Below are 57,671 nucleotides of genomic sequence, written 5' to 3' on the forward strand. Positions count from 1 at the left end.
GACACCTTCACCCCAGCCGAGTGCGCCAACCACTTCGCCGCCGCCGGCTATGACGCAAACTGATGGGAAAATGCTCTAAATGCTGGATCTGAGGCAAACGGACTTGCTTGCGAGCCGGAAGAAAGCTTGGGCGGCCGGCGCAGAAAGCAGCGTTTCCGGTGGCTGGCGGTGAGACGGCCCCTTCCAGTACTACACCGCGCGTTTAGCGGGCCTTGTTGAGGCATGAAGTCCGCGCGGTCACTTGGACGCAAGGTCGGCAGTCACCTCCTTTAGGTAGCAGGTCAGCACGGCGCTGCGAAACCAGCGCTCAGCGGGGTCTTGGTCCGCGGCGGTGGTCCAAGCGATGGCATAGGCGCCATCTGGATCTGGATCGGCAGTTGATCAACTTCCACGCCGCCCAACTCGACCAAGCGCCGCGCGAATGGCACCGGCACGGCAGCAATTGGGTCGGTTCCACGCAATGCTGGTAGCAGCATAGCGAAAGCGGTAACGCCGGCTGAGACGGTCCGACCGCACCCCCAAGCCGCCAGTGCGTCGTCCACTATCTCGTGCAGGTCGCCTGCACGCGTTACCATTGCGTAGGGAGGCTGCAGAATTCGTCCAGCGACGTGATCCCCGGGGTAGATGCGTCGCATACGTCACCTAATTCATGCGTTCCAGCACGCGCTGTCCCGTAGTGTCAGGCAGACCATCGCCCAGATACCCAGCAACGGCCGAGATGTCCCCGTTCGCCAGCATGGCCGGTATTCTTAGATGGTCGCCTTCGCGCTGCACGATGCGGCATCGCGGGGCCTCTTGTCGCAGCTTAGCTAGCAGACCGGGCAGCACGATGATGGCCGTCAGCTCCGATGCGCCAAGACGGAAAATCCTTCCATCTGAGGCAGCGTCGAAGAGCGTCTCTGCGGCCACGCTCGCCTCGAGGGCGCGCAGCGCGGGCAGGATGGAGGCGTAAAGCGCCTTGGCGCGGGGGGGGCGGCTGGAGACTCTTGCCGTCGACGCTGCTGCGCTAACCATCGCCACCCCCAGCCGCTTTACCATCGCGGCCCCGCCGGCGGTCGGCCGCACCAACACACTGCGACGGTCCCGGCCATCAATCGCCCTGGGCACCAACTCGAGTTCTTCCAGGCGGTCGAGCGCGCGGGTGGTGGCAGGCTTGTTGACATTAAGATGCGCCGCCAGCCCTTGGATGGTTGGCGGTTCGTCGGTCAGGCTGGCGTGAGGTGCGGCATGAGCACCGCATCCCGACTCGCGCTGCTTGCCAGCGCCGCCGCGCTGCTCGCTGCGGTCACCCGGCGCCGAGGTGGCCTTGCCTGCCTTTGAGGCCTTCGCCACGGCTTGGCAGGCCTGCCAGCCCCATCGCCACCCAGCCTCAGCAACGGCCTTGGCGACGAAGGGTGCAACGCTTGGTGCGAGCGTCAGTTGGAGGCGACGGAGCGGCTGGCCGAGGCGCTGGCCCGCAGCCTGGACGAGCTGGAGACCAAGCTCGCCGCGGCCATGGTGTGGTTCGACGCCAACGGCGCCGCCGGGCTCTGCAGCGGGGAAGCGGATTTCCTGCGCTCATGCCTGCGCGACCCACGTGCGCTGAGCAGGGGAGAGCATGAGTGCGCGTGCGCATATTTGCCGCTCGGACGTGGAGGATCTCTCACGGCGGGCCGCTGACGCCTGGGAAGGAACCCATGCCATGCAGCCGAGCTGACGGCCAGCGTCGGCGAGACCAGCCCGAGCCAATCGCATTCAACTACCTGGCCGGCGACCCCTCTGGCATCTGCTGCGCCAGACTCAGGAGGACGCAGAAACCTACATGGGGCAGGTGGCGTTGGCCGAGGCCGCCAACCTCCGGGACGCGGCCGGCTGCGAGCTGGAAGCCCAGGGCATCAGCACGCCCAAGGCGATCGGCGATGCGCTCGGCATGCCACCAGCCAGCATCTAAGCGGGCTTCATGCATAATGCAGACACGCTGCGGACCGAGATACGGCGGCGAAAAGATGGAACGGCAGCACTGACGCCGTAGTTCGCCAGTCTCGGCCGAGCGCATCGCCCAGGTGACCGACGGCGGCACGGTCGTGACAGCCAGCGGCGAGACGGTGCCGGGGGAGGCAGATGAGACAGGCCAGCACAAGAAAGCAATCAAGTGCTGCCGCTAGAAAGTAGCGCGGCTCCTAGCCAGTCCCGCATTTCAATGGATACACCGAAGGTGTCGCCAAGAGATAATTCCAGCGGCTTAAGGCGGCTTCTTTGCGCGGCCTTCTCTTTATTCGCAGGCAAATAGAGGGCTGCCTGAGGAGGTCAGGCGGGCCTGGGAGAAGGCAAGCTAGGCAGGGATGTCACGTTCCCTGCGATTGATGTCTCAACCCCAAACAACACTTCAGGTTTCGACACTGTCGCCCGCATCATCTTTCGGGCAAAAACAAAACGCTCGGGTTGGAGGCGCTCCGGCGGCGACAATTGGGGGATCAAGCCGCCGGAGCTTTCAGCCGTCCCAATGGGGGAGAATCAGGACGACTTGCCTAAAAGCACAGTTATGCACAGCCCCCTTCCACCGCAAGTATACAATCGCTTGTGTTTGAAAAAAAAATCGCGCTTAGGTTGTGCCGCGGTACGTAGTCGGGGGGCTAGGTGCCGCGTCAGGGACCGGCAGCGCGGATCAATCGGGGGATCGATCTGCGCTGCTGTTCTGAACCCGTCTGGGGCTAACGTCGGCAGCAGCATGGCCAACATTCCCGACATGAGCCTGCTTTCCGGCCCTCAGATGCCGCTCGCAAAGTCGAAATCTCGCCTGAGGTGCAATGTTGCACAACTCGGGGTTGTTGCGGCGCGGCTGGGAGTGCAGGTGCCACAGCCATCAAGCATCTAGGTAGGCCAACGGCAGCGATGATGATGCCAATCATCTCCAGCATCGCCGCCGACTTCGCGCGGCTCGCGCCGGAAGCGGTCAGAGGTGCGGCCCATATTCCTTGGCTGAAGGTAGGGAAGCCCTTCACCAACAGGTACGAAATGACGTTGTTTGCAATCCCAGGTTGCTATACTATGCGATCCGCAACCAGGATGGCACCCGTGAGCTACATGATCGAGGCCGCTTCCAAGCCACGCCGCGAGTTTAATGCCGAGCCGAGTGGTTTGATGACCTACATCATCACCAGCGGCCTCGCACTTGCTGCCCTCTCCACCGCCTTTTGGTTCGTGAGTTAGGCAAAGCAGTTACCTGCTGGCGAGCCTACAGGAGCATTGAGACGTGACCGGCTCTTGGCCGAGCGCGTCGCCTGTTTAGCGCTGTCTTGGAGTACCACAGCCTGGCGGACAGAATTGGTTGAAACCTTCTGACGCCAAATGGTGATCTTGACCGGAAGCGGACTGCTTTTCTGATAAAGGCATTACAGGCTGCATGGGAGGTTGCCACTTCTGATTTGTGGCAATGGCGCCTTTTCGCACCCAGACGCCTTCCGCAGACCGTAATGGCGACCTCAGCCCAGCCACGGGCTCCGGGGGCGAAGGGAAAGATCGGCCGGTTGGGCCAGACCTCCGTCTGGACGCCCGCGCCATGGGGCGCCTAAGGGCCGGCAGCGCGAGAAGCCCCACGGTCAGGGCGCGGTATTCCGGATGATATGTCATGTTGTTTCCTCCCTCGTTGCCGGGCGGTGCGGGATTTCCTCTGCGATACAAGGACCGCCTCCGTGCCAATGATGCCGGTGGCCATCAGCGCCGCAAGTTCCTCTCCCGAAAGCCCGAGCAGCCACCCCAGCACTGCCGCATTGTCCTCTCCCAAAAGGGAAGTTGGACGGCGTACCGGGAAGGGGCGCTGACCTGCCTCCCGGAACGGCGCAGAATGCTGGTCATGGTGGCCGAGCCACCCCCTCCACCGGCTGCCAAAAGCCGCGGGCGTCCCGCTGGGGATCCCGCACGAGCGCCGTCGGCTAGTGGACCACGCCAGCCGCGACCCCAACCTCCTGCAGGACCGCCACGGCCGCATCCGCATCGCGTCCGGCAGCCCAGGCGGCGATGGTGGCTTCCAATTCGGCCTCCTGGGCGCTGCGACTGAGCACCCCTCCGGCTAACGGCTTATCTTGATCCGCGTTAACCTAGCCGTCATCGGAAAGGAGGATACAGGACAGATGCCTGACCTACCGGCCTATGCCCAGAAAATCACCGATCAAGGCTATCATGCAGGGCGAGAAGGCCTGCCGAAAGCCGATAACCCGTATACTGGCAAAGACTGCGAGTACGAGCTGTGCTGGAACGTAGGCCACGATCGTCGCTCTGAGGTTTTCAGCCGCACGCACGGCAGGCATCTGGTCAAGCATTCGTAAGGGAGACTTGCGGCTCGATCTGGCATGGCCTTCTCCCCGGATCCACTCCGCAATTGTCCGTCCCGAGCCCGAGCTGACCACAACCGAGGGTACGCCGGATGGCTCCTCTTACTGCCGCCCAGGCAGACTACATGCTTCCAGAGCGGCCGCTATGTGGCATGCCAGTAAGGCCGAGGAGGCGAAGTGGCTGTGCGAGGCGCTGGCTGAAGCGCGGCAGCCATTCCGGCGACGGTGGATCGGGTGAAATGACCACTGATCCCGTCGATCCCGTCGCCTTGCTGACCGGCACCCTGGCAGGTTTATCCAAGAGGCAGCAGGCAGCCACCTTGGAGCGCGTGATGCAGGCTTATGTGCGGATCTGTCAGGATGCATATCCCCACAAGTCGCTGGCCGAAGTCACTGGGCAGTTCGGCGCCATCGCCGAGGCTGCGACGGCGCGGTTGGCGGAGGCGAGGGCGGAAGCGGAGAGGAGAGCTGCGACGGCACGGCTTGCGAAGCTGATGGCGGCAGCCTCAGCCGGGAGCGGGACAGCATAGCTGCCAGCGATTACAACCGAGCATTCCATCCGAGCCCAGGCTCCTGGTCCTGTACTAAGGCGCCGGTGCCGCACTGGTTGAGTGCTTGGCATTGTGGTTCAGAGACCGTACGCATCTGCCGACTACCCAGTAGCATTGGCCAGTTTCCGGACCCGCCAGCCGCTCGTCCTGAGCCCGAGCTAAACCGCATCCGAGGGCCCACTCGGCGACCTATCCTACCGCTCCCGCGGCGCCGCGATCGACTGCCAGAAGGGCGACCACGTCCGCCGCTTGCTCATGCCAGACCGCCCACTATACGGCCGAAGCTTCGGCGTCGTCGGCACCATCACTCCGCTCGTAGATCTGTAGCTCGATGAGCAGAGGATACCGAGCTGTATGCGGTTGGTGCCGAAGGCGAAGCGAAGAATTGCCTCGGCCGAAGCTCGCACCCAAGTTGGTGGTCGTCTGCGCTAAGTGCGGCGCCCAATATCAAAATCCAGGCGGTAAGGACCGACACTGGCGGTGCCGGAGGTGCGAGATGTCGCTTCACCGGCAAGGCAGCTGACCTCAATCACCGCTTCGACTCTACAGGGGCGCATCTCTGCATCATCGGCGAGATCTCCGCCCAATCGCTTCCAACCAAGCCTTCGCGCCTTGCATGAGCCTCTCTTCCTCGGTCATGCCAGTTCTATTCTGACCTGCCCCAGAAGCCTGAGTTGCCAATTCGCCCTTCGCCAAGTGCACAGGCTCATCGCGGTTGAGCGCTTGCGGCATCGCGCTCCATGACAGCAAGGCGATGCCGATGGCGCCCAGCGTACATGCGATCTGGCTGCACTTCATGGAATGACGCCGAGCGATGGGCCAATCAGGACAGAGCACACCTGTTGCAGAACGCGAAAGGGCGCCAAAGGCGCCCCATGCATCAGCGTCATCAGCGCTGAGGCTGGGCGCGGTCAGCCACCCTGGCGGGTGAGTTGGCCGGCAAGGGTTGGGCTGCCTGCCGCAGCCGGGACATAGACCAGGGTCTGCTCACGGCCGCCGCCGACCAGTTGGGCCACACTGCTGCTCTGCTGCTGCCTCGTGGTCTGACCCGAATAGGCAATGCTGCGATTGGTGCTCTCGCCGATGATGCGGGCATAGCCGCCACCGACCACATTCTGGCTCGGCGTCACGTACTCAACGCGGGGGCCACCATCGGCGCCGCCACCCACCAGGCGGGGACCGTGGTCTTGCGCCTGGGCAGCGCCCACGGCACCGAGGGCGATCAGCGAGGCAAATACAGTGGTGCGGAACATGTCTTGGTTCTCCGTCTCGGAGGCCGGCGGTTCAGGGCATGATGCCCAACCGGCCTTGCTTGAGGCGGAAGATGATCCCCTCATCGGCTCCACACCAATACGAAGCCTGGATGCCATGCATCCACCGGATGGATGAACGGCGCGGCGGCTACATGGTTACCTGGAAGCCTCGAGACAGGAGGATGCAATGCCGCGCCGTCCCGCCATGCCCGTGCAGGATCTCACGCTGGAGACAGCCATAGACCACTACTGCGCCACCTTTGGCCGCGATGCGTTGCCTTGCATAGCGGGCCTCGACAGCGCCATGGCCGGTGCTGCCGCAGTTATGCTGGCTGATGCGGTCACGGCTCGGCGCCCGTTGCGATACTGCGCCATCGCTGATGCGCTCGGGGGGCCGCAGCCGCCAGAATGCGCATCGCTGTAGTTTTCTCGAATGCCAGTCTACATGCCGGACATACGCCATCGGCCGCGTGGCCGCGCTATATGGGCTTCACGCCGAAGCGGGTGTGCGGAGCGTCCGGTTGTAGCACAAGCTCAACATCATCGGCTGACGCTGCAGCCCCCGTGTTGCGACTCGATCAGAGATACCGCCGCGGGATCCTCGACAGCCTGAAACTGGTATAGCCTAATAGGTACGGTGGTCGCGCGGCCGATTGCCTCGGCTATAGTGTGCTGGCCGGCCGTATCCCCGTGGCGGCGCTGTCACAGCACCCCCAACCGCTCCTACGCCAGCACCAACAAGCGCGCCTGTCACAGGGTCACCACCCGCAATGGCACCAACGCCAGCTCCGGCCCCAGCGCCAATCAGGCCGCCTGTCAGTGCTCTCTCGCCGGGTGAGCGGCCACACGCGGTGAGGCTGACGCTGCTCAAAAGCATGACGGCGACGTAGGCGATACGGCGAGACATGTGGACCTCTATGAATATGCCGTCCAGACCGTTACCACTGGCGACTACTCAACCACATACGCTTTTCTCCATGAAAATTCAACCTTAGATTGCGCACCAAACCAGCCATGGATTTCACTGCTCACTCAGTCCGGACCAGTTGTCGCGAGGCACTCGACTCTCCAGTTACAGACATGGCAGATCGCCTTTAGAAGCTCGTTCAATGAGAAGTTGCGCTCCGCGTCGGTCGTGCAGATCGGCGGCGTAGACATGAGGAAAGAGAATCAGGCCAGCCGTATCGACAAGAATGTGCCGTCAGTGACGCCGCCTGAACAGCCGTCGCCACCACGAGGGACCGGGCTCATCCTCGATCCAGGCGTACCCGGCTTTCTTGTCCCATCGGCGCGGCGCTTCCTCTGACGAGGCCGATCCCCTCCCTGCCCTAGGTTGTGGAATGCGGGACAAGTCTTGATCCCGATCAAAGCGGTAAGGATCTTCTGGCCGCTCTGCGGAGTAGCGATCCGGCCTAGCCATGGACTGGACCGCTGCCGTCGCAGCCTGTGCCGTTAATACCGCTTCTTGAATAGCAGTCAGCAGCTCCCGGCGCATCTGCTCGACCTTTTCCCTTGCCACCGCCTCCGCAGCTTCGGCGCGCTGAACCGCGTCTCGCGCCGATTGCTCCGCAACAGCGGCTCGGACCTCGGCAGCATGTCGCGCTTCCGCCTCAGCTTTCCGAGCTTGCCGATCCACTTCGGCACGCTGTTCAGCCGCTTGAGCGTGCCTCTCGGCTTCCTCCGCGCGGTGTCGCAGTTCGCCGGTAAGCCGCTCCAGAGCGGTGAGGACGGTATCAATTGCGGGGGCGGGCGCGGGCGGGTTGCTCATGAATGTATCCAGCCCTGGTTCGCTTGGGATCAGTCCGGGGGCGGACCCGGACGTGCCCTAAGCGGACTTTCCCCGCAAAGGTTCGCAGCTCAGTACGAAAAGGCTGCTGGGCCAAGCTCCTCGCGCGAGAATGAGAGCCGAAGCATTACCCGTTTGGTTAGGCGGTTTTGCCTTGTTGCGAAGCTCATGCGATGGCCTCGAGGAGGACAAGGCGCTTGAGGTTGTAGTTGAGCCCGTGCAGCAGCACTTGCGCACACTGCGTCTGGTCCAGCTTGGCGGTGAGCGCCTCGCCTTGACGCCGCTTTACGACAGGCATGACGGTCACCGCCATCTTCTGGTGGCAGACGACGCGATCGGCTTCCGCGCTGGTCTTACCGAGACGCCGAACCATCTCCTGCCGCATCGGGGATGATTGCGATCACGCGGGTCGAGCGCCGCTTCTTGGCCGGAATCAGGCTGTCGATTCCGAGGATCTCACGGCAGTATCGATGTTTCGCTTCGCTGTCACAGCCAGCGTCCGCCGCGCTCGCCGGAGACGGAAGGTCGGCGAAGTCGCCGCGCGCTCCTATGAGACCTGTGCGTGGATGTATGTGGACGCGCTACGCTCTGGTTAATTCGCATGTCCTGGAGGCGACGGAAGTCGGCATGGCGCGGCGTCGAAGCGGTCAGGAAGACTTCATCGCGCGGCCAGAGCCGCGCTCTGACGCATCGCTAATGGAACTAGCGGGGCTCATCGACTGGCCCGAGATCGATCGTACCTTGGCCGGCATCTCAGGTGCGACGAAGGGCGAGGCGGTTGGCCGCCAGTGGCCCTGTTCCGAGCCTTGCTGCTGGCCATCTGGCACGACCTGTCGGACGTGAGGCTCGCCGAGGCACTGGACGACCGCGCCGGCTTCCGGCGCGAGTTGGCTCAGCATGGGCTGGACCAAGTGCTGTTCGAAGCCGTCACCCGCCAGCTCGAGGTCAAGGGCGTGAGGGTGCGCACCGGCACTCTGGTGGACGCGACGCTCATTCCGTCCGCCAGCATCAGGCAGGACGGTGAGGCCAAGCGGGCTGGGCACCGCCGGCGCAAGCCGGTGCACGGCCACAAGGCGCACCTGGCCACCGACGAAGGTGCCGGCTTGGTGCGTGGTGTCGAGGTCACGACGGCCAACGTGCACGATGCAGCCGGCTTGGTGGCGATGCAGCCACCGAAGGCGGGCAACGTCTATGGCGACAGCGCCTTCACCGGTGGGCTGGCGGAGCGGCTGATCATCAGCCGCGGCGGCCGGCCGCGCACGGTGTGGACCGGCACCTGAGGCCCCGGCCCGGCCGCGCTCACGCGGCTCGAAGCGAACAACGCGACGGTCCGGCAGGTCCGCTGCCGCATCGAAAAGGTGTTCGGCACCTGGAAGCGCAGCTATGGCTTACGGCGGATGCGCTGGCTCGGCCTTGCCAAGGCAGATCTGCAGGTGCGGCTTGCTGCCATAGCCTACACTCTCCGGCGTACCGTTACCCTGCTGCACGCTGCGGCAGCCTGACATGAGACGCGTCTGTCCGCATCGCCCTTTAGCCGTCCAAGGCTGGCCAAAACCAACGCGCATCACGGTGCCCGAGGCGCCCCGAAGCCCACGCCGCGAAGATCTGCGCCCTCTCTGTGCACCCAGGCACAGCTCTCGTTAGACGGAGGCGGAAGCGATCCTGGTTAGGATGGGGAAAAGCGACCGCCAAACGCGTACAATAGCACGGTGCAGCACGGGCTGAGCCCGGAGCGGATTGTTTAGATCGGGATTGTCCTGGTGCCGGAGGCGAACACCTCCGCTCTCGTCTCTGCCATCCTACCGCGCGGGGCATAGCGTACACCAAGCCGGACGCACTGCTACCGGCACCCCAACAAGTCATAATGACCACGCAAAAAATTCAGTCGAATAGGCAGATCTGACAACCGTGCCGCTACTCAGTTGGAGAGCGATTCGCCGGCTTTGTGCTGACGGCGCGATTGACCAGAATGGTGACGAACCAGAGCAAAACACCGATGGCGAGCAGGACACCGGCAACGCGGTACTGCACGGGGTCGCGTCCCGTCCAGGGACCAGCAAGAAACGCACATGACGCTGCGCCAAGCACCGGCAAAAACGTCGGCGTCCTAAAATGCTTTCCTTCGACTGCATCCCGGCGAAGTACCAGCACGGCAATATTGACCACCGTGAAAACGCAAAGCAGGAGCAGCGCAGTGGTCCCACCAAGCGCCGGCACCTCACCGACAAAAATAATTAGGCCAAAGGCAAGACACGTCGTAAACGCGATGGCAATGTAGGGCGTGCGTCGCGTTGTATGCACTTTACCAAGCGCCGAGGGCAGCACATGCTCACGGCTCATGCCGTAAATCAAACGACTGGCCATCAGCATATTGATGAGTGCACTATTCGCCACCGCGAACATTGTGATAATGCCGAAAATCCAGAGTGGAAAGCTCGGCGCCCCCGCCGCAACGACTTGGAGGAGTGGCGTATCGCCCTCGCCAAGCCGCTCCGGCGGCACCAGGGTGATTGCCGAGATTGATACTAGTACATAGATCAACCCGGTGATGATAAGGCCTGTGAGCAGCACTTTCGGAAAGTGGCGAACGGGGTCCTTGCACTCTTCGGCCATGTTGACCGAGTCTTCGAAGCCAACCATCGCGAAGAAGGCGAGTGTCGTACCGGCGACAACCGGCCAAAACATTCCGGAATCTTCAGTTTTGGGTTGTATAATACGTGTCACATCGCCCTGGCCGGATCCGATCGCCCAAAGGCCGATTACAATGATGATGAGGAGACCACTAAGCTCTACACAAGTGAGAACGACATTTGCTTTAACGCTTTCGCCAACACCGCGGAAATTGATAACCGCGACGAGGGCCATAAAGCCAAGGCCAAGCATTGTGATGCCGGCACCGCCCGAGAGATTTAAGCCAAAAACATTCGACATATTGGCGGCGAAAGCGCGTGAGGCTGTCGAGGCCGAAGTGATGCCGGAGCACATTACCGCAAAAGCGATGATGAACGTGACGAAATGAATACCAAAAGCCTTGTGGGTGTACAAAGCGGCGCCTGCCGCCTTGGGATACTTTGTAACCAGCTCGAGATAGCTGAACGCAGTGATCAGCGCGACGACAAATGCAGAAAGGAAGGGAAGCCAGACGATACCACCAACCTGCCGCGCAACCTGGCCTGTTAGGGCATATATGCCGGTCCCAAGAATATCCCCGACAATGAAGAGCAGAAGTAGCCATGGCCCTATCACCCTGTGAAGGCTTGGCTCCGAGACAATTGGAGATTGGGTATCGGTGGTCACGGCGGTGTCTGTCATCGACTTTCCTTTTGACTGACCGCTGTTGAGCAGCATCACTGAACACAGTGTCCTACTTGCAGTGCCATCCAGCAACAAGGTTGCCCGGACCATGGATTGAGCGACCGATGGGTCCGCTAAAGCCAATGATGCCAGATTGGTAGACGCGTTGTCGGCTGAGCCAGCGTCCTTCTGCTTCCTTTCGCGCTGACATTAAGCGAGCAGTCGCACACGCCCAGGGGTAATCGTCAGCGCATCGGTCTGGGCAGCTTTGAGGCGGAGCTCATGGCTGTGGCGCCTGAATTCTTGGGTACTGCACCAGGAACCCGCCATGACGCCCCCGTTTCGCAATCCGTGAGCCTCGCAATTGCACTGCAGCACCTCGTCGCCCCGTCAGCACGGCTCGCCCCGGTGCCGCGCGACGCCATCCGCAGGAGCCTCCTTGCCAAGGGCCTGATCGAGCCGGCCGCACTCGAGGCATCAGACGAGAGAATAGCTTGGACGGTAAACAGTGATTCCGCACACTACCACCTGACCGGGGCGGGGCAATGTGTCGCCTGCGCGGGCTCGTCGGCAAAGGTTTCCGCGACGATTGCAGATACACCTCAGACGCTGGGGGCTCCGGAGTTCGCCTCGTTTGCCCAGGAGCCGTCTACGGTCGCCGTTGAGGCGCTCTGGTGCTACAGATCCGGCCGTGGGGGCTGCGCACCGCGCTGGAGGCCGTGTTAGCCACCTGGAACGGCGCGGGAACCCAGAAATGCGCATGCCCGACGCTGCCGCTACGCTACGCACTGCCCTTGCTGGCAAGCCAACCCGGACGCCGCGCGATCCACTCCAGCCCTGCAAGCCACGCGAAGGCACCCACTGACTGTCTGGAAACGATGATCAGATCGCAACGCGGCGAAGCACGACACGCGACATCGCTAGGTGGATCGTAGTTCTCCTGTTTTAGGCAGGCGCTCGTAGTCCCTTAGACAGTCGCCGCCATTGGCTGAGCCAATTGAGAGTTCGTTCGGCCACCCAGCACCTGGGCAGCAGATGGAAGCTCTTCGGCTATTCTTCCAAGCCATTGCGCCAGAGGTGACGGTCGCGGTGCCTTGGCGCCTCGACGCGTCAGCCGCGCCCGGCCTCGAGCCAACGCGCGAAGGTACCTGCATAGGCGCCATCGAGTTGTGTGCTGGAGCGTGATGTAGGAGCGCTGCTCCCTTGGCGGGCCATGCTGCGGCGTCAGGCAGCTGCAACGGACAGGCTGACGGCTGGAGTACCGCTCACGGCGCCGATGGTTTCCAGTGTCCTATAGCGCGATCGCTGGATGGCCATTGTCGGGCTGCTCCAGCAGGAGCGCACCGACGAGCCTGACGACGGCGGCTTCGTTGGAAAGATGCCGGCTACGTTGGTGCGCCGCCTGATCTCGCCGTTGAGCCGCTCGATGGGGTTGGCCGAGAGGAGCTTAGCCCTGTTCTCGCGTGGGACGTCCATGAAGGCGGGCACGTCCTCCTCGGCGCCATCCATCAAGCTGGCCAGCTTCGGCACCTTGGGGCGGAGTTGGTCGGCAACCCGAATCGGTTGGGCGTGAGCGGCCGGTGAATTGGCTTCGGCGCAGGCAGTGCCGGTTGAACGTCTACGTCCAACGGCCAAGACGATGCGGCGATGGGTCTAGCCGGCATAGCAGCTCCCGAAGGGCGATCATCGTGGCGTCCTCGGGCAAAAGTTGCGTGTCGCAACACAACCCAGGACCAACCCCAATGGCTGCCACGCCTCCTACACCACCAGCCGGGACGCGACCCGGCATAAGGGGGATTTGGCGGCTGCCGAGCCCGTTCAGCTGTCCACCTGACCTGGACCGGCCGGCCAAGCCCTCTCAACTGACAGCACCGTCTCAATAACTTGGCAAAGCCGCTGGACGCACCTGTCCCTTCCCACCGCTGGCTCGCGCAGCGGTTCCAGGCTCTACTCGCCGGCTCGAATCCAGTAGGGAGTGGAGCCACCATGAAGGCAGCCGTTGTGACCGAAGCCGGCGTCGAAGTCCGCGACGTGCCGGAGCCGAGGCCGAAGCCGAACGAGGTGCTGGTCCGCGTCCGCGCCGCCGGATTGAACCGCGCCGACCTGGCCGTGGCCGCCGGACACGCGCATGGCAGCATCGGCGGTGTCGGGACTATCGTCGGGATGGAGTTCGCAGGCGAGGTCGTTGAGGTCGGCACCGAGGTGCCCGACATCATCCGCCCCGGCATGCGCGTGATGGCCAGCGGCGCGGCCAGCTATGCCGAATATGCAGTTGCGGATTGGGGGCGCGTCTCCTCCCTTTCCGATTCGAACATGGGATGGGTGCAGGCCGCGACGCTGCCCGTCGCGTTGCAGACCATGCACGACGCGGTGGTGACGAACGGCGCCCTGAAGCCTGGTCAGAGCATCCTGATCCAGGGCGCGAGTTCGGGCGTTGGGCTGATGGGAATGCAAGTGGCGAAGGCGATGGGTGCGGCATTGGTACTCGGCAGTTCGTCCGATGCAGGCCGGCGAGCGCGGCTGGCGGATTTCGGCTGCGACGTCGCGGTGGACACCAGCGACGTTGGCTGGCCCGACCGCGTGCTGGAGGCGACGGGTGGCCGCGGCGTCGATGTCATCGTCGACCAGGTCTCGGCGAGCGTCGCCAACGGCAACCTCCGCGCCTGCGCCATACTGGGGCGGATCGTCAATGTCGGACGGCTTGGCGGTGCCAGGGGCGATTTCGACTTCGACCTGCATGCGATGCGCCGCATCAGCTATATCGGCGTTACCTTCCGCACCCGCAGCCTGCAGGAGGTGCGGGAGATCAACCATCGCATGCGTGCTGACCTCTGGCCAGCTGTCGAGGCGGGGAAGCTCAGGCTGCCGCTGGACCGGACCTTCCCGCTGGCCGAGGCAGCGGAGGCGCTGGCGCATATGAAGGCCAATGCGCATTTCGGGAAGATCGTACTGGAGTGCTGAGACTTAGCGCTTTCATTGCTGGCGTTGCGAGGTTTGCGGCGGATTGCGGGTGGGTGCCGCAGGCTTTGGTTCAGGCGACGACTTGGAACAATGGGTAAAAATGATGGCTTGGGTCCGCGCATCGCTATTGGTGCAGAGAGGCAGGCCGGATGTTCCAGCCGCAAGCTATCCGTTGCGCTTCAGGACATGCCAGTCAAACATACCACCCGGCGCCCATGTATTCTTAGGCTCCGCTGCCAGGTCCAGAACTGGCTGACGCACGAGGCTGGGCTGATACGGAGTGGAGACCTGACACTCTTGTTTGGCAGCCAAGCCCAATACTCGGATGCGCCTTGAGGTGGTGCTGATGCTGCGGCTCGTCTTTCGTCTCGCCCTGAATCAAGTCGAAGTTTCCGCAGTTTGCGTGCTTCGGCGGCTGGGACAAGCGCTACGCGTCCTGGACCACACGACCTTGAGTTGGCGCAACCGCAGTCTCACCGGGCGGCAGCCGAAGATGATCCCTACGGCCTGCTACACCTGCTGATCGACAGTCCAAACTTGAAGCCGCCTCGCCAAGTCCGATCAGCAAATCCGGCTTAACGTCCGCTCGTTTGCGAGAGCCCGAGGTTGGCTCTTCCTTACATGCAGGGGTTCAAGAAAGATGCAAACCTACGATTACATCTTAATAGGCGCGGGATCGGCCGGTGCGGTTGTCGCCAGTCGCCTCTCCGCCGATACGACGATGCGGGTGCTGTTGCTGGAAGCCGGACCATCGGGCCATCCATGGACGCATATCCCGATCGGCTATGCCCGCATGATCACCAACCCCGCTGTGAACTGGCTGTACTCCTCGGAACCCGAGCCGAGTACGAATGGACGCCGCCTCGCTGTGCCGCGGGGCCGCATGTTAGGCGGCTCGAGTTCGCTCAACGGTCTCGCCTTTGTGCGAGGACAGGCCCAGGATTTCGACAGCTGGGCACAGATGGGCAACCCCGGCTGGAGCTACGAGGATGTCCTGCCCTTCTTCAAACGCATGGAGCGCTACGAGGGCGGCGGCGACGATCGCTTCCGCGGCCGCGACGGCCCGCTGCGCGTCACCAACCCACGGCCAGACGATCCGCTCTACGCTTCGCTGATTGCCGCGGCGGGAGAAGTCGGGATCCCGTATAACCCCGACTACAACGGCGCGGTGCAGGATGGCATTGCGATGAGCCAGGCGACCATTGCCTGGGGCCGCCGCATGAGCACCGCCGCCTGCTACCTGGCGCCAGCTCGCCACCGCCCGAACCTGCATATCGAGACCAGCGCGTTGGCCGAGGCGCTGCTGCTGGAGGGCAGGCGCTGTGTCGGTGTCCGTTATGCCGTCGGCCGAGAAAGGCGGGAAGCGCGAGCGGCGCGCGAGGTGGTGGTCAGCGCCGGGTCCATCAACTCGCCGCAGCTCCTGGAGCTGTCAGGCATCGGCCAGCCCGACCGCCTGAGCGCGCTGGGCATCGAGGTGCGCCATGCGCTTCCCGGCGTCGGCGAGAACCTGCGTGACCATTATGCGCCGCGTACCCGCTGGGCGGTCGGCGCGAAGGGCTACACCTTCAACGATCTCGGCCGGGGGGTCGGCCTGGCTCGCCAGGCCCTGCGCTTCGCTCTGAGGCGGGATGGCATGTTGGGCATGGTCGCGGCGCCGCTGCGTGCCTTCGTCCGCTCCCGCGAGGGGCTGGAGGCGCCGGACCTGTTGCTGGGCTGGGTCCCGATGCTGATGGAGCTGACCCCGAAGGGGCCGCGGCTTTCACGCGAGTCCGGCATGACCTGCTACGCGCATCCGATGCGGCCGGAAAGCCGGGGGCATATCCATATCACCTCAGCCGACCCGCGCCAGCCGCCGGCAATCAGCTTCAACTTCCTCTCATCGCCGGTGGATGCCGCGCTGACGCTGCAGGCGATCCGCGTCGCCCGTGCCATCATGAACGCGCCCAGCATGGCCCGGCTGCAGGTGACCGAGATCGCGCCAGGAACGGACTGCACCGGTGATGACGAGACCCTGGACTGGGTGAGGCGGACGGCGGAGACGACCTACCACCCGGTCGGGACCTGCAAGATGGGTGGGGATCCGGTGGCCGTCGTCGATGCGCGGCTGCGGGTGCATGGCATTGGCGGGCTGCGGGTCGCTGATGCGTCCATCATGCCGACCCTGACCTCCGGCAACACCAACGCACCCTCGATCATGATCGGCGAGAAGGCGGCGGACATGATCCTGGCCGATGCCGCCTGAAGGTGACCCGGCTGCCGAAGCAGCCGGGCTTGTCGTTCTTACGCTTCGTCCAGCCGCTCCGACACCTTGGGCGGCGACATCGGCAGGCTGAAGAAGCGCTTGCCGAGCGCATCGTAGACAGCGTTGGAGATCGCAGCGAGCGGCGGCACGATTGGCGCCTCGCCCACGCCGCGCACGCCCTGCGGATGCTTTGGGTTGGGGATCTCCAGCATCACCGCCTCGATCATGGGGACGTCAGAGCAGACGGGCATCCGGTAGTCGAGGAAGCCGGCATTCTCGAGGCTACCTTCGCGGTTGTACAGGTATTCCTCGCTCAGCGCCCAGCCAATGCCCTGCACCACGCCGCCCTGGATCTGGCCCTCGACATAGCTGGGGTGCAGCGCCCGGCCGACATCCTGCGCCGCAGTGTAGCGCAGCACGCGGACGATCCCGAGATCGACATCCACCTCGACATCCACGACATGGGTGGCGAAGCCGGGCTCGGCACCCGTGGTATTGAGCTGAACGCCGGCGCCGATCGGGCCGCCCGTTTCGCTCGCCTTCGCGGCCAGGTCGGCCAGGGTCAGCGGCGGGAACTGCCCGGCATTCGGGCCGGCAGGCCGCGCCTCGCCATTCTCCCAATGCACCGCCTCGGGGTCGATCTTCCAGATCTTCGCCGCGCGCTCCTTCAGCTGGCCGATCACCTTCTCGGCAGACTGCGTCACCACCATGGCGGAGGCGAAGGTGACGCGGCTGCCGCCGGTGAGGTTGCTGTAGCCGATACTGGCCGTGTCACCGATCAGCACCGAGACGCGGCCATGGTCGACGCCGAGCAGTTCGGCGGTGACATTGGCGATCGAGGCGCGCGAGCCGCCGACATCCGGGTGGCCGGTGGTGACCACCACGTTGCCGTCCTCGGTGATGTTGACCTGCGCGCTGCTTTCACCGCCAGCATTGTACCAGAAGCCGGAGGCGACACCGCGGCCGCGCTTGACGCCGGGGCGCGGGTTGCGGTCAAGCGGCGCCTTGTAGTGCTCATGGTCGCGGATCGCCTCGATGGTCTCCTCGAAGGTCACCTTGCCGAAGGTCGCGCCATAAGCTGCCTTGGTACCGGCCCTGGCTGTGTTCTTCAGCCGCAGCTCCAGCGGGTCCATCCCCAGCTGCTCGGCGATCTCGTCGATCACGCATTCGGCCGCATAGGCGCCGAGCGGGGCACCCGGCGCGCGGTAGGCGGCGACCTTCGAGCGGTTGGAGACGACGTCGTAGCCGACTGAGAGCACGTTCGGAATGTCGTATGGCGCGAAGGAACAGCCAACCGGCCCGCGCAGCGGACCGCCGGGCAGGCAGCCCGCCTGGATGTAGAAATCGCCCTTGGCGGCGACGAAGGTTCCATCCTGCTTGGCGCCGATCTTGACGGTGCTGAAGGAGCCGGAGGTCGGGCCGGTGGCCCGCATCACCTCCTCCCGCGTCATCACCATCTTCACCGGGCGACCGGACTTCTTCGACAGCAGCAGGGCGACGGGCTCGAGATAGATGATGGTCTTGGCGCCGAAGCCGCCGCCGATCTCGGCCGGGATCGCGCGGATGTTGCTCTGCGGGACGCCGGTCAGCAGCGAGGTCATGGCGCGGACCATGAACTGGCCCTGGCTGCTGCTCCAGATCGTCGCGCGGCCGTCCGCCGAGTAGCTGACGGTGCAGGCCTGCGGCTCGATATAGCCCTGGTGGATCGGCCGGGTGCGGAAGGTCCGCTCGACGATCACGTCGGCCTCGGCGAAGCCGGCCTCCACGTCGCCGAGCTTGGCCGTCATCGTGCCGGCGATGTTGGACGGCTTGCCCTCGAACCTGGCGAAGTCATGCAGGATCGGCGCGTCATCCCTGATCGCATCCTCGATCTCGATGACATGCGGCAGCACCTCGTAGTCCACCTCGATCAGGGCGCAAGCAGCCGCGGCCACCTCCTCGTTGATGGCGGCGACGGCGGCGAGGGGGTGGCCGTGGAACAGTGCCTTCTCCCGCGCCATCACGTTGCGGCACATCCAGCGCATGTCCTGGATGCCGAGCAGGACCGAGGTCTCGAGCGGGAAGTCGACAATGTCCTTCGCCGTCACCACCGCTTTCACGCCGGGCAGGGCCTCGGCCCTCGATGTGTCGATGGAGCGGATGCGGGCATGCGCGTGCGGGCTGCGCAGCACCTTGCCCCAGATCATCCCCGGCATGGTGTTGTCGGCCGCGTAGCTGGCGCGGCCCGTTACCTTGTCCGCGCCATCGGGGCGGATGGTGCGCTGGCCGATCCACTTGTTGTCCTCGACCCGGAGCCTGTCGGTGATCACGTTCATCAAACGGTCTCCCGCATCTCGGCAGCGGCTTCCATCACAGCGCGGACGATCTTGTCGTAGCCCGTGCAGCGGCACAGGTTGCCGGCCAGGCCGAAGCGTACCTCGGTCTCGGTCGGGTTGGGGTTCTTCTCCAGCAGGGCGCGGGCCGAGATCAGCACGCCGGGCGTACAGATACCGCATTGCAGCGCAGCCATCTCAAGGAACTTGCGCTGCAGCGGGTGCAACGCCTCGCCCTGCGCCATGCCTTCGATGGTGGCGATCTCGGCGTCCTCGGCCTCGACCGCGAGGACGAGACAGGAACAGACCAGGCGGCCATCGACGGTGACGCTGCAGGCGCCGCAATCGCCGGTGCTGCAGCCTTCCTTCGTGCCGGTCAGGCCGAGCGTGTTGCGTAGCACGTCGAGCAGGCTTTGGTGCGGCTCGCAGAGGAACTCCACCGGCTCGCCGTTGATGCTGGTGGCGATATGGGACTTGGCCATAGCGTCAGTTCCCCCCAAGAGCGCCCTGGGCGCGAGCGGCGGCGATCGCGGCAGTGCGCTTCAGCAGCACGCCGGCGACCTTGGTGCGATAAGCAATGGTGCCGCGCTTGTCGTTGATAGGCTTGCAGGCGGCGCGACAGGCAGCGGCGGCCGCCTCCAGGGCGGCGTCATCGAGTTTGCTGCCGACCAGCGCCTTGGCCGCGTCCTCGACCAGCAGCACGGTCGGCGCGACGGCGCCGAGGCCGATGCGGGCGGTGGTCACCACTCCGCCCTGCAGGGTCAGGCTGGCGCCGAGGCCGACGACGGCGATGTCCATCTCGGTCCGCGGGATCATGCGTAGATAGGCGTCGGAGGAGCCGGGCGCGCGCGGTGGCAGGGTGAAGCTCACCACGATCTCGCCCGGCGCCAGGTTGGTACGGCCCGGACCGGCCGGAACGGCCTCCACAGGCATGGTGCGGCGACCGTTCGGGCCCTGCACCGTGACCACCGCGCCGGCCGCGACCATGGCCGGGACGCTGTCCCCGGCCGGCGAGCCGTTGCAAAGGTTGCCGCCCGGGGAGGCACGGCCCTGCACCTGCTTGGAGCCGATCAGGTTGATCGCCTCCAGCACCCCCGGCCATACCTTGCCGAAGCGCCTGTGCTCGGCAAGCGTCGCGCCGGAGACCGCAGCGCCGATCCGGAAGCTGCCGTCAGCGGCCTCCGTGATCTCGGTCATCACGCCGATCTTCTTGATGTCCACGATGAGGCCTGGCCGCGCCACCCCGGAGCGCATCTGCACCAGCAGATCGGTGCCGCCTGCCAGGATGCGGGCGGAGCCTTGCGCCGCGGCGAAGGCGCTCACTGCCTCATCGAGCGTTTGCGGCGCCAGGTATCGGATGTCCATTACCTTTCGCTCCCTTGGTCATTTCTGGTCCCCGATCCGTCCGTTGTCCGGGGTTGCCGCCCTGGTCGGGCGTGGGGCTTGCAATGAGGCTACGCCCCGCAGCACGGCCGGTATAGACCTGAAACGGCACCGGCGTCCCGAGCGGGCCGCAGTGCGAAGCTTCGGATCGGTGCGGCGACACCCGGCCCCCAAATGGCTTCCTTCGGTCAGGCCGGGGCGTACCCCATCAGCTTACGCCACACCCCTGCCCCGTCCCTCCAGCCGGCGCTGCTAAGCGCGTGCCAGACCATTACCTACTTGCTAGTTACCACCCGACAGCCGAAAGGCGCCTCCAGCGACGCAATCAGGTCGCAGGTATGCAAGGCGGTGCAGATGAGGAAGTAGCCATCGTCTTTGGCGTTGCGGTGCTCGAGCGCCTACTCCTCCTGCCGTTCCGGCGACAGGCGCGCCATCTCGTCATTGGTGTCGATCCCCTGCGCAGCACTCCGATCACCTCCAAGCCGAAATGTTTGAGGAAGACGACGTCCGCCGGTGCACCGGCGCGGTATAGGGGAAAGCAGCGCGCCCCGGCGGATGCCCAATGCCGGGAAGGCTGCTGCCAGCGCGTCGGCGATGACCAAGCCGGGGATGCCAGTAGCCGCGGTGATGCGTTCCCGGATCGCCTGCCCGGCTTCCGGGGAGACGGTGGTGACGACCATGCAATGGAAGACGATGCGGTCCACTCCCACATCGGCCACAGCCACGCCGCATTCTCCACGCTAGCCTCCATGCGCCGCGGCTTGGCATCGGAGCTGCCGCGCAGCGCCACCCGGATGCTCAACGCGCTGACGCCGGCCTGCAGCATGACGTGGATCTGTGGACTCGCAATCACGTCGCCCGACAGCACGATGACGCCAAGGTGTAGTCCTCCGGGTGATGCAGCACATGGGCCTCGAACAACCGCATGGCGAGGGACGAGTTGCCGGCTTCCAGTGACGACACACCGACCCCTTGCCGCGCCTGTCCTCAAAGCTGCGCATGGACTTGCCCGCGACCGGAAAGAAGGGCAGCTGGTTAACGTTGCCGCCGATGATCTCGCTCTGCCCGCTAGACTCGCTGTCCGAGATCCTATGCTCGGTGATCCCGTAGGGAAGGATGACCGAGGCGCCGATCGCCAACCTGGCATAGGCGCCGCTGTTGAGAATGTGTCCGGCTTCCGCCCGCTGCGCGAGAGCGTCGGCGCCCTGATGGACGATGCGGTAGAGCCCGGCCTGCGGCGCGCATTAGCTCCCTGGTATCGCAGGAAGCCTCCAGCGCGCTGGAGGTGCATGCTCCGCGCACGCGCCACGCCGGGTGCATCACTTTCGTCGAGTTCCACCTGATGGTGCCGAGCGACATGCGAGCGGTCGAGACGCACGAGACCTGTGACCGCATCGAGGGTGCGCTCCGGACCGAGCTGGGCGCCGCTGTGATTACCACCCCCGTGGAGCCCGAAGGCAACGCCGAGCACCAGGGCGTGCTGGTGCTCTGACGGCGGCGGCGTAGCACGCCGCCGCCTGCCGTGTCAGCCGAGCAGGAAACCCTGATCGGTCATGTTGGCGCTGGTCAGCGCCACGTGCTCCAGGCTCTCGGAAAAGCCCAGCACCACCCCCGCGCGGCCGATCGACGGCAGGGCGTTGACCCAGCCTTCCAGCCCAGCGGCATCAGGCGCGCGGTCCAGCGTGTTCACGTACAGCGCGGTGACGAAGGCGCGGTCGTCGAGCCCACCGTAGCGCGCCTGGAACTCGGCCGAGGCGATAAAACCTTCCGCCATGCCGCGCGAGTCCAGCGCGCCGCTCTCGAGCGCCGCGTCCCAGCCGACGAGGCCGGGCGCGTCCGGCAGCCGGCCGAACACCGTGTCGTACATCCGCATCACTTGGCTGGCCTTCCAGTCGTTCACCCATAAGCCTGCGTCGAAGGCGGCGCGGGTTAGCGCGACATTCTCCGTGCTCTCGGAGAAGCCGAGCAGCGTGCCGCCGCGGCCGATCTGCGGCAGCACCGCCAGCCAGCCCTGCAGGCCGGGCGAATCCGGCTCGCGCCCCAACACGTTGCGGTAGAGCTGGGTGACGAAGGCCTCATCAGAGAGCGTGCCGTAGCGCTGGGTGAACTCGGCGGAGTTGGTAAAATCCAGCGCGATCTGCTCCAGGCTGGCGCCGCCGGGCTGTTCCAGTTGCTGCGCCGTGAGCCGGTCGACGTGGAAGGACAGGCCGTAATCGTCTGGCACCCGTGCGAAGGCGCCTTGGTATAGCCGGTACACCTGCGCGGCGATGTCCTGCACGTTGTTGGTGTAGCGCCCGTCGGCGAATTCCCAGGCTTCGATGCCGTCGATGGTGTAACTCTGGCCCGGCACCGCCGGGTTCACCGGCGTCGGACTGCCGAAGAATGCTGTCTGCCGCGCCGCGAAGTCGGATACGAAGGTGTCGATGCCGGCCTCGCCCGACACGGTCTGGCTGGCGCCGTTGCCGGGAATCAGCCAATCATTGCCCAACCCGCCCCACAGCCGGTCCTGGCCGTCTCCGCCGTAGATGACGTCATTGCCCAATCCGCCGAACAGGTTGTCGTCGCCATTGGTGCCGCGAATCGTTGCCACATTTTGTCTCCCGATCACGCCGGCCACAATAGGATCTTCCGTGCCTGGAGATTATATCACCACGCGCGAAGGTGATGGCGGATGTGATGGCCACAAACATGATCGACAAAGCGCACTCGGTAACATCGGTGCTTCGGTCGGCATGGACTGTGACCTGGGAGCTGAACCGGTTGATGCTGGTACGATGAAGCGTAGGACGTCGGCTTTGGCGAACTCAGATCCGTTCCACCCGCACGGCACAGAATTTGAACTCCGGGATCTTTCCCCACGGATCGAGCTGCGAGGTGGTCAGCATGTTTGCCGCTGCTTCGCGAAAGGCGAAGGGAACGAAGACCAGCCCATCCGGCAGGGCCGGGTCGGCCCGGGTGGCGAGCTCGATGACACCGCGGCGCGTGGCGAGGCGCACGCGGTCCCCGGGCGAGAGCCCGAGCCGTGCCAGCTCAGCCGGCGCCAGCGCAGCGGTCGGCCCCGGCTCTAGCGCATCCAGCGGGCCGGCACGGCGCGTCATGGTACCGGTATGCCAGTGCTCGAGCTGCCGGCCCGTGGTGAGGACGAAGGGAAACTGCGCGTCCGGCATCTCCGCCGGATCGGCAAGGCCGGCCGGAACGAAGCGGGCGCGGCCCGAGGCGGTCGGGAAACGGTCGCCGAAGACGATCTCCTGCCCCGGCTGGTCGGGGCCGGCACAGGGATAGGTGACGCTGCCCTCCCGCTCCAGACGCTCCCAGGTGATGTTGGCGAGGGAGGGCGTAGCCTCCGCCATTTCCGGAAAGACGTCGCGCGGGTGCGCATAGGCCCAGGGTAGGCCGAGGCGTCGGGCAAGTTCCACAATGATGGCGAGATCCTGTTGCACGCCCTCCGGCGGCGGCACGGCGGCACGACCCAGCTGAACCTGGCGGTTGGTGTTGGTCACGGTGCCGTCCTTCTCCGGCCAAGCGGAGGCCGGCAGTACAACATCGGCCAGCGTCGCGGTCTCGGTCAGGAAAAGATCCTGCACGACGAGATGGTCGAGCCGCGCCAGCGCGGCGCGGGCATGCGTGACATCGGGGTCCGACATGGCCGGGTTCTCTCCCATGACATACATGCCGCCGATATCGCCCCGCTCGGCGGCATGCATGATCTCCACCACCGTCAGGCCGGGCCTTGAATCCAGTTGAGCATTCCAGAGCCGCTCGAGGTGCGACCGTGCCGCCTCGTCCCCAGTCCGGCGGTAATCCGGGAACATCATCGGGATCAGCCCGGCATCCGAGGCACCCTGCACATTGTTCTGGCCTCGCAGCGGGTGCAGCCCCGTCCCGGGCCGCCCGACCTGGCCGCAGAGCAGCGCCAGCGCGATCAGGCAACGGGTGTTGTCCGTGCCGTGGGTGGATTGCGAGATGCCCATTCCCCAGAGGATCATGGCCGACCCCGCGCGCGCATAGAGGCGGGCGACGCGCCGGAGCTGCTCGGCGGGGACGCCGGCAATCGGGGCCATTGCCTCCGGCGTGTAGGCCGCGACATGGTCGCGGATCAGCGCGAAATCCTCGGTATGGGCGGCGACGTATTGCCGGTCGTACAGCTCCTCCACGATCACCGTGTGGAGCATGGCGTTCAGCACGGCGACGTCGCGGCCCGGCGCGAAGCGGACCACTTCGGCAGCGTGGCGGTCCAGCGCGCTGCCGCGCGGGTCCATCGTGACGAGCGTCGCGCCCCGGGTCGCCGCGTCCTTCAGGTAGGTGGCCGCGACCGGGTGGTTCTCGGTCGGCCGCGCGCCGATGACGATGATCACCTCGGCGTCGCGGGCAGCGGTGAAGGGCGCCGTAACGGCGCCAGAGCCGATGCCCTCCAGCAGCGCCGCCACGCTCGCCGCATGGCAGAGCCGAGTGCAGTGGTCGACATTGTTGGTGCCGAAGCCCGTGCGCACCAGCTTCTGGAACAGATAGGCCTCCTCATTGGAGCCCTTGGCCGAGCCGAAGCCGGCAAGCGCGTCCGGCCCCCGCATGTCGCGGATGCGGGCGAGGCCGGCGGCGGCGCGGTCCAGCGCCTCCTCCCAGCTCGCCTCGCGGAACTTGCCGCGTGCGGCACGGGGGTCCAGGCAGTCGGCGGGGTCCTTGGCCGCGTCCTCGATGCGGATCAGCGGCCGCTTCAGTCGGTCGGGATGGGTCAGGTAGCCGAAGCCGAAGCGTCCCTTGACGCAAAGCCGCCCCTGGTTGGACGGACCGTCGCGGCCGACCACCTCCTCGATCCGGTCTCCGCTCACCCGGAAGCCGACCTGGCAGCCGACGCCGCAGTAGGGGCAGATGCTGGCGACTTCGCGCTCCGGCGGCGCGGTGCGGCGGCCGGCCTCGTCCAGAACGGATTTCGGCAGCAGCGCACCGGTTGGGCACGCCTGCACGCACTCGCCGCAGGCAACGCAGGTCGAGCTGCCCATGGGATCCAGCAGGTCGAAGCTGACGGTCACCGCCATGCCGCGTTCCGCCAGACCGATGACGTCGTTGTGCTGCACCTCGCGGCAGGCTCTTTCGCAGAGGCCGCACTGGATGCAGGCGTCGAGTTGCACTGCCATGGCGGGATGCGAGAGGTCCGGCGCCGGATGCGATTCCTCGGGCGCGAAGCGGGACCGGGCAACGCCGAGCTGCCTCGCCCAGCGGGCGAAGCCGCCGATCGCGTCGCGTGCCTCCTGCCCCGGCTGGTCGGCCAGGAGGAGTTCAAAGACCATCCGCCGGGCGCGGGCGGCACGCTCGCTCGTGCTGCGCACCGCCATGCCTTCGCGGGGCACACGGATGCAGGAGGCGGCAAGCACCCGCTCGCCCTCGACCTCGACCAGGCAGGCGCGGCAATTGCCGTCCGGCCGGTAGCCCGGCCGAGGCAGGTGGCAGAGATGCGGGATCTCCACCCCCTCGTGCTGGGCCACGGTCCAGATCGTCTCGCCGGGCGCAGCCTCGACATCGCGGCCATCCAGGGTGAAGCGTGTCACGGCACCGCCTCCGGCATGTGGCGCAGCAAGCTGCGCACGGGGTTCATGGCCGCCTGGCCGAGGCCGCAGATCGAGCCATCCGCCATCGCGGCCGCCAGCTCCTCGAGCAGCGCACGGTCCCAGCGGGGCGCGCGCAGCAGCGCGTCGGCCTTGGCGGTGCCGACGCGGCAGGGCGTGCACTGGCCGCAACTCTCGTCGCGGAAGAAGCGCACCAGGTTGCGCGCCGCCTCCGCCAGGTCGTCCTGATTCGAGAGGATGACGACCGCGCCGGAGCCGACGAAGCAGCCCACCGAATCCAGCGTACCGAAATCGAGCGGCAGATCCGCCATCGAGGCCGGCAGGATACCGCCCGAGGCGCCGCCTGGCAGATAGGCGGCAAAGCGGTGCCCCTCAGCCATTCCCCCGGAAAACTCTTCGATCAGCTCGCGCGCCGTGACACCGGCTGGCGCCAGCTTCTCGCCCGGCCTTCGCACCCGGCCAGAAACGCTGAAGAAGCGAAGACCCTGCCGTCCGCGCCGTCCGCGCTTGGCGAAGCGTGCCGCGCCGTCAGGCTCGCCCAGAACTTCCGGCAGGAACCATAGCGTCTCGACATTGTGGATCAGGGTTGGCCGGCCGAAGAGCCCATGCTCGCCGGGGAAGGGCGGCTTGTGCCGCGGGTAGCCGCGGCGCCCCTCCAGGCTTTCGAGCAGTGCCGTTTCCTCACCGCAGATATAGGCGCCTGCGCCGCGGCGGAGATGGATCGGCAGCCCTGCGATGCCGGCCGCGTCGAGCGCCGCGATCTCGCGCCGCAGCGCGTGGCGGAGGTGCGGGTACTCGTCCCGCAGGTAGATCCAGCAGGCCTCGGCGCCGACGGCATGGGCGGCGATCAGCATGCCCTCCAGCACGCGGTGCGGCTCGGTTTCAAGGCAATACCGATCCTTGAAGGTGCCTGGCTCTCCCTCATCGGCATTGACCACCACATGGCGCGGCCCGGGCTGCGAGAGCACCAGCCGCCACTTGCGCGAGGCCGGGAAGCCGGCACCGCCCAGGCCACGGAGCGAGGCCGCCTCCAGCGTGGCAAGCATCGCGTCCCGCCCGGCATCGCCGGCCCGCCGGACGGCCCGCAGCGCCACATACCCGCCGCGCGCCAGGTAGGCGTCGAGGCCGGGCGGCATCGGCAGCGCTGGCGGGTTGCCCTCGACGGCAGCGGCGACTGTCGCAGGCGTTGCGGACTCTACGAGATCGTGGCCGAGGGCGCAGGCGGGCGCGCGGTGGCAGGCGCCCATGCAGGGCGCAGCGACCACCCGGGTTCCGGGCGGCGGCGCGGCGCTGAGCGAGTCGAGCAGGGCGCCACCCCCGGCGAGCTGGCAAGGCAGGCTGGCGCAGACCCGGATCGTAAGCGGCGCAGGAGCCAGCTTCGTGTCCTCCAGGATCTCGAAGTGATGGTAGAAACTGGCCACCTCGAAGACTTCGACAGGTGCCAGGCCCAGTTTCTCGGCCAACGCCACGAGATGCCCGGCGCGTAGTCCGCCGTGCCGATCCTGCAGCGCATGCAGGTGTTCGATAAGCATCTCCCGCACCGGCGCGAGGCCTGCGGCCGCTGCGGCGACGACGGCGCGGTCCGTCTCGCTCGGTTGGCGGCCACGCGGTCCGCGCCTCGGTGCCATGGCATTCTCGCTCGTCAGCCCGTCCGTTATGAACCTTGGCCTTGATGCCACGCCTTTGCTTCCTCCCGGCACCCTCGCAGGGTATCGGCCGCTTCTCGTCGGAAGCAATGCAAAGTCACCTCTGCCTCAGGCTGGCCGGCGGTGCCGGTGTTCTCGACGGGCTACCGCAACCTCAACCTGATACTCGCTGACCGAAGCGCTGAGGTCGCGCAGGCGGCTTTTTTTCGCGGGTCCGGACCCCTGCGCCAGACATCAAGAAGCACGGTGCCATGGCCTCGACGAGCATCGGAATCCGAGCCAGGAAGCCCGAGATCCTCAATTCCGGCTCGGTCATCACCAGCTCCTGCACGACCCGCTACGGCCGTACTGGCTACGAGGCTTATCGCGGGGGTTTTCCAGGCTCATCTGGCAGGCCGCCCCACCCGCTTTAATATTAATTACGCAACATTCGAGCGGAGCGCCTAGGCGCTCGGCAACCCGCCATGTCAGCATCGTCACCTACAACTACCGTTGGCGGATCGGCCTCGCCCAAGGCGAGCAGCAATATGAGGTGCTGGAGTGACGCCAATGGCACGCCGCATCCCGATCCGGCTCCTATGCCGGGCGGTTCACCGGCCGATATGCGAATCGGCTCATCAGAGCCGGAGTTGGCCACAACCTGCCGCGGGAATCGCCGCGCGGGGCGCCCGCACCGGAATTCGCCGACATCGACGCCTAGCTGAACTCGCCCACGCCGCTGACCGTCGCAGGGCTGCACGGCAAGGTGGTGCTGGTCGATTTCTGGACCTATTCCTGCATGAACTGTCGCCGCACCGTCCCCAATCTCAATCGTTGGCAGGCGGCATACGGACTGCATGGGCTACAGGTCATCGGCATCCACACGCGGGAATTCGGGTTCGAGCGCGTTCGCCATAATGTGGAGGATGCGGTCCGCGAGGTCGGCATCCGCTACCCCGTGGGCCAGGACAACCGCTTCCAGACCTGGCGGGCCTGGAGCAACCGGGCCTAGCCCGCCTTCTACCTGCTAGACCGGAACGGCCGGGTCGTCCTGCTGCGGGCGGGCGAGGGATATGCACGCGAGAGGAGGGGCGCGATCCGGGCACTGCTCGGTCTGTCGCCTCCGGGCCCATCGGCAACCCGGGCGATGACCCGGACCAGTCGCGGATGCGTTCGCCCGAGATCTATTCCGGCGCGCAGCACCCGACGTCGCAGGACCGTGCCCAATCGCCCCGGCGAGGTGAGGCGGCCTCTGCCTTCACGGTCGGTGGCCCGCGGCTGAACCAATACCAACTCGAGGGTAGCTAGAACCGTGAGGAGGCGCTGGCTCTCCGCTCGGCACGAGCGGCCTGCGTCTACGCTTCTCTGCCGCAAAGCTGCATTTTGTGGCCTCCGCAGCGCAGGGCGGGAGGTTGCGGGTCTCGATGGACGGCGGCGCTGCACAGGAGATCGAGGTCAAGTGGCCGACGCTCTACACCCTGCTCGATGGGGAGACCTATGGCGAGCATCTGCTCCCCTTCGAGGCGAAGATGCCGGGGCTATCCCTTTTCAGCGCAACCTTCGGGTAGAGTGTGCAGATGTCGGTTGGGCACGAGAAAAGGAGGATGTTGCATGCAGTCGCTATCTCCTCAGGCGCGCATAGCCATGGCGGTAATATGCGTATTGGCTCTTGCCCCAGCTGTGGCGGGCAGCGCGGATGATGACGCGTCGGCGGTATTCGGTGTCAGGCTCCCTGCCGGATACCGCGACTGGCAACTGATCAGCGTCGCTCATGAGGCTGGCAGCCTCAACGACATACGGGCCATTCTCGGGAACGACGTCGCGGTGCGGGCCTTCCGGGATGGAACGCGCCCTTTCCCTGACGGCGCGATCATTGCGAGGCTGGCGTGGCAGTACGTGCCATCGGCTGAGAACAATGCGGTCTTCGGCCAAGCCCAGTCCTTTGTCGCCGGAGCTACGACGAACGTCCAGTTCAGTGTCAAGGATTCGCAAAGATACGCTCGCACGGGTGGTTGGGGGTACGGCCAGTTCGAAGACGGCAAGCCGAACCGCAGCGAGGCTTTGCTCAACACCTGTGCCCCTTGCCATGCCCGTGCGCCGAAGGCGGACGACTTCGTCTTCACCCGTTACGCGCGGTAGCGAGTTCACCCGTTACGCGCGGTAGCGAGGCTGTCCTGCAGAAGATGGGTTCACAGACTGCGAGAACGGCACCATTCAAATGCACCCAGCTTCCGCGGCAGGATCTTACTGCCGACGCGGGCCGTAGCTCCATGCCGTGTCTTTCCCGGCCTTGTACCAGATCCGGCAAATGCCAGCCCGTCCCCGTCAGGGCCGCCGCAAGCGCATTCGGCTTGCTCTGCACCTTCGCAGGCCATGGGTCAAAGCCCTCAGCATGTCCGAAGTGTTGGTCTCAGCCCCCATCTCGTCAGGAGAACCCGCATCGCAGGCCGAAGCCCAGGACGCGTGGTATTACAGGGAGGCGCCGAGCATAACCTCGGTATTCCGCAACGCGCGCTCATCGAAGATGCGGCCGAAGACGGCGTGGCGGCCGGCCGCTTTCGCCAGGTAGAGTTGAGCGTCGGCAGCCTTGATCCAGTTCATCGAATCGAGGCCGGGGTAACAGGTTGCAGTAGCAACGCCAATGCTGACGGTGACGAAAGGCGCCGCCTCCGAGCCGCCATGGGGGATGCCGAGCGCTCGCACCCGGTCACGGATGGTATGCGCAATCTCCACAGCCTCCGAATGCGTCGCTCCCGGCAGCACGCAGGCGAACTCCTCGCCGCCGTACCGTGCCGCCAGATCGGACGTGTCGCGCACCGCGCGGCTCAGCGTCGCCGCCACCATGGCGATGCAGCGGTCGCCAGCGCTGTGCCCATAGTTGTCGTTGAAACGCTTGAAGAAGTCGATGTCGAGAATAATGACGGAGAGTTCCGACGCGTCGAGCGAAAGCCGCACCGCCTCCTGCGCGAGGGTCGCTTCCAGCTTCCGGCGGTTACCAAGGCCGGTCAGCGCGTCCGTCACCGCGAGGCGCGCAAGCTCATCCCGCATTCGCTTCATCTCAAGATGATTGCGGACGCGAGCCTGGACGATCACCGGCGAGATCGGCTTATGGACGTAATCGATGGCACCGAGCTCCAGCCCGCGCACCTCCGCCTCCTGGTCACCAAGTGCAGTGGTGAAGATTACCGGCAGGTCGGCAAGCTGCGGGTCTGCCTTCAGCCTCCGGCAAACCTCGTAGCCATCCAGGCCCGGCATCAGCACGTCAAGCAGTACGAGATCCGGCGCTGCGGAACGCGCCACTTCCAGCGCCTCCTCGCCGGACGTAGCGAAGCAGATTTCGTGCTCTTCCTCCAGGATCGCGCTGAGGATCTCGATGTTTGTTGCTTCATCGTCGACGACGAGAATCACCGCGCGCTGACCCATCACGACAACTCCTCGGTGACGGCAGGCGAGCAAGCCAGCCCGTCAAGCAGGCCGATGGCCCGGTTGAAGTCGAGCACGGCCACCGCTTCCTTCAGCGGTCCAAGCTCCGATGAGCCGGCGCCGAACGCCGCTTCCAACGCCTCCAGCACCTTTCGCGCACGAAGGCTCCGGCGCTGCAGCAGCCCGCGCAATTCGGCGATGATTGGTTGCAGCGCCGCCATGTCTGCTGATTCTGCAGCAGCGGCCTGGGCGGCAGGCGAGGCCAGCCCCCGCGCGGCGGCAAGGGCTGGTTCCATCGCTTGCTCCAGCCGGACGAGAAGCGCCTCGACACCCTCGGACCGGCGAGCCTGGGCCGCGTCCTCCAGCAGACGCGCAGCTTCGGCCACGTCGCGGATCTCGAGTGATCCGGCAACGCCCCTCAGCGTGTGGGCGATGCGGCGCGCCTCCTGCCATTCGTCCCTGCCGAAGGCACGCCGCAGTTCCGTCACGGCTCCGGCGAAGCGCATCCCGAAATCCACGATCAATTTCCGCAGGAGCGCACGTTTGCCGTTGAGCCGGTTGAGCGCGGCGGCCAGGTCGAAGGGCGGCAGCGTGTCGGGCAGCCCATCCTGCGCGACAGGTGCTACCGCAGGCATGACCGGCGCCTGGGCGGCGGCTGATGGCTTCAGCCAGCGGTCCAGCGCCGCGACCAGCAAAGCGGGGTCGACCGGCTTGGCGATGTGGTCGTTCATTCCGGCATCCAGGCAGCGTTGCTTCTCTTGCGCATAGGCATGCGCGGTCATTGCGATGATCGGAAGTTGCTCGGCGTTGAAGCGGTGACGGATGGCGAGCGTCGCCTCAATGCCATCCATCTCCGGCATCTGGACGTCCATCAGCACTGCTGCGAAGCGGCCCTCGGCGGCGAGTACTTTCTCCAGGGCCACACGGCCGTTCTCGGCGATCTCCACATGAAGCCCGGCGTCGCCCAGCAGCTCCACCGCCACTTCCCGATTGATCTCGTTGTCTTCCGCCAGCAGCACCCGGTTGCCGCGTAGCGCCGCCGCGACCTTGCGCGATGCCTCTGTCCGGGCGGCGACCGGGCTCGGCTGCGCCCGGACGCGGCTGGAAAAAAGGGATTGGATAACGTCCTGGATCATCCCGGGATCGACGGGCTTCACCAGGAAGGCAGCGATGCCTGCGGTTTGCGCTTCGGCCAGCACCTCCTGCCGGCCATGGGCGGAAACCAGCATGACGGCGGGGGAAGCGCCGAAGCGGCCGTCCTCGCGGATGCGACGGGCCGCCTCGATGCCGTCCATGCCGGGCATCTTCCAATCGAGCAGCACGAGGTCATAGGGCTCACCCTGTGCCGCCCGTGTCTCCAGCGCGCTAAGGCCTTCCGCGGCCGAGGCCGCCAGATCGACGGGAACGGACCAGCCAGCGAAGATCGCCTGCAACACTTCACGCGAGGCTGGATTGTCGTCGACGACCAGGATGCGGAGGCGCTGCAGTTCTTCCAGCGGCAGGGGCTCGGGCGCGGCCAGCTCGGCGACTGCGTGGAGCTGCACCGTGAAATGGAAGCGACTGCCCTGGCCAGGGCGGCTATCCACCTCAATCCGGCCGCCCATCATCTCCACCAGTTGCCGGCTGATTGCGAGGCCGAGACCGGTGCCACCGAAGCGTCGGGTCGTGGAGCTGTCCGCCTGGGTAAACGGACGGAAGAGCCGCGCCCGTTCTTCCTCGGTCAACCCGATGCCGGTGTCCGTCACCGCCACCTCAAGCAGCAGGCCGTCCTCTGGGCCCGGCCGGCTGCCGATGGAGAGCGTGACTTCACCGCGATCGGTGAACTTCACCGCGTTGGTGAGGAGGTTGAGGATCACCTGGCCGAGCCGAAGGGAATCACCCAATAATTGCTGCGGGACTGCGGGGTCGATCCGGACACGAAGCCCGATGCCCTTTTCTTCCGCCCGCTCGGCGGCGATGCCAATGATGCCGTCCAGCGATTGGCGCAGGTTGAAAGGCGCCGCTTCCAGACTCAGCTTGCCCGCTTCGATCTTGGAGAAATCCAGGATGTCGTTGATCAGGCCGAGTAGCGTGCCGCTTGCCGTCTTGATCTTCAGCAGGAAGTCATGCTGCTTCGGCGTCAGCTCGGTCCGCAGCACCAAGTGGCTGAAGCCGAGGATGGCGTTCATCGGCGTACGGATCTCGTGGCTCATATTGGCGAGAAACATGCTCTTCGCCATGTTTGCTGCCTCCGCCTCGCGCGTACGCGCCGCGACGCGCAACTCCAACGTCTCGTTGGTACGCATGATCTCGGCGCTCATCGCTCCGATCCGCGCGAAGGACTGCACCAGGCGGTTCGCCAGCCAGACCAGCACCGCGGTCTGGAAAGCGACGATCGCGGCATGCAGCCAGACCCGGTTGAGATCGGCCCCGCTTGGGAAGACGGCGGCAGGAACGACGAAATTCAGCATCAAGTGGTGCAGCGCGACGGCCACCGCGGCAACCACCACCACCCGCCAGTCGCACCAGCCGATCAACAGCGCAAGCGCGGCGAAGAAGTACATATGCATGTCCATCTGCCACGGGTGTCCCGCGAGTAGGTAGACGAGCAGCGCCGGCTGCCCGATCAATGCAATGGCCGAAAGATACCGTGTTGCCGGCTCGCTGCGCTGATAGGCCCAGCTGAGGTGCACCAGCGCCGCCATGGCAGCACTGGCAAGCGCAGCCGGCAGGGCTGGGCGCCCCACCGCCAGGGCGGCGAGCGCCATGACCGGCGCATGCAGCCAGAGCAGCGGCAGGAGCACGGCTCCGAAGCGGCGTCGCAGCCGATCAAGCTCATCCATCACGGGGGTCCTTCGCGCCGCCGAGGCAGCCACGCAGCTGCACGGCATCCAGCACGAGCCAAGCCCCGGCGCGGTGGAGCGCCGTTGCGAAGCCGGGGTTGTCGGAACGGGCGATGACAACATTAGGCCATCCCCCGATATCGAGCGGGATGCCGTCCGCCTCATTCACCAGCGCGAGCATGCGGCCCGGCCCAAGCCAGGGCGGGCCGAGCACCGCATACTGGGTTGTTCCCGCCCGCGGCATCAGGCCAATGGCCATGAGGCCGAACAAGCTCGCCATCAGCAGCAGAGCGGCAGGCACCAGCGGCACCCAAGCGGATCGGTGGGCAATCGTCGTGGCGTGCATGGTTTGGGCTCAGGACCCTGGTGGCAACAATTTGGGTCGTGGCGAGCCCATGGGGGCATTATAGCGGAAGCGCTTCTGGACGGCGACGGATTTTGACATCTGCGTGAGCAATGCGCCTGCCCGCCAGTCGCCTTAGCGTATCGTTGCGGGGTCGCCTCGCCGCGCTTCCCCACCGCCCGTGCTACGTCTGGCCCTGCACGAAATCGCAAACTCAGACACGCCCTGACCAGCATGGCCGCGGATTTGTCGTTCAGCCGCGGTCGGCTCCGCTTCGGCTGCCGCCGCGTCACCTTCGGCCTCTCGCGCCACTACTTGCGCTCAACGCGCTTGCTTTAAGGCGCTCCCTTCGGCGCTCAGCAGCGCAGTCTCGTCAGACCGCACCACCAGCACTTTGCGCTGTGCCGATCGCAGCTGGCCTAGCGAGCGGCAAGGCGGCCGGGCGCATCCCCGATGATCCCTGGCGCAGCATCGGCCACACCATTGACATCGTCACGTCAGCCGAATGTGCCGCCTCCGTCACCGACACCGGTGGTGACGCGGACTGATGGGAGTCCGCTCGAGTTCCTGTTAGTGCCCCCGGCCGTCCAACCTCCGGCGATCGCGCTCCAGCCAGACCGCAGTATCGTGGAAGGCGACGCCGCCGGCGGGCGCCACCGGCTCCGCCCCCACCAGCGCGTTGATGCCGATGCCCTCGGGGAAGTCGGCGCTCGGCGAGATGCCTTCCACCGCCAGCACGCCGGGCAGCACGCCATCGAAGCGCATTGCCCGCAAGGTCAGCGCGCCGCGGGCATTGCCGATCCGCACCCGGGCGCCATCCTGGATGCCGAGCCGGTCCGCATCATCGGGGTGGATGCGGATGGTCGGCGCGCCTTCCCGCGTGCGAGAACCGGGCGTTTCGGTGAAGCTGGTGTTGAGGAAGCTCCGCGCCGGCGGGGTGATGAGGCGGAAGGGCGTCGCCGCGCTTGCATGGTCGAGCCTGTTCCAATGGCTCGGCAGTGCCGGCATCCCCTCGGCATGGGGGCCGAGCGCCGCCCAGTCGGGACGGAAGCGGAAGCGCCCGTCCGGCTGCGGGAAGCCGGCGAAGGCCTCGCCGGCCGGGATGGCATTGCCGATGGGCAGGAAGCCCGCCGTCTTCGCCGCCTCCCAGCCCACGAGGCCGGAGGCGCGCAGTGTCGCATCCAGCATGGCCTCCTCCTCCATGCCGAAGCCGGGATGCTCGGCGCCGAGCCGCGCCGCTAGGCCGCAGACCACGGCATGGTTGCTGCGCGCCTCACCCAGCGGCTCGATCACCCGCGGGCCGATGGTCAGCGCGTCATGGCCGAGGCCGAGATAGAGGTCGCTGTGCTCGAGGAAGGTGGTCGCCGGCAGCACCACATCGGCGAAGGCCGCAGTGGGCGTCAGGAATTGCTCATGCACGGCGAGGAAGAGGTCCTGCCGCGTCAGGCCGCGCCGCACAGCGTGGCTGTCGGGCGCCACCTCGGCGCTGTTGGCGTTCTGGATCAGCATGGCGGCGACCGGCGGCCCGCCTGCCAGCGCCTCGCCGTTCAGCACCGCGCCGATGCGCGACTGGTCGAGCACGCGCACGCGCGGGTCGATCCGGTCGCTCGCCCAGGCGAGGCGGGTATCCAGCCCCCAGCCCTCCAGTGCGTAGAAGAAGGCGCCGCCGCCCTCCACGCCCCAGGCGCCGGTGAGCGCGGCGAGGCAGGAGACGGCATGCATCGTCGCCGCGCCGTTGCGGTGGCGGGTGAAGCCGACCCCCGCGCGAAGGAACATCCGCCGCGTCCTGGCATAGAGCGCACCGAGCGCGCGGATCCCGGCCGCCGGCACGCCGGTCACGCCCTCGGCCCATTCGGGGGTATGGCTGCGGAGATGCGCCTCCACCGCCGCATCCCAATCGGTATGCGCAGCGAGGAAGGCGCGGTCCGCCGCGCCGCCTTCGAGCGCGATCGCCATCAGCGCGAGGGCCAGCGCCGCATCCGTCCCCGGCCTCAGGACGATGCCGATATCCGCCGCCTCCACGCTCGGCGAGCGGTAGGCATCGACTACGACCAGCTTCGCCCCGCGCCGCTTCCGCGCCCGCTGGATGTGCGTCATCAGGTTGACCTGGGTAGAGACGGGGTTGCCGCCCCACATCAGGATGAGGTCTGCTTCCGCCACCCGGCGCGGGTCGGCTCCGCGGGCCGCGCCATGGCCGGCGCGCCAGCCCATCTCGGCCGGGGTGACGCAGATGGTGGATTTCTGCCGGGAATAGCCCATCACATGCCGCAGCCGGTCGAGCCCCCAGCGGCCGAGCAAGCCCATCGTGCCGCCGCTATGGTAGGGCCAGACGGCCTCCGGCCCATGCCGCGCGGCGGCGGCGCGGAAGGCCTCGGCGATGCGGTCCAGCGCCTCATCCCAGCCGATCGGGACGAAGCGGCCTTCGCCCTTGGCGCCGACGCGCAGCAGCGGCCGGGTCAACCGGTCCGGGTGATGCGTCCGCTCGGCATAGCGGGCGACCTTGGCGCAGCAGGTGCCGGCCGTGTAGTCGTAGCTGGCCGAGCCGCGCACCCGGCCGATGCGCTCCGGCGAGATGCGCTCCACTTCCAGCACGCAGGCGCTCGGGCAGTCATGCGGGCAGGCGGTGCGGATCACGGTCGGGGCGAGGCTGCCATCCATCCTTGCGGTCCTCCAGCGTGCAGCAATCCTGCCGGCGCGGCGAACCCGGCGCCAGCCCGGAGGTTGTTGCCGGCATGAGCACGACCGAATCCACCCTTCCCATCCCCGCTAGCCTGCGCAGCGACGAGCAGGCGGCGCTCGCCGAGGCGGTGGCGATCCTCGAAGGCACCTCTCTTCCCGTCCGCCTGGCCTCGCTGGTCGGCGGTTCGGTGGAGGCGCTGAAGCGGCGCCTGCCGGAGGCGGCGCAGCGGATGATTGACGGCGCCGTTCGCCGGGCCCTGGAGGGCGCCCTCCAGGCTGCCATGCGCAGCGACCCGGCGCGCAACCCGACGCCGCTGTCCGCCGCCTGGCTGCATCGCGGGCTGCTGGCTGCCTCCGGCGCCGCGGGCGGGGCCTTTGGCCTGCCGGGGACGCTGATGGAACTGCCAGTCTCCACCACGCTGCTGCTCCGCCGCATCGCCACCATCGCAGCGGAGCAGGGGGAAGACCTTTCCGACCCGATGGTTCAGGCGGAATGCCTCAAGGTCTTCGCCCTCGGCGGGCGCGACCCGCAAGCTGAGGAGGCGGAGAGCGGCTATTTCGCCCTGCGCATCGCGCTGGCCGAAACGTTGAAGGGCGCCGTCGGCCGCGGCTTCGGCGCGCTGCTGCCGGGTTTCCTCGGTGCCATCGCGGCGCGCTTCGGGGCACCGGTCGCGGTGAAGCTCTCCGCTCAGGCGGCGCCGGTGATCGGCGCGGCGGGCGGCGCGGCGGTGAACATCGCCTTCCTCGAGCATTTCTCCGGCATCGCCACGGCGCATTTCACTATCCGCCGGCTCGAGCGGGAGCACGGGCCGGCGCTGGTGCGGGCGGGGTACGAGGCGATCCGGCGGGCAGGCTAGGGCCTGTTGACGTTCAGGATTCCCGCTGCTGTCCAATCGTGAATTGAGTTCTGCTTCGGCGGAGTGATGACTGGGATGGATCAGGGTCGGTTTGTGGTCAGCGATGTGGTTTGGGCGAAGGTTGCCTCGGTGCTGCCGGGTAAGGCGACGGACCCGGGAGCGACTGGCAGGGACAATTGGCTGTTCCTAGAGGCGGTGCTTTGGCGCGTGCGGACGGGATCGCCGTGGCGTGACCTGCCGAATGAGTACGGTCGCTGGAACAGCGTGTTCCAACGGTTCCGCCGCTGGGTGCGGGCCGGGGTTTTCGAGCGGCCGTTCGAGCAGGTGTCGAACGAGCCGGATTTGAGTACGCCCAGATCGACGGCACCATCGTCTCCGCGTACTAGAAGGCGAGTGGCGCAAAAGGGGACTCAGAATCAGGCCATCGGCCGCTCGCGCGGCGAGCTGACCACCAAGATCGTCGCCATGGTCGATGCGTTCGGCAACCTAGTGCGCTTCGTCCTGCTGCCCGGTCAGCGGCACGATAGCGTCGGCGTGCAACCGCCGATCGAGGGCATCGCCTTCGGCGCTCTGCTCGGCGACAAGGCCTTCTGGCTCAGGGCCGACCTCGACGGTCGTGGTGCCACCGCCGTAATCCCACCCAGGACCAACCGCAAAACCGCTACCAGCTTCGACCACGATATGTACCGCTGGCGCCACTGGATCGAGAACACCTTCGCCAAGCTGAAAGAGTTGAGAGCCGTCGTCACCCGCCATGACAAGACCGACGCCAGCTACGCCGCCACCATCTATCTCGCGGCCGCGGTTGTCGCATCACGCTGAACGTTAGCAGGCAGATCACCTCACTGGTCCGCGCCACGGCCCCGTCGCAGGTCGAAGGTGCAGGCCGTCACCTCTCGGCGGTCAACGCCGTCACCGCGGTGACCAGTACATCGGGGTCGAAGGGCTTGGGCAGGACCGGCGCGGCCATGTGCCCGCCAGTGTCGCAGTTCTCGCCGTAGCCGGTGGCGATCAGGAACGGAATGCCACTGGCGCAGAGCTTGTCGGCGACTGGGATGGCAATCTCTCCACCCAGATTAAGGTCCAGCACCGCGGCGTCGACGGCACCATCAACCTGCGCCTCGTCGATCAGACGAAGCGCATCGTAAACGGTAGCGGCAGGCCCGACGATCTTGGCGCCTTTGTCGAGCAGGGTATCCTCAACCAGCATGGACACCAGCGCCTCGTCTTCGACGACAAGGACCCGCTTGCCGGTGAGCTTGGCCAAGACCCCGAGAGAACTTTCTACGCCCATGGACGCCACCCTCCTTGCTCGGGCTTCGTTGGGCCGGGCCGTGATGGGGGCCACCGCGCTCGGGAAGCATCAGGCATCCATAACTGCCGCGGCGCGCCCGTCCGTCCGGTTTCGAACGGCGGGCCGGGGAGAGGGATGCGGCACCTAGCCGGGCGGCGCGCGGCCGGACCCGCCGAGCAGGCGGGTGAACTCGCGCCGCACGGCGTGATAGCACTCGCAACTCGCCGCTTCGAGGCCGGGCTGGTCGGTGACCTGCATCCGGCCCCGGGCGTAGCGGATCAGCCCGGCTTTTTGCAGGACGCCCGCGGCCAGCGAGACCCCGGGGCGGCGCACGCCCAGCATCATCGACATGAACTCGTGCGTTATCGGGAACTCGTCGCTGTCCGCGCGGTCACGGGCGGACAGCAACCAGCGTGCGAGGCGCTGCTCGATGGGGTGGCGCGCGTTGCACGCCGCCGTAAGGGTAACCTGGGCCTGGAAGGCCAGGGCGTAGCGCAGCAACAGGCTACGGAAGGCCGCGCTCTCCCTCATGGCGGTGCCCAGCGCCGCCGCGCCAAGCCGTAGCGCCGTGCCCTCCATCTGCACCCTGGCCTCGGTGACCGAGCGGTTGTCGCCAAACAGCAGAGGCAAGCCGACCAGCCCCTCCCGGCCCGCAAGACCGACCTCGACCTGATCGCCGCCTTCCAGCGTGGCCAGCAGCGACACCATGCCGCTCTCGATGAACAACACGGCGTCCAACGCGCCGTCCGCCGGGTAGAGGGTCTTGTCGAAAGGGAGTTCGACTGGCCGCAAGTTGGGGCGCAGCCACGCCAAGTCCTCGGGCGGCAGCGCCGCCAGCAGGCTGTTTCGCAATCGTTCCGCGGGGGGGGGGGTGCCAGAGGACATGCGGCCAATCTGCTCCGCCGCGGTGCGGCGTCTGTTTGATGGCAGACGGTGGGTCGGAAAAAGCGGCGCGCGGCCTAGCCGCGACGCACCGCGCCGCCGGTCCCGAGCAGACGGGCGAACTCCCGCCTGGCCACGTGATAGCACTCGCAGGACGCGGCTTCGAGGCCGGGCCGGTCGGTGATCTCCATCTGGCCCCGGGCGTAGCGGATCAGCCCGGCCTTTTGCAGCACCCCGGCCGCCACCGACAGGGCGGGGCGGCGCACGCCTAGCATGGCGGACAGGAAGTCGTGCGTCATGGGAAACTCGTCGCCGTCCGCGCGGTCGTGGGCGGTGAGCAGCCAGCGGGCGAGGCGCTGCTCGACGATGTGGAAGGTGTTGCACGCGGCGGTCAGGCTCACCTGCGTGTTGAAGGCCATGGCATAGCGCAGCAGCAGCGCCCGCAGCGCCGCGCTCTCCCCCATCCCGTCGCGGAGCGCCGCCGCATCCAGCCGCAACGCCGTTCCCTCCTGCTGCACCTTGGCCTCCACCAGGGAGCGGTCGTCGTCGAGAACGAGGGGGAGGCCGATCAGTCCTTCGCGGCCAACGATGCCGACTTCCACTTGCCCGTCATCTTCCAGGGTGGCCAGCAGCGACACCATGCCAGACTCGGGAAACAGCACAGCGTCCACCTCCCCACCCGCCGGGGTGAGGGTTTCTTCGAACCGAAGCTCGACGGCAGACAAGTTGGGCCGCAGCCGGGCCAGATCCTCGGGCGGCAGCGCCGCAAGTAGGCCGTTGCGGATAGGGACAGACAGGTCTTGTCGAAATGCAGTCAGGAGACGGCTCCTCGCACAAGTGTGGCGGGAGCGCTCGTCTCTCTCAGCCGCCCGCGGCCGGGGTCCGTGCAGGCGATGATTCAGATTTGGGGATGGGCCTGGGCGCTTGCAACAGGAAGGCAGAACCTGTCCGGCCACCATCCATCTCGTGGCGGCCATCATCGCGTCACGCTGAACGTCAACAGGCCCTAGCCTTTATCGGCGAATTCCGGCTCCTCGAAGACCTCGCGGGCAACGCGGAAGGCCTCGCCCGCCGCCGGGACGCCGGCATAGATGCAGAGCTGGAGGAAGACCTCCTGGATCTCTGCTCGCGTCACGCCATTGGCCAGCGCGCCGCGGAGATGGATCCTCAGCTCGTTCGGCTTGCCGAGGGCAGCCAGCATGGCGAGGTTGACGAGGCTGCGGTCACGCCGCGGCAGACCCGGACGGCCCCAGACCTCGCCCCAGCAATAGCGCAGCGCCAGCTCTTGGAAGGGGCGATCGAAGTCGGTTGCGCCGTCCAGCGCCGCCTCCGACCGGGCCTCGCCGATCACCTCGCCTCGGATGCGTTTGCCCGTCTCGAGCAGGTCGTCCGCCATCGTCATCCCTCCGTGCCATCGCCGGGCCTCAACCCATGCTAAGCGCCTCGCCACGGAACGAGGAGAGTGAGATGCAGCAGGCGGAGCCGAAGGTGGTGTCGGGGCAGGTGGTCGCGCTCAGGCTCTTCGACCTGGCCTATGAGATCGACCTGCGGCGCGCCGAGGCGCTCTGGGCCAGCCGGGCGCAGGGCAGCGGCGTGCGCAGCCGCTTGGTCGGCACCTCGCCCAAGGCGGTGTCCTTCGGCGTGCCGCCGCTGGCGCTCGATCTCGGGCCGGTGGAGGTGGTCATCGAAGGCCGGCCGGTCACCGCGGCGGCGGGTGTCCGCCTCTACGATTTCGGCATCGCCGCGCTGGCGCTGCGCCTACCGGCCACCGATCTCGGCTGGGCCGCCTTCACCGCGCTGGTGAACGGGACGGACCGCGCCATCGGCCCCGCCGCAGAGGCACCGGTCTGGGAGGGGCTGCTCGGCCGGTTGCGCGGCTTGCTGGCCGAGGCGCTCGACCGCCCGACCGCGGCGCCCCTGCAGGAAGACTACCTGCTTGCCATCGTCGATGCCTTCGACCGGCCGATGACGGCCGAGGCGCTGGTGCAGACGCTCGACCTCGTTCCGCTGCTCTCCGGCGAGGAGCGCCCGCTCTCCGAGGGCGCACGGCGGGACCTGCTGCGCCAGCGCTTCTCCTACCACCCGGACGACCTGGTGGTGCTGACCTGGGACCGTGCCTTCATCCATGAGCCGCAGCGTGAGACCGACGTCGCCGACGTGCTGGAGATGGCGAATGCCCAGCTGCTGGAGTTGCGCGGCTACGACGAGATGCTGGATGACGAGCTGCCGCGCATGCGCGGGATGGTGGAGGCGGCGCGGCGGCGGACGAACCTGCTCGCCTCCCGCCGCTATGCGCGCCTCGCCCGCGGACTGCACGCGCTGGTCGCCGAGGTGACGGAGCTGACCGAGCGCGTCGACAATGCACTGCAGGTCACGGAGGACGTCTATCTTGCCCGCGTCTATGCCGCGGCGATGGAGCAGTTCCGCGTGCCCAATGTCGGCGCCGCGGTGGACCGCAAGCTGGCGATCATCCGCGACACCTACACCGCGCTTCATGGCGAGGCGGCGAGCGGCCGGGCGGAACTGCTAGAAACCGCGATCCTGCTGCTGATCGCGGTGGAGATCGTGCTGTCGCTGGTGCGGTACTGAGAGGCACGCGGCTCTGCCCCGCCCGGGCCAGGAGATCCGGCCGGAGCTGCGCGTGATGGCTGGCGTCAGGCCACCGGGCTCGGCAGGCGCCCCTCGAGGACACCGGAATGGGTGAAATGCTCGAAGGCGCTGCGAAGGTCACCCGAGGCGACCGCGTCGGCGACATCGGGATAGGCCTTCAGATAGGCTTCCTCGTCGAACTGGTCCGGCCAGGCGGAGCGGCCCTCGAAATAGCCGACCGTCGTCAGATGCTCCCGCGCGGAGCGATAGACACCGGAGGCGACGGCCTTGGCCACATCCGGATAGCGATCCAGGTACAGTTCCTCGTCGATGGGGGTCGCGTCGAGGACGATCCGCAGAATGGCTTTCAGCGTGTCCTCGGCCACCGCCCTGTTCTGGAGGCCAAGCAGGTTGCGGACAGCTTCGTAGCGAATGAAGTAATTCGGAATTTCGGAATGCTCGGAAATCTTGGTCATCGATTTTCCCTCGGATTGAGGCAACGGGGATCGCTTGCGGCTTGATATGGCGTTCATTGTCCGACATCTGCCCTGGGGCGTGATGAGGTGCTGCCGAGCCTGTTCGGCCTGTCCGCTTTACAAGTTTTGCGCACCGCACAAAAGCATGATGTCGGTGGATTTCAACTTTCTGGTTATATTTCGCTCGCCTATGGGCCGCAGCTCCGGCCTCGGCCGCTAGGCAGGCAGTTGTGAAAAACTGATGACAAGCCGCCCCGACTGTATGCGGTAGTACTAAATAGCCTCACCCAAGGCCGAGCGCCCGCGCCCCCTGATACGTCGCCAAGGCCGCCACATAGGCCAGCGCCAGCATGTAGCCGAAGCTGAACCACATCCAGCGCTGCCCGCCCGTCTCGCGCCGGATCACACTGAGCGTCGCCACGCATTGCGGGGCGAACACATACCAGGCGAGGAAGGCGAGCGCCGTCGCCAGACTCCATCGCCCGGCCAGCGCCTGGCCGAGCTGGGCCGTATCCTCCTCGGCGTCCTGCACGGCATAGACGGTGCCGAGCGAAGCCACCGCCACTTCCCGCGCCGCCATGCCGGGGATGAGCGCCACGCCGATCTGCCAGTTGAAGCCAATCGGCCGCAGCAGCGGCTCCACCGCCTGGCCGATCGAATAGGCGAAGCTGTACTCGATGGCGGGCTGGGTGGCTCCCTCCGGCGGCCGCGGGACGGAGGAGAGGAACCAGATCACCACCATCATCGAGAGGATGATGGTGCCCGCGCGACGCAGGAAGGCCTTGGCCCGTTGCCAAAGGCCGAGCGCCAGGTTGCGCAGCCGCGGCAGCTTGTAGTCCGGCAGCTCCAGCATGAAGGGCTCGGTCGGCTGGCCGCGCCAGAGCAGCCGCTTGAAGACGAAGGACATCCCGAGCGCGCTCAGGATCCCTGCTGCGTAGAGGCCGAACATCACGAGCCCCTGCAGCCCGACCCAGCTCCAGGCCCCCTCCCCCACCGGCTGGTCCGGGACGAAGGCGCCGATGATGAGCGTATAGACCGGGATGCGCGCCGAGCAGGTCATCAGCGGCGCGACGAGGATGGTCGCCAGCCGGTCGCGCCGGCTGTCGATCACCCGCGTCGACATGATGCCCGGTATGGCGCAGGCGAAGCTCGACAGCAGCGGGATGAAGGCCCGGCCATGCAGCCCGGCGCCGCCCATGATGCGGTCCATCAGGAACGCGGCGCGGGCCATGTAGCCGAAATCCTCCAGCAGGAGGATGAAGAGGAACAGCACCAGGATCTGCGGCAGAAAGACCAGCACGCTGCCGACGCCGGCGATCAGCCCGTCCTGCAGGAAGCTGCGCAACAGCCCGGCCGCACCCTCCTGCGGCAGCAGCCCGCCCACCGCGGCGCCGAGCGCTTGGAAGCCGGTATCGATCAGGTCCATCGCCGGTTGCGCCCAGGCGAAGACCGCCTGGAACATCAGGAACAGCACCATCAGCAGGATGACGAGGCCCGCTGCCGGATGCAGCAGCACCGCATCCAGCCGCCGCGTCACCGCATCGCGCCGGTCCGGCACCCGGACCACGGCGGCGAGGATGCGGTCCGCCTCGCGTTGCAGGATGCGGAGCCCGGTGGCATCCGGGGCCGACCATGCGGCCTCCGCCTCGCTCGCCGGCGCCTGCGCGTCGATCGCCGCCAGCAGCGCCTCCGTCCCGCCCCGCCGCACCGCGACGGTGGTGACGACCGGCAGACCGAGCAGCGCCGAGAGCCGCTCGACATCCACCTCGATCCCACGGTGCCGGGCGATGTCGAACATGTTGAGGGCCACCAGCAGCGGCCGCCCGGCCTGCTTCAGCTCGAGGATCAGGCGCAGGCCGAGGCGTAGGTTGGTGGCATCGGCGACGCAGACCAGCAGGTCCGGCGGTGCCACCCCCGCCTGCTGGCCAAGCACCACGTCGCGCGTCACCACCTCGTCCGGGCTGCGGGCGCGGAGGGAATAGGTGCCGGGCAGGTCGAGCAGCTGCACGCGCCGCCCGCCGGGGCTGAGGAAGCTGCCCTCTTTCCGCTCGACGGTGACGCCCGGGTAGTTCGCCACCCGCTGGCGGCTGCCGGTGAGCGTGTTGAACAGCGCGGTCTTGCCGCAATTCGGGTTGCCGACCAGGGCGATCCGCAGATCGCGCAGGCCGGCCGACATCTCGTTCATGGGCGCTGTGTCCTGCTAGATCGGCTCCACCAGCACCGCTGCGGCCTCTCGCCGGCGCAGCGCGATGGTGGCGGAGTCGACCCGGATGGCGATGGGGTCCCGCCCGAACAGCCCCTGATGCAGCAGCTCTACCTCCGCCCCCTCGACGAAGCCGAGCTCCAGCAGTCGGCGCTCGAGCTCCTCCGCCGGCAGGCCGCCGGATGCGAAGGCGCGCAGGCCGCGGATCCGCCCGCGGAAGCCCCGCGGGGCGGCACCGAGATCGAGCATGGCGGATGGCTCAGTCAGGACGGTATCGGCGATGAAGGACATGGGGGACCCGTGACCGAAGCCCCCTTGTAGATGCGAACGCTTGGCGATTGCAACTGGCGGCCGGTCCGTGAGCGGTCATCCGATCTGCACCAGCCGCCCCCCGTCCACCGGAAGGGCGACGCCGGTGATGAAGCCCGCCTCGTCGCTGGCGAGGAAGAGCGCGGCATTGGCCACGTCCCAGGCCGTGCCCATGCGCCGGCGGAGCGGCACCTTGGCGTCGCGCTCGGCCGCCACCTCGGCCCGGGTCTTGCCGGTATGGCGGACACGGGTATCGACCGCCATCGGCGTGTCCATCAGTCCGGGCAGGATGGTGTTGCAGCGGATGCCATGGCCGGCATTCTGGATCGCCACCTGCTCGGTGAAGGCGAGCATCGCCGCCTTGGTCGCCTTGTAGGCCACGTAGGGGTAGCTCTCGACTGCCGCGGCCGAGGAGATGGAAAGGATCACCCCGCCTCCCTGCGCCCGCATGATCGGCAGGGCGTGCTTCACCGCCATGACGAAGCCGCGCAGGTTGATCGCCGTGACGCGGTCGAAGGCCTCCTCGGTGATCTCGGTCGGCGGCGCATCGCCGCCGGCGAGGGAGACGCCGACATTGTAGTGCAGGATGTCGAGCCGCCCGAAGCGCCGCGCCGCCTCCTCAAGCGCGGCGGCGAGCGTCGCCTCCTGCGTCACCTCCACAGCGAGGGCGAATGCGCCGTTGCCGGCCAGCTGCGCCGTCTGCTCGGCCGAGGCCAGGTCCCGGTCGGCGCAGGCCACCCGGGCGCCCTCCTGGGCGAAGCGCATGGCGGTCGCACGGCCATTGCCGGTGCCCTCGCCGGGCCCCTGCCCCGCGCCGATGATGATGGCGGTCTTGTCCTTGAGGCGCATCGCGCTCCCTTCCCCCTTGGCCGTCGGGTGCATGCTGCGCCGATGCGGGCCGAGGGGGTAGGGGGTGCCGCCAGGCCTCAGCCGCGGATCGCGGCGCGGAAGCCCGGCTTGTCCAGCAGGGTGTCCACCGCCTGGCTCATGCTGCGGAGCGCCACCCGCCTCAGGTCCTCCACGGAAGCGAAGACGCCTGTGCTCAGCGACAGGATGCTGCCATCGACATTGTAGGCTTTGGTCCGGTCGGACCAGAGCTCCCGCCCGGTTGCCCGCTCGGTGACCCGTATGCCGAAATCCGCCGTGGCTTCGCGACGGGCATACTGGTTGGCATCAAATTGGAAGATCGTGATGGCCAACGCATAACGCCCGGCCCCAGTGCCCGCCTGCAAGCCACGCGCCGCCAAGGCCTCGGAGAAGGCGGCGGCCACCACTTGGTCGACGGGCTGGTCGGCCTCCAGCGTTTTCACCGGATTGCCGTAGCCACCGCGAATGGTGCCGATCCAGCGCGGATCGTCGCTGCCGGCACGGCGCTGGTTGGTCACCGGCTGGCTCACCATCACCAGTGGCCGGGCCGGCACAGCGCTGACCGGCACCGTCGGCGCATAGGCCATCGGCGATTGGGTCGTGCCGCAGGCCGCAAGGAGCCCGAGCAGCAGCAAGCTTGCGAGCCGCACCCTAGATCTCCCGCGGCGGCCGCGGCCGGCGGGGCGGGCGGGGCCCGGTGCCGAACTGTTCCTGCTGCGGCGGCCCGCGGCGCTCGCGCGGCGGCGGCGGCGGGGCGGCCAGCTCGGCCTGCAGCTCGCGGATCTTGCCGGCAATGGAGGTGCGCAGCTCGGGCGAGGTATGCGGCTTCAGCGTCTTGTAGGTCTCCTTCAGCTCGGCCAGCAGCCGCACCTTCTCCTCGCGCGTCCGCTTCAGCGGGCGGTTGTCGGAGAATTGGCCTTCGAAGGAACGCATGTGACTCTCCCGTTAGGGGTTGGGCGCGGGGACGCGCCGCGGTGTCCGGCTCTCGCCGGCCCGGATTCTAGCAGATTGTGCCGAGGCGAAGCGCGGGAATCAGGGGGCCGGTTGCGCCGGCCCCCGGGCTGTTCCCGTCAGAGGTCCAGCATCAGCCGGCGCGGATCCTCGACGCCTTCCTTCACGCGGACGAGGAAGCTCACCGCCTCCTTCCCGTCGACGATCCGGTGATCGTAGGACAGCGCCAGATACATCATCGGCCGCACCTCGACCTTGCCGCCGACGACCATCGGCCGCTCCTGGATCTTGTGCATGCCGAGGATGCCGGATTGCGGCGGGTTGAGGATCGGCGTCGACATCAGGCTGCCATAGATGCCGCCATTGGTGATGGTGAAGCTGCCGCCCGCCATCTCCTCCAACTTGAGCTGCCCGTCGCGGACGCGCTTGCCGAAATCGCCGATGCCCTTCTCTATCCCGGCGAAGCTCATCTGATCCGCATTACGCAGCACCGGCACGACCAGCCCGTTCGGCCCGCCGACCGCAATGCCCATATGGACGAAGTTCTTGTAGACGACCGAATCGCCCTCGAGCTCGGCGTTGACCGCCGGAAACTCCTTCAGCGCCGCCACGCAGGCCTTCACGAAGAAGGACATGAAGCCGAGCTTCACCCCGTGCCGCTTCTCGAAGGCGTCGCGGTACTCGGCGCGCAGCGCCATGGCCGCGCCCATATCCACCTCGTTGAAGGTGGTGAGCATGGCGGCGGTGTTCTGCGCCTCCTTCAGCCGGCGAGCGATGGTGATGCGAAGCCGGGTCATCTTCACCCGCTCTTCGCCCTCCTCCAGCGGCCGGGCCGCCTTGGCGGCGGGGGCAGCGGCGGCCGGCGTCGCTGCGGGACGGGCGAGGAAGTCGAGCACATCACCCTTGCTGATGCGGCCGTCCTTGGCGGTGCCAGTGCCGATCTGCTCGGCGCTGATCCGGTTCTCGCTCATCAGCTTGGCGGCGGCGGGCAGCGGGGCATGGGCATTCGGGTTGCCGGGCACGGCGACCGGGCCCTGCGGAACCCGCGGCTCCTCGATCTTCGGCTGCGCGGCAGCTGCCGGGGCAGGCGCGGGCTGGGCCGGGGCTGGGCTCGGCGCGGCGGCGGGCTTCGGCGCCGCTGCGGCGCCGGCCGCGCCGATCACGCCGAGCACCGCGCCAGGCTCGACCTCGGCGCCCTCGTCGGCGGCGATGGATTCGATGACGCCGGCGGAGGGCGCATTCACCTCTACCGTTACCTTGTCGGTTTCCAGCTCCACCAGCGGCTCGTCCACCGCGACCTGCTCGCCGGCCTTCTTCAGCCAACGCGCCACGGTGGCGGTGCTCACGCTCTCGCCGAGGGTGGGTACCAGGATATCCGTCGCCATCTGTCTCTCGCCTTCCGTCTAGAGCGTGATCGCCGATCGCGCTCTATTTGTTCCTCGGTCGCGTAATTCTCGCCTTCTGCCGTCCGGTTTCTAGCGATCACGCTCCGCCCGTCGATCTCAGAGCCCGAGCGCGGCCCGCACCAGGGTTTCCTGCTGCTGCTGATGCACCTTGGCAAGGCCGGTGGCCGGGCTCGCCGCTTCGTCGCGGCCGACGTACTCGGGCCGCTTCGCCTTGATGTCGAGGCTCTTCAGCACGCGCTCGAGCCGCCGGTCGATATAGGTCCAGGCACCCATATTCTCGGGCTCCTCCTGACACCACACCACCTCGGCGTTCTTGTAGGGGGCAAGCGCCTGGCTGAGGCTCGCCTTCGGGAAGGGATGCAGCTGCTCCACGCGGATGATCGCCACGTCCTGCACGCCCTTGTCGCGCCGCTCCTGCAGCAGGTCGTAATAGACCTTGCCGGAGCAAAGCACGACCCGCTTCACCGCCTCTTCCGGCGCGATCGCGTCGATCTCGGGAATGACATACTTGAAGGTGCTGCCCGGGCCGAACTCGGCGAGGCTGCTGACCGCCAGCTTGTGCCGCAGCAGCGACTTCGGCGTCATCAGCACCAGCGGCTTGCGGTAGTTGGCCTTCAGCTGGCGGCGCAGGGCATGAAAATAGTTGGCCGGCGTCGTCAGGTTGCAGACCCGCATATTCCGCTCGGCGCAGAGCTGGAGGTAGCGCTCCAGCCGGGCAGAGCTGTGCTCCGGCCCCTGCCCCTCATAGCCATGCGGCAGCAGCATCACGAGACCGGACATGCGCAGCCACTTCGTCTCCGCAGAGGCGATGAACTGGTCGATGATGACCTGGGCGCCATTGGCGAAGTCGCCGAACTGCGCCTCCCACAGCACCAGCGTGTGCGGATCCGCCAGCGAGTAGCCGTAGTCGTAGCCGAGCACGCCGAACTCGCTCAGCAGGCTGTTGAAAGCCTCGAAGCGCGGCTGGCCGGCGCGGATGTTGTTCAGCGGCACGTATTCGGCCTGGGTCTTCTGGTCGACCAGCACCGCATGGCGATGACTGAAGGTGCCGCGCTGCACGTCCTCGCCCGAGAGGCGGACGCGATGCCCCTCCAGCAGCAGCGTGCCGAAGCCCAGTGCCTCGCCGGTCGCCCAGTCGATGCCCTCGCCGCTCTCGATCGCCTGCTTCTTGGCCTCGAGCTGGCGGGCGATCTTCGGGTTGGCGGCGAAATCCTCCGGCACCCGGGCGAGCGCCGCGCCGACCTCGCGCAGCGTCTCCAGCGGCACGGCAGTCGGGTGGAGCTGCTCCACCGCATCCTCGGTGCCGGCCGCCTTCAGCCCGGACCAATGACCTTCCAGCCAATCCGCCTTGTTCGGCCGGAAGCTCTGCGCCGCTTCATGCGCCTCCTCCAGCCGCTGGTTGAAGGCATCCCAAACCGCCTTCGACTCCTCGGCCGGGACGCTGCCCTCGGCCGCGAGCCGCTCGGCGTAAAGAGTGCGGGTCGTCCGCATCTCCTTGATCCGGCCATACATGATGGGCTGGGTGAAGGCCGGCTCGTCACTCTCGTTATGGCCGTGGCGGCGGTAGCAGACGATGTCAACTACCACATCGGTCGAGAATTCCTGACGGAACTCGGCCGCGAGGCGGGAGACGAAGACCACCGCCTCCGGATTGTCGCCGTTGACGTGCCAGATCGGCGCCTGCACCGACTTGGCGATGTCGGTGCAGTAGAGGCCGGAATAGGCATGCGCCGGGACGGTGGTGAAGCCGATCTGGTTGTTGGTCACTAGATGGATGGTGCCGCCGGTGCGGTAGCCGATGAGCTGGCTCATCGCCATGGTCTCGTAGACCAGGCCCTGGCCGGCGAAGGCGGCATCGCCGTGCAGCAGGATGCCCATGACCGAATGCCGGCCCTTGGTGTCGCCCGACATGTCCTGCCGGGCCCTGACCTTGCCGACGACGACCGGATCGACCGCCTCGAGATGCGAGGGGTTGGGTTGCAGCGACAGATGGACCTTGCGGCCGCCGACCTCGATATCCGTGCTGGTGCCGAGATGGTACTTCACGTCGCCCGAGCCCTGGACATCATCCGGGTTGGCGCCGACGCCCTTGAACTCGGAGAAGACCTGGGTGAAGGGCTTCTTCACCACATTGACCAGCACGTTCAGCCGCCCGCGATGCGCCATGCCGATGGCGATCTCGTTGACGCCGGCTGCCGCCGCCGTCTCGATCACCGCCTGAATGGCTGGGATGGTGCTCTCGCCGCCTTCCAGGCCGAAGCGCTTGGTGGAAACGTATTTCCGGGCGCAGAAGGCCTCGAAACCCTCCGCCTCGGTCAGATCCTCGAGGATCGCCCGCTTGGCCCCGGCATCGAAGGCGGTGGTCCAGGGGGCCCCTTCCATCCGCTGCTGGATCCAGGCCTTCTGGCCAGGATCCTGAATATGCATGAACTCGACGCCGATCGGCCCGCAATAGGTAGCCTGGCAGACCGCCATGATCTGCCGCGGCGTTGCCGTGTCGAGGCCGAGCACGCCGTTGATGAAGACCGGCCGGTCCATGTCGGCCTCGGTGAAGCCCCAGAAGGTCGGGTCCAGCTCCTGATGCGGCCGCGGCTTGGCGAGGCCGAGCGGGTCGAGCTGGGCATGCAGATGGCCGCGCACCCGGTAGCTGCGGATCAGCATCAGCGCGCGGATGGAATCGAGCTGGGCGCGGCGAATCGTCTCGGCATCCGGGGCGGCGGCGGGTGCGGCGCCCTTGCCGCCACCCTTGGCGGCCGGCGCGGGCTCCGGCTCCGGCGCGAAGCCGCCACGGCGACGGGGCGCCCAGGAGGCGCCGACCGCATCGGTCAGCACCGCCTTGGCATCGTCGTCGAGGACGGCGAAGAGCTCGGCGAAGGAGGGATCGACGCTGTCGGGCTTCTCCACCCAGCGGGCGTAGAGATCGGCGAGGAAGGCGGCGTTGGCGCCCGTCATCGCTGTCGCGAGGATATCCACTCCGGCCATGTGTCTCTCCGTGCCGGCCAAGCGGGCCGGCGGTCTCTGTCGGCTCATGCAATGATCGCCGCACCCCGTAAGGGGTAGCGGCGACGGGTAACATAGGGGCTCGGCGCCCGACTTGGCAGCCCCGCAAGGCTGCCCTGTGCGGAACGCTTAACCTTTGAGGGCCTTCACCATGGTCGAGCCGAGCGCCGCCGGACTGTCCGCCACATGGATGCCGGCCGCGCGCATTGCCTCGATCTTCGCCTCGGCGGTGTCCTTGCCGCCCGAGATCACGGCGCCGGCATGGCCCATGCGGCGGCCGGGCGGAGCGGTGGCGCCGGCGATGAAGCCAACCACCGGCTTGCCGCCCCGGTTCTCGCGCGCCAGGAACTCCGCCGCCTCGATCTCCGACTGGCCGCCGATCTCGCCGATCATGACGATCGACTTGGTTTCGTCATCGGCCAGGAACATCTCCAGCACCTCGACGAAATCGGTGCCCTTGACCGGGTCGCCGCCGATGCCGACGCAGGTGGACTGGCCAAGCCCGGCGGCCGAGGTCTGCGCCACCGCCTCATAGGTCAGCGTCCCCGAGCGGGAAACGATGCCGACTGAGCCGCGCCGGTGGATATGCCCCGGCATAATGCCGATCTTGCAGGCATCCGGGGTGATAACGCCCGGGCAGTTCGGCCCGATCAGCCGCGATTTCGAGCCGCCCAGGGCCCGCTTCACCCGCACCATATCGAGAACTGGAATGCCCTCGGTGATGCAGATGATGAGCGGCAGTTCCGCATCGATCGCTTCCAGGATGGCATCGGCCGCAAAGGGCGGCGGCACGTAGATGACGCTGGCATTGGCCCCAGTGGCCGCCACGCAATCCGCTACCGTGTCGAAGACCGGCAGGCCGATATGGGTGGTGCCGCCCTTGCCCGGCGTTACGCCGCCGACATACTTGCTGCCGTAGGCGATGCCCTGCTCGGCATGAAAGGTTCCTTGGGCCCCGGTGAAGCCCTGGGTCATGACCTTGGTGTTCTCGTCGATCAGGATCGCCATGGCTCAGGCCCCTTTCACCGCTGCGACCACCTTCTGCGCCGCGTCCGCCAGGTTGTCGGCGGGGATGATGGCGAGGCCGCTCTCGGCCAGGATCTTCTTGCCGAGTTCGACATTGGTGCCCTCGAGCCGCACCACCAGCGGCACCGAGAGCGAGAGGTTCTTCGACGCCTCGACGATGCCCGTTGCGATCATGTCGCACTTGGCGATGCCGCCGAAGATGTTGACAAGCAACGCCTTGACGTTGCTGTCCGAGGTGATGATCCGGAACGCCTCGGTAACGCGCGCCGCATTGGCGGTGCCGCCGACATCGAGGAAGTTCGCGGGCGAGGAGCCGTAGAGCTTGATGATGTCCATCGTCGCCATGGCGAGGCCCGCGCCGTTCACCATGCAGCCGATCTCGCCATCGAGCGCGACATAGTTGAGGTCGTTCTTGACCGCATCCAGCTCCTTCGGGTCCATCTCGCTGTCATCGCGGAGGGCCTCGAGGTCCTTGTGGCGGAACAACGCGTTGTCGTCGAAGGAGACCTTGGCATCCAGCGCCACGATCTCGCCCGCGCCGGTGACGACCAGCGGGTTGATCTCGACGATGGCGCAGTCGAGCTCGACAAAGGCGCCGTAGAGCGCGGTGACGAACTTCGTGAAGCTCGCCACCTGCTTGCCGGTCAGGCCGAGGCCAAAGGCGAGCTTGCGGCAATGGAAGCCGGAGATGCCCGCGGCCGGGTCGATCGCCGCCTTCAGGATCTTCTCGGGGTGGTGCTCGGCCACCTCCTCGATCTCCATCCCGCCCTCGGTCGAGGCCATGATGGTGAGGCGGGAAGTGGCGCGATCGACCAGCAGGCCGAGATAGAGCTCGCGCTTGATGTCGCAGCCATCCTCGACATAGACGCGGGAGACGACCTTGCCCGCCTCGCCGGTCTGCTTGGTGACCAGCGTCTTGCCGATCATCGCCTCGGCCGCTGCCCGGACATCCTCGACCGACTTGACGACGCGGACGCCGCCCTTGCCGTTCGGGTCTTCCTTGAAGCGCCCGGCACCGCGGCCGCCGGCATGGATCTGCGACTTCACCACATAGACGGGGCCGGGCAGCCGCTTCGCCGCCTCGGCCGCCTCCTCCGGCGTCCAGGCCACATGGCCCTGGAGCACCGTGACGCCGTAGCGCCCCAGCAACTCCTTCGCCTGGTATTCATGGATGTTCATGCCGTCACCCCTGCAAGCGAATGGACGCCGCGCGCCTGATCAGACGCCGAGCTTCTTGAAATCCTCGATCAGCTTCTTTACCGCATCGCAGGACTTGTCGAAGGCGGCCTTCTCCTCGGCGGTGAACTGCACCTCGACGATGCGCTCCACGCCGCCGGCGCCGAGCACCACCGGCACGCCGACATAGAAGTCGCTCAGCCCGTACTCGCCGTTCAGCATCACGGCGCAGGCCAGCACGCGCTTCTTGTCGAGCAGGTAGCTCTCCGCCATGGCGATGGCGGAGGCGGCCGGGGCGTAGAAGGCCGAGCCCTTCTCCAGCAGCTTCACGATCTCGCCGCCGCCATTGGCGGTGCGGTTGACGATGGCGTCGATCTTCTCCTGCGTCGTCCAGCCCATCTTGACGAGGTCGGGGACGGGGATGCCGGCGACGGTGGAGTAGCGGGTCAGCGGCACCATGGTGTCGCCATGGCCGCCGAGCACGAAGGCCGTCACGTCCTCGACCGAGACGTTGAATTCCTGGGCGAGGAAGAGGCGGAAGCGGCTGCTGTCCAGCACGCCCGCCATGCCGACCACCTTGTGCGCGGGCAGGCCTGACTTTTGCTGGAGCGCCCAGACCATGACGTCGAGCGGGTTGGTGATGCAGATGACGAAGGCGTCGGGGGCGTAGGTCTTGATGCCCTCGGCCACCTGGCCCATGACGCCGGCATTCTTGGTCAGCAGGTCGTCGCGGCTCATCCCCGGCATGCGCGGGAAGCCGGCGGTGACGATCACCACATCGGCGCCGGCGATGGCGGCATAGTCGCCCGTACCGGCCATGTTGGCATCGAACCCGTCCACCGGGCCGGACTGCATGATGTCGAGCGCCTTGCCCGCCGCCACACCCGGGAACACGTCGAACATGACGACATCGCCGAGCTGCTTGAGGCCGATCAGGTGGGCGAGTGTGCCGCCGATATTGCCGGCGCCGATCAGCGCGATCTTCTTGCGAGCCATGACGTGTCCTTGAGGAACGGGGGGCGGAGGGCGCCCGGGCGACCGGGGCCGCTCAGGCGAAAACAGCGCGTTCCTACTCCCGACCGCATCGACCGGCAAGGCGGAGCCGGCCGGGCCCTGGCTCAGATGGGCATGCAGCGGACGATATCGTCATGACCGGTGGCGAGCACCGCCATGGTCCCATCCGGGCAGGCATTGGCCTGGATGCCGGCAGCCGGGGACAGGCCCTGGGCCCAGCTCATTCGCGGCGCTTGGCAGCCGCCGCGCCGGGCGCTGCAGGCCGCCGCGGAGGCCGCCCGCTGGTCCCGGCCGACGCTGCCGCGGGACCGCATCGGCAGCGAGCGATGCACCATGGCCTGCGGCCGGGCCATCTGCTGCGGCTTCGCCGTCGCCACCCGCGCCTGAGGCCTCTGCCACCCGCCTTTCTGCGCCGCGCCCGCCGGAGCCGCAACAAGGCCGAGGCCAAGAAGAATCAGGGACAGCAGGCGCATTTAGAATCCTCTCGAATCCGTGAATATTACCTCATATTACGTCAGATGCGGCAAGGCCAGATAGTCCTGGCTTTGCATTTCCGTGAGCCGGCTCGCCGTCCGCTCGAACATGGCCGCGTTCTCGCCCTGTTCGTAAAGCGAATCGGGCGGCGCCTCGGCCGAGGCCACCAGCTTGCAGCGGTGCTCGTAAAGCGCGTCCACCAGGGTAATGAAGCGCCGCGCCCGGTCGAAATTCTCCGGCCCCAGGCGCGGGATGCCATCCAGCACCAAGGTATGGAAATGGGTGGCAACGGCGAGGTAGTCGGCCGGCCCCAGCGGTTTGCCGCACAGCTCGTCGAACTCCGCCCGGGCCACGCCCCGCGCCGCCTCCGGCAGTTCCACCACCCGGCCGAGCACCGTCAGGCGGGCCGGCGCCCCCTGCGCCTCGCCGGTCAGCTCGAGGAAAGCGGCATCCAGCGCCCGCTCCGCCCGCCCATCGGCCGGGCTGTGCCAGCTCGGCAGGCCGCGGATGCGCTCCCGCCGGTAATCCTGCTGCGCCTCCAGATGCAGCACGTTCAGCCGCTTCTTGATGAGCGCGATGAAGGGCAAGAAGGCGTCGCGGCCGGGCCGGCCCTTGAACAGGTCGTCGGGCGCCGTGTTGCTGGTCGCCACCACCACCACGCCGCGGGCGAAGAGCGCCTCGAACAGCCGGCCGAGGATCATGGCATCAGCGATGTCATGCACCTGGAACTCGTCGAAGCAGAGCAGGGCCGCATCGACGCTGATGGAATTGGCCAGCGGCGGGATCGGGTCCGCCTCGCCCGGGTTGCGCCGCTTCCAGGCGTGGATCGTCTGGTGGCAGTCCTGCATGAACTGGTGGAAGTGGATGCGCCGCTTGCGGATGACATCGGCGCACTCGAAGAACAGGTCCATCAGCATGGACTTGCCCCGCCCCACCTCGCCGACGAGGTAGAGGCCCTGCGGCGTCCCTTCCGGCGCTTCGGGCACGGGCTTGCGGCGCATGAAGCGGGCAAGGAAGCCGGCCTCGGGCGGCGCCTCCGGGTGCGGGTCATAGCCGCGGAGACGGTGCCATAGCTCCTGTAGGGTCTCGGCGGCGAGGGCCTGGGCGGTATCCGGCTTCAGCAGCCCCGCCGCGACGCGGGCGCGGTAGGCCGGCAGCGGGCCTTCATCGGTGCGGGGGGTGACGGGCGCATGCATCGCGCTCGGCGGATAGCCTGGACTTGGGCCTGGGGCAACTGGCCGAAGCCTTAAGGTGCCTCATGGAACGCCGCGATCTGCGCTCGCCTTGCTTGTCGATAAGCTCATTGTGCTGGCGAGATCGGCGCCTGCAGTCGGTACGCTCGAAGCGGCCGAGGCGAGAGCGAGGCGGCTAGTGTCCTAATTTGAAAGAGAGTTCGAAAAGGGCGAGTAGGACCGTGTAGGGCGCAGCGGCGATGAGCGTCCCTGTGATGCTGGCCGTAGGGCGCCAGGCTGCTGCTTCCCGAATGGCCGCTTAAGCAACAGGTGGTGACGTGCTTGGACGGGGCGAAACTCTGGGGCGACAAAGTCCAGTTTGGTACTAATGATTGCCACGTCACCCGCCCGGCCGGAAGGGCTTCGCAGTGCTGCCGCAGCATTGGATGGTGGAGCGCAGCTTCGGTTGGCTCACCTGTTGGGACGGCCTGATGCGCGACCGTGCCAGGCGCCTCGACGTGGCTGCCGTCATGATAGAATGCACGGCCGTCCTCGCCGCCACCGAAGCCATGATCAATCCATTCTGGCGCCGCTCAAACAGGCTCTCAGCACGCGTGGTGTTTCGCACAACGAGTACGGCTGCCGCTTCTTACGCTTTCATCTCAATTATTACAGCTAGATAGCTTTGTTTCGTGAAGGAGACTGATTGGAGCCAAAGCCTATTCCACGCATCCCTCACTTGAATTTTCAAAAACGACACGATTGGCCGGAGCAACCAAAGGCTGGGCTCACCAGCCAATGGACAACGTTGCCCTCGCCTCCGCAGCCAATGCGCCGCAGCCAACCGCCACTTCGTAGCAGATTGATCGTGCTGGGGTAGGCCGGCTGAGACTGCGGAGCGCCTGAGGTCCGCAGATGGTCTCGACAAGCTCAGACCCGGCATACGGCTCGCAACCAGGCGTTCCCAAAGCCATAGCGGATTCTCGTTGAATGCTTCGGGGTTTTCCGTGATGAAGGTGGACAGGACCACGGGGCAGCCAAGCTGCAGCGAAAAACCGGACGAAGGGGCTCACGATCAGGGTCGTCGACATGGCCGGTGCCAGCCATGCGAGCTGCCAGAAATCATCATCAACCAAGCGCGCGACGATGCCGCGCAGCTGCAGCCGATAAGAATGAAGACCAAGCTGATGAGGGCAAACTCCACAACGCCCCAGACCTCTCCTCCGCGGTGATTCAAGCCCGCCTCAGCTTTGCCAGGGCGAAGCCTACTTCCACCGCCGCCTCCCGCAGCACCGGCAGAAGCCTGTCCACCACCGCACTGCGGTCAGTAACATCGCGCAAATACATCAGATTCAACGAGGCTACTGCGACCTCGCCCACCAGAACGGGCACGGCGACCGCGCTGGCGAGGCCGCTGTATTCTCGGGCGG

The 57,671-nt window shown here is 66.8% G+C and carries 50 protein-coding genes and 1 pseudogene (1 of these 51 running past the window's edge); 16 read left to right on the forward strand and 35 right to left on the reverse strand.

What is annotated here, in order from left to right:
• Positions 1-642: 642 nt before the first annotated feature.
• Positions 643-1,332: a MarR family transcriptional regulator gene (locus JMJ56_RS20765; protein ID WP_202833688.1), complete on the reverse strand. Its 690-nt coding sequence runs from the start codon at positions 1,330-1,332 to the stop codon at positions 643-645.
• 87 nt (positions 1,333-1,419) lie between these two features.
• Here JMJ56_RS20765 and JMJ56_RS20770 point away from each other — a divergent pair, with 87 nt between their 5' ends.
• The 5 genes from JMJ56_RS20770 (at position 1,420) to JMJ56_RS20780 (ending at position 4,840) form a co-directional block, all read left to right on the forward strand.
• Complete coding sequence (locus JMJ56_RS20770) at positions 1,420-1,659, forward strand: hypothetical protein (protein WP_202833689.1); 240 nt, start codon at positions 1,420-1,422, stop codon at positions 1,657-1,659.
• Between the two features lie 142 nt (positions 1,660-1,801).
• Positions 1,802-1,930, forward strand: coding sequence for a hypothetical protein (locus JMJ56_RS34930; protein ID WP_268885056.1), 129 nt, complete (start codon positions 1,802-1,804; stop codon positions 1,928-1,930).
• 1,124 nt (positions 1,931-3,054) lie between these two features.
• Positions 3,055-3,189 (forward strand): hypothetical protein, encoded by a 135-nt coding sequence (locus tag JMJ56_RS34935; protein ID WP_268885057.1) that lies wholly within the window; start codon positions 3,055-3,057, stop codon positions 3,187-3,189.
• 920 nt (positions 3,190-4,109) lie between these two features.
• A complete protein-coding gene (locus JMJ56_RS34010; protein WP_236038151.1) occupies positions 4,110-4,304 on the forward strand; it encodes a hypothetical protein in 195 nt (64 codons plus the stop codon).
• Positions 4,305-4,549: 245 nt separating this feature from the next.
• Positions 4,550-4,840: a hypothetical protein gene (locus JMJ56_RS20780; RefSeq protein WP_202833691.1), complete on the forward strand. Its 291-nt coding sequence runs from the start codon at positions 4,550-4,552 to the stop codon at positions 4,838-4,840.
• 932 nt (positions 4,841-5,772) lie between these two features.
• Here JMJ56_RS20780 and JMJ56_RS20785 read toward each other — a convergent pair.
• The 3 genes from JMJ56_RS20785 to JMJ56_RS20795 form a co-directional block, all read right to left on the reverse strand.
• Entirely contained in the window at positions 5,773-6,114 is a 342-nt protein-coding gene (locus tag JMJ56_RS20785; protein WP_202833692.1) for a hypothetical protein, read from the reverse strand.
• Between the two features lie 1,201 nt (positions 6,115-7,315).
• Complete coding sequence (locus JMJ56_RS20790) at positions 7,316-7,882, reverse strand: hypothetical protein (RefSeq protein WP_202833693.1); 567 nt, start codon at positions 7,880-7,882, stop codon at positions 7,316-7,318.
• 184 nt (positions 7,883-8,066) lie between these two features.
• Positions 8,067-8,285 (reverse strand): hypothetical protein, encoded by a 219-nt coding sequence (locus tag JMJ56_RS20795; RefSeq protein WP_202833694.1) that lies wholly within the window; start codon positions 8,283-8,285, stop codon positions 8,067-8,069.
• Between the two features lie 421 nt (positions 8,286-8,706).
• Between JMJ56_RS20795 and JMJ56_RS34020 the strand changes: the two genes are divergently transcribed.
• Together JMJ56_RS34020 and JMJ56_RS34025 are read left to right on the forward strand one after the other, a co-directional pair.
• Positions 8,707-9,180: a transposase gene (locus tag JMJ56_RS34020; RefSeq protein WP_236038159.1), complete on the forward strand. Its 474-nt coding sequence runs from the start codon at positions 8,707-8,709 to the stop codon at positions 9,178-9,180.
• A 78-nt stretch (positions 9,181-9,258) separates the two neighbouring features.
• On the forward strand, positions 9,259-9,402 hold the full coding sequence (locus tag JMJ56_RS34025; protein WP_328702440.1) for a hypothetical protein: 144 nt from the start codon (positions 9,259-9,261) through the stop codon (positions 9,400-9,402).
• A 412-nt stretch (positions 9,403-9,814) separates the two neighbouring features.
• Here the strand turns inward: JMJ56_RS34025 and JMJ56_RS20805 are convergent, their stop codons facing one another.
• Positions 9,815-11,248 carry an APC family permease gene (locus tag JMJ56_RS20805; RefSeq protein ID WP_236038182.1) on the reverse strand — a complete coding sequence of 478 codons (1,434 nt, stop codon included), beginning with the start codon at positions 11,246-11,248 and terminating at the stop codon, positions 9,815-9,817.
• 1,170 nt (positions 11,249-12,418) lie between these two features.
• A pseudogene (locus JMJ56_RS20810) lies at positions 12,419-12,841 on the reverse strand (transposase); the annotation flags it as partial.
• Between the two features lie 339 nt (positions 12,842-13,180).
• Here JMJ56_RS20810 and JMJ56_RS20815 point away from each other — a divergent pair.
• Both JMJ56_RS20815 and JMJ56_RS20820 read left to right on the forward strand, forming a co-directional pair.
• A complete protein-coding gene (locus tag JMJ56_RS20815) occupies positions 13,181-14,155 on the forward strand; it encodes a zinc-binding dehydrogenase (RefSeq protein ID WP_202833697.1) in 975 nt (324 codons plus the stop codon).
• A gap of 640 nt (positions 14,156-14,795) precedes the next feature.
• Positions 14,796-16,397 (forward strand): GMC family oxidoreductase, encoded by a 1,602-nt coding sequence (locus JMJ56_RS20820; RefSeq protein ID WP_202833698.1) that lies wholly within the window; start codon positions 14,796-14,798, stop codon positions 16,395-16,397.
• A 38-nt stretch (positions 16,398-16,435) separates the two neighbouring features.
• Here the strand turns inward: JMJ56_RS20820 and JMJ56_RS20825 are convergent, their stop codons facing one another.
• The 4 genes from JMJ56_RS20825 to JMJ56_RS20840 form a co-directional block, all read right to left on the reverse strand.
• Positions 16,436-18,712, reverse strand: a complete 2,277-nt coding sequence (locus JMJ56_RS20825) for a xanthine dehydrogenase family protein molybdopterin-binding subunit (protein ID WP_202833699.1) — start codon at positions 18,710-18,712, stop codon at positions 16,436-16,438.
• Positions 18,712-19,191 carry a (2Fe-2S)-binding protein gene (locus JMJ56_RS20830; protein WP_202833700.1) on the reverse strand — a complete coding sequence of 160 codons (480 nt, stop codon included), beginning with the start codon at positions 19,189-19,191 and terminating at the stop codon, positions 18,712-18,714. Before JMJ56_RS20830 ends, JMJ56_RS20825 begins: the two co-directional genes overlap by 1 nt.
• A 4-nt stretch (positions 19,192-19,195) precedes the next feature.
• On the reverse strand, positions 19,196-20,074 hold the full coding sequence (locus JMJ56_RS20835; RefSeq protein WP_202833701.1) for an FAD binding domain-containing protein: 879 nt from the start codon (positions 20,072-20,074) through the stop codon (positions 19,196-19,198).
• Between the two features lie 416 nt (positions 20,075-20,490).
• Complete coding sequence (locus tag JMJ56_RS20840) at positions 20,491-20,817, reverse strand: hypothetical protein (RefSeq protein WP_202833784.1); 327 nt, start codon at positions 20,815-20,817, stop codon at positions 20,491-20,493.
• 560 nt (positions 20,818-21,377) lie between these two features.
• Between JMJ56_RS20840 and JMJ56_RS34035 the strand changes: the two genes are divergently transcribed.
• Positions 21,378-21,584, forward strand: a complete 207-nt coding sequence (locus JMJ56_RS34035; RefSeq protein ID WP_328702441.1) for a cation transporter dimerization domain-containing protein — start codon at positions 21,378-21,380, stop codon at positions 21,582-21,584.
• A gap of 33 nt (positions 21,585-21,617) precedes the next feature.
• Here the strand turns inward: JMJ56_RS34035 and JMJ56_RS35340 are convergent, their stop codons facing one another.
• The 3 genes from JMJ56_RS35340 to JMJ56_RS20860 all read right to left on the reverse strand — a co-directional run bounded on the left by JMJ56_RS35340 (position 21,618) and on the right by JMJ56_RS20860 (position 27,281).
• On the reverse strand, positions 21,618-22,709 hold the full coding sequence (locus JMJ56_RS35340) for a DUF4214 domain-containing protein (RefSeq protein WP_202833702.1): 1,092 nt from the start codon (positions 22,707-22,709) through the stop codon (positions 21,618-21,620).
• 187 nt (positions 22,710-22,896) lie between these two features.
• Positions 22,897-25,635, reverse strand: a complete 2,739-nt coding sequence (gene fdhF, locus JMJ56_RS20855; protein ID WP_202833703.1) for a formate dehydrogenase subunit alpha — start codon at positions 25,633-25,635, stop codon at positions 22,897-22,899.
• A complete protein-coding gene (locus JMJ56_RS20860; protein ID WP_202833704.1) occupies positions 25,632-27,281 on the reverse strand; it encodes an NADH-ubiquinone oxidoreductase-F iron-sulfur binding region domain-containing protein in 1,650 nt (549 codons plus the stop codon). The genes fdhF and JMJ56_RS20860 overlap by 4 nt, the downstream gene beginning before the upstream one ends.
• 751 nt (positions 27,282-28,032) lie before the next feature.
• On the opposite strand from JMJ56_RS20860, the gene JMJ56_RS20865 reads away from it, so the two are divergent.
• The 3 genes from JMJ56_RS20865 (at position 28,033) to JMJ56_RS20875 (ending at position 29,417) form a co-directional block, all read left to right on the forward strand.
• Positions 28,033-28,290: a thioredoxin domain-containing protein gene (locus tag JMJ56_RS20865; RefSeq protein WP_268885062.1), complete on the forward strand. Its 258-nt coding sequence runs from the start codon at positions 28,033-28,035 to the stop codon at positions 28,288-28,290.
• Positions 28,291-28,627: 337 nt separating this feature from the next.
• Complete coding sequence (locus JMJ56_RS20870; RefSeq protein ID WP_202833779.1) at positions 28,628-28,846, forward strand: hypothetical protein; 219 nt, start codon at positions 28,628-28,630, stop codon at positions 28,844-28,846.
• A 43-nt stretch (positions 28,847-28,889) separates the two neighbouring features.
• Positions 28,890-29,417, forward strand: coding sequence for a cytochrome P460 family protein (locus tag JMJ56_RS20875; protein ID WP_202833706.1), 528 nt, complete (start codon positions 28,890-28,892; stop codon positions 29,415-29,417).
• Positions 29,418-29,747: 330 nt separating this feature from the next.
• Here JMJ56_RS20875 and JMJ56_RS20880 read toward each other — a convergent pair whose 3' ends face one another.
• From JMJ56_RS20880 to JMJ56_RS20895, 4 genes are all read right to left on the reverse strand, one after another.
• Complete coding sequence (locus JMJ56_RS20880; RefSeq protein WP_202833707.1) at positions 29,748-30,701, reverse strand: diguanylate cyclase; 954 nt, start codon at positions 30,699-30,701, stop codon at positions 29,748-29,750.
• Complete coding sequence (locus tag JMJ56_RS20885; protein ID WP_202833708.1) at positions 30,701-33,523, reverse strand: hybrid sensor histidine kinase/response regulator; 2,823 nt, start codon at positions 33,521-33,523, stop codon at positions 30,701-30,703. The genes JMJ56_RS20880 and JMJ56_RS20885 overlap by 1 nt, the downstream gene beginning before the upstream one ends.
• Entirely contained in the window at positions 33,516-33,824 is a 309-nt protein-coding gene (locus JMJ56_RS20890; protein WP_202833709.1) for a hypothetical protein, read from the reverse strand. Before JMJ56_RS20890 ends, JMJ56_RS20885 begins: the two co-directional genes overlap by 8 nt.
• A 612-nt stretch (positions 33,825-34,436) precedes the next feature.
• On the reverse strand, positions 34,437-36,524 hold the full coding sequence (locus JMJ56_RS20895) for a molybdopterin-containing oxidoreductase family protein (RefSeq protein WP_202833710.1): 2,088 nt from the start codon (positions 36,522-36,524) through the stop codon (positions 34,437-34,439).
• A gap of 74 nt (positions 36,525-36,598) precedes the next feature.
• On the opposite strand from JMJ56_RS20895, the gene JMJ56_RS20900 reads away from it, so the two are divergent.
• Together JMJ56_RS20900 and JMJ56_RS20905 are read left to right on the forward strand one after the other, a co-directional pair.
• Complete coding sequence (locus JMJ56_RS20900; RefSeq protein ID WP_202833711.1) at positions 36,599-37,402, forward strand: EcsC family protein; 804 nt, start codon at positions 36,599-36,601, stop codon at positions 37,400-37,402.
• Positions 37,403-37,477: 75 nt separating this feature from the next.
• Positions 37,478-38,224, forward strand: coding sequence for an IS5 family transposase (locus JMJ56_RS20905; RefSeq protein WP_236038161.1), 747 nt, complete (start codon positions 37,478-37,480; stop codon positions 38,222-38,224).
• A gap of 67 nt (positions 38,225-38,291) precedes the next feature.
• Here JMJ56_RS20905 and JMJ56_RS20910 read toward each other — a convergent pair whose 3' ends face one another.
• From JMJ56_RS20910 to JMJ56_RS20925, 4 genes are all read right to left on the reverse strand, one after another.
• Complete coding sequence (locus tag JMJ56_RS20910) at positions 38,292-38,669, reverse strand: response regulator (RefSeq protein WP_202833712.1); 378 nt, start codon at positions 38,667-38,669, stop codon at positions 38,292-38,294.
• A gap of 171 nt (positions 38,670-38,840) precedes the next feature.
• On the reverse strand, positions 38,841-39,581 hold the full coding sequence (locus tag JMJ56_RS20915) for a Crp/Fnr family transcriptional regulator (protein WP_202833713.1): 741 nt from the start codon (positions 39,579-39,581) through the stop codon (positions 38,841-38,843).
• 74 nt (positions 39,582-39,655) lie between these two features.
• The gene (locus JMJ56_RS20920; RefSeq protein WP_236038163.1) at positions 39,656-40,303 is read right to left on the reverse strand and encodes a Crp/Fnr family transcriptional regulator; all 648 of its coding nucleotides are present in this window, start codon (positions 40,301-40,303) and stop codon (positions 39,656-39,658) included.
• 281 nt (positions 40,304-40,584) lie between these two features.
• Positions 40,585-40,974 (reverse strand): carboxymuconolactone decarboxylase family protein, encoded by a 390-nt coding sequence (locus JMJ56_RS20925; protein ID WP_202833715.1) that lies wholly within the window; start codon positions 40,972-40,974, stop codon positions 40,585-40,587.
• 71 nt (positions 40,975-41,045) lie between these two features.
• Between JMJ56_RS20925 and JMJ56_RS20930 the strand changes: the two genes are divergently transcribed.
• Entirely contained in the window at positions 41,046-42,167 is a 1,122-nt protein-coding gene (locus tag JMJ56_RS20930; RefSeq protein WP_202833716.1) for an RMD1 family protein, read from the forward strand.
• Positions 42,168-42,232: 65 nt separating this feature from the next.
• On the opposite strand, the gene JMJ56_RS20935 is transcribed toward JMJ56_RS20930, so the two are convergent.
• From JMJ56_RS20935 to JMJ56_RS21000, 14 genes are all read right to left on the reverse strand, one after another.
• Complete coding sequence (locus JMJ56_RS20935) at positions 42,233-42,643, reverse strand: hypothetical protein (protein WP_202833717.1); 411 nt, start codon at positions 42,641-42,643, stop codon at positions 42,233-42,235.
• A gap of 283 nt (positions 42,644-42,926) precedes the next feature.
• Positions 42,927-44,828 carry a ferrous iron transport protein B gene (feoB, locus tag JMJ56_RS20940; RefSeq protein WP_236038165.1) on the reverse strand — a complete coding sequence of 634 codons (1,902 nt, stop codon included), beginning with the start codon at positions 44,826-44,828 and terminating at the stop codon, positions 42,927-42,929.
• 15 nt (positions 44,829-44,843) lie between these two features.
• Complete coding sequence (locus JMJ56_RS20945; protein WP_236038167.1) at positions 44,844-45,137, reverse strand: FeoA family protein; 294 nt, start codon at positions 45,135-45,137, stop codon at positions 44,844-44,846.
• 75 nt (positions 45,138-45,212) lie between these two features.
• Complete coding sequence (locus JMJ56_RS20950; protein ID WP_202833718.1) at positions 45,213-46,004, reverse strand: SDR family NAD(P)-dependent oxidoreductase; 792 nt, start codon at positions 46,002-46,004, stop codon at positions 45,213-45,215.
• A gap of 77 nt (positions 46,005-46,081) precedes the next feature.
• Positions 46,082-46,672 (reverse strand): YajG family lipoprotein, encoded by a 591-nt coding sequence (locus JMJ56_RS20955; protein ID WP_202833719.1) that lies wholly within the window; start codon positions 46,670-46,672, stop codon positions 46,082-46,084.
• A 1-nt stretch (position 46,673) separates the two neighbouring features.
• Positions 46,674-46,955, reverse strand: a complete 282-nt coding sequence (locus tag JMJ56_RS20960; RefSeq protein WP_202833720.1) for a hypothetical protein — start codon at positions 46,953-46,955, stop codon at positions 46,674-46,676.
• A 137-nt stretch (positions 46,956-47,092) separates the two neighbouring features.
• On the reverse strand, positions 47,093-48,358 hold the full coding sequence (gene odhB, locus JMJ56_RS20965; protein WP_202833721.1) for a 2-oxoglutarate dehydrogenase complex dihydrolipoyllysine-residue succinyltransferase: 1,266 nt from the start codon (positions 48,356-48,358) through the stop codon (positions 47,093-47,095).
• 117 nt (positions 48,359-48,475) lie between these two features.
• On the reverse strand, positions 48,476-51,361 hold the full coding sequence (locus tag JMJ56_RS20970) for a 2-oxoglutarate dehydrogenase E1 component (protein ID WP_202833722.1): 2,886 nt from the start codon (positions 51,359-51,361) through the stop codon (positions 48,476-48,478).
• A 147-nt stretch (positions 51,362-51,508) separates the two neighbouring features.
• A complete protein-coding gene (gene sucD, locus JMJ56_RS20975; protein ID WP_202833723.1) occupies positions 51,509-52,387 on the reverse strand; it encodes a succinate--CoA ligase subunit alpha in 879 nt (292 codons plus the stop codon).
• Between the two features lie 3 nt (positions 52,388-52,390).
• Positions 52,391-53,584, reverse strand: a complete 1,194-nt coding sequence (sucC, locus tag JMJ56_RS20980; RefSeq protein WP_202833724.1) for an ADP-forming succinate--CoA ligase subunit beta — start codon at positions 53,582-53,584, stop codon at positions 52,391-52,393.
• Between the two features lie 39 nt (positions 53,585-53,623).
• Positions 53,624-54,577 (reverse strand): malate dehydrogenase, encoded by a 954-nt coding sequence (mdh, locus tag JMJ56_RS20985; protein ID WP_202833725.1) that lies wholly within the window; start codon positions 54,575-54,577, stop codon positions 53,624-53,626.
• A 122-nt stretch (positions 54,578-54,699) separates the two neighbouring features.
• A complete protein-coding gene (locus JMJ56_RS20990; RefSeq protein ID WP_202833726.1) occupies positions 54,700-55,068 on the reverse strand; it encodes a hypothetical protein in 369 nt (122 codons plus the stop codon).
• A 36-nt stretch (positions 55,069-55,104) separates the two neighbouring features.
• Entirely contained in the window at positions 55,105-56,265 is a 1,161-nt protein-coding gene (gene zapE, locus JMJ56_RS20995; protein WP_202833727.1) for a cell division protein ZapE, read from the reverse strand.
• 1,209 nt (positions 56,266-57,474) lie between these two features.
• Positions 57,475-57,671: the 3' portion of a helix-turn-helix domain-containing protein gene (locus JMJ56_RS21000; protein WP_202833728.1), read on the reverse strand. It continues 595 nt past the right edge of the window; only the last 197 of its 792 coding nucleotides appear in the window; the start codon falls outside the window, past its right edge; the stop codon is at positions 57,475-57,477.

The sequence above is a fragment of the Belnapia arida genome (genome assembly GCF_016773205.1).
Classification (GTDB): domain Bacteria; phylum Pseudomonadota; class Alphaproteobacteria; order Acetobacterales; family Acetobacteraceae; genus Belnapia; species Belnapia arida.

What these genes read in the sequence shown, in the direction of transcription:
- JMJ56_RS20860 (WP_202833704.1), bottom strand. Translation starts at nt 27,281, where the DNA reads ATGGCACCGAGGCGCGGACCGCGTGGCCGCCAACCGAGCGAGACGGAC.
- JMJ56_RS20900 (WP_202833711.1), top strand. Translation starts at nt 36,599, where the DNA reads ATGAGCACGACCGAATCCACCCTTCCCATCCCCGCTAGCCTGCGCAGC.
- sucC (WP_202833724.1), bottom strand. Translation starts at nt 53,584, where the DNA reads ATGAACATCCATGAATACCAGGCGAAGGAGTTGCTGGGGCGCTACGGC.
- JMJ56_RS34930 (WP_268885056.1), top strand. Translation starts at nt 1,802, where the DNA reads ATGGGGCAGGTGGCGTTGGCCGAGGCCGCCAACCTCCGGGACGCGGCC.
- JMJ56_RS20930 (WP_202833716.1), top strand. Translation starts at nt 41,046, where the DNA reads ATGCAGCAGGCGGAGCCGAAGGTGGTGTCGGGGCAGGTGGTCGCGCTC.
- zapE (WP_202833727.1), bottom strand. Translation starts at nt 56,265, where the DNA reads ATGCATGCGCCCGTCACCCCCCGCACCGATGAAGGCCCGCTGCCGGCC.
- JMJ56_RS20820 (WP_202833698.1), top strand. Translation starts at nt 14,796, where the DNA reads ATGCAAACCTACGATTACATCTTAATAGGCGCGGGATCGGCCGGTGCG.
- JMJ56_RS20835 (WP_202833701.1), bottom strand. Translation starts at nt 20,074, where the DNA reads ATGGACATCCGATACCTGGCGCCGCAAACGCTCGATGAGGCAGTGAGC.
- feoB (WP_236038165.1), bottom strand. Translation starts at nt 44,828, where the DNA reads ATGAACGAGATGTCGGCCGGCCTGCGCGATCTGCGGATCGCCCTGGTC.
- JMJ56_RS20880 (WP_202833707.1), bottom strand. Translation starts at nt 30,701, where the DNA reads ATGGGTCAGCGCGCGGTGATTCTCGTCGTCGACGATGAAGCAACAAAC.
- JMJ56_RS20795 (WP_202833694.1), bottom strand. Translation starts at nt 8,285, where the DNA reads ATGCGGCAGGAGATGGTTCGGCGTCTCGGTAAGACCAGCGCGGAAGCC.
- sucD (WP_202833723.1), bottom strand. Translation starts at nt 52,387, where the DNA reads ATGGCGATCCTGATCGACGAGAACACCAAGGTCATGACCCAGGGCTTC.
- JMJ56_RS20790 (WP_202833693.1), bottom strand. Translation starts at nt 7,882, where the DNA reads ATGAGCAACCCGCCCGCGCCCGCCCCCGCAATTGATACCGTCCTCACC.
- JMJ56_RS20830 (WP_202833700.1), bottom strand. Translation starts at nt 19,191, where the DNA reads ATGGCCAAGTCCCATATCGCCACCAGCATCAACGGCGAGCCGGTGGAG.
- JMJ56_RS20905 (WP_236038161.1), top strand. Translation starts at nt 37,478, where the DNA reads ATGGATCAGGGTCGGTTTGTGGTCAGCGATGTGGTTTGGGCGAAGGTT.
- mdh (WP_202833725.1), bottom strand. Translation starts at nt 54,577, where the DNA reads ATGGCTCGCAAGAAGATCGCGCTGATCGGCGCCGGCAATATCGGCGGC.
- JMJ56_RS20935 (WP_202833717.1), bottom strand. Translation starts at nt 42,643, where the DNA reads ATGACCAAGATTTCCGAGCATTCCGAAATTCCGAATTACTTCATTCGC.
- JMJ56_RS20815 (WP_202833697.1), top strand. Translation starts at nt 13,181, where the DNA reads ATGAAGGCAGCCGTTGTGACCGAAGCCGGCGTCGAAGTCCGCGACGTG.
- JMJ56_RS20960 (WP_202833720.1), bottom strand. Translation starts at nt 46,955, where the DNA reads ATGCGTTCCTTCGAAGGCCAATTCTCCGACAACCGCCCGCTGAAGCGG.
- JMJ56_RS34010 (WP_236038151.1), top strand. Translation starts at nt 4,110, where the DNA reads ATGCCTGACCTACCGGCCTATGCCCAGAAAATCACCGATCAAGGCTAT.
- JMJ56_RS20970 (WP_202833722.1), bottom strand. Translation starts at nt 51,361, where the DNA reads ATGGCCGGAGTGGATATCCTCGCGACAGCGATGACGGGCGCCAACGCC.
- JMJ56_RS20990 (WP_202833726.1), bottom strand. Translation starts at nt 55,068, where the DNA reads ATGCGCCTGCTGTCCCTGATTCTTCTTGGCCTCGGCCTTGTTGCGGCT.
- JMJ56_RS20785 (WP_202833692.1), bottom strand. Translation starts at nt 6,114, where the DNA reads ATGTTCCGCACCACTGTATTTGCCTCGCTGATCGCCCTCGGTGCCGTG.
- JMJ56_RS20885 (WP_202833708.1), bottom strand. Translation starts at nt 33,523, where the DNA reads ATGGATGAGCTTGATCGGCTGCGACGCCGCTTCGGAGCCGTGCTCCTG.
- JMJ56_RS20950 (WP_202833718.1), bottom strand. Translation starts at nt 46,004, where the DNA reads ATGCGCCTCAAGGACAAGACCGCCATCATCATCGGCGCGGGGCAGGGG.
- odhB (WP_202833721.1), bottom strand. Translation starts at nt 48,358, where the DNA reads ATGGCGACGGATATCCTGGTACCCACCCTCGGCGAGAGCGTGAGCACC.
- JMJ56_RS20915 (WP_202833713.1), bottom strand. Translation starts at nt 39,581, where the DNA reads ATGTCCTCTGGCACCCCCCCCCCCGCGGAACGATTGCGAAACAGCCTG.
- JMJ56_RS20945 (WP_236038167.1), bottom strand. Translation starts at nt 45,137, where the DNA reads ATGTCCTTCATCGCCGATACCGTCCTGACTGAGCCATCCGCCATGCTC.
- JMJ56_RS20895 (WP_202833710.1), bottom strand. Translation starts at nt 36,524, where the DNA reads ATGGATGGCAGCCTCGCCCCGACCGTGATCCGCACCGCCTGCCCGCAT.
- JMJ56_RS20875 (WP_202833706.1), top strand. Translation starts at nt 28,890, where the DNA reads ATGCAGTCGCTATCTCCTCAGGCGCGCATAGCCATGGCGGTAATATGC.
- JMJ56_RS20780 (WP_202833691.1), top strand. Translation starts at nt 4,550, where the DNA reads ATGACCACTGATCCCGTCGATCCCGTCGCCTTGCTGACCGGCACCCTG.
- JMJ56_RS20925 (WP_202833715.1), bottom strand. Translation starts at nt 40,974, where the DNA reads ATGGCGGACGACCTGCTCGAGACGGGCAAACGCATCCGAGGCGAGGTG.
- JMJ56_RS20805 (WP_236038182.1), bottom strand. Translation starts at nt 11,248, where the DNA reads ATGCTGCTCAACAGCGGTCAGTCAAAAGGAAAGTCGATGACAGACACC.
- JMJ56_RS20825 (WP_202833699.1), bottom strand. Translation starts at nt 18,712, where the DNA reads ATGAACGTGATCACCGACAGGCTCCGGGTCGAGGACAACAAGTGGATC.